This is a genomic window from Comamonas humi (assembly GCF_054782535.1).
On record NZ_BAAGSH010000005.1, the window covers coordinates 332,402 to 388,293 of the forward strand.

General features: G+C 68.1%; 54 protein-coding genes (2 of these 54 running past the window's edge). 42 read left to right on the forward strand and 12 right to left on the reverse strand.

The window, feature by feature from the left end; genetic code table 11:
• The 4 genes from ACYVKR_RS05845 to ACYVKR_RS05860 form a co-directional block, all read left to right on the forward strand.
• A protein-coding gene (locus tag ACYVKR_RS05845; RefSeq protein ID WP_460479861.1) for an amidohydrolase family protein crosses the window boundary here: on the forward strand, positions 1-353 show its 3' portion. 673 nt of this gene lie to the left of the window's left edge; only the last 353 of its 1,026 coding nucleotides appear in the window; the start codon falls outside the window, past its left edge; its stop codon occupies positions 351-353.
• A gap of 42 nt (positions 354-395) precedes the next feature.
• Positions 396-752, forward strand: coding sequence for a RidA family protein (locus ACYVKR_RS05850; protein WP_460479862.1), 357 nt, complete (start codon positions 396-398; stop codon positions 750-752).
• Between the two features lie 65 nt (positions 753-817).
• Positions 818-1,801, forward strand: a complete 984-nt coding sequence (locus tag ACYVKR_RS05855; protein WP_460479863.1) for a Bug family tripartite tricarboxylate transporter substrate binding protein — start codon at positions 818-820, stop codon at positions 1,799-1,801.
• 6 nt (positions 1,802-1,807) lie between these two features.
• The gene (locus ACYVKR_RS05860) at positions 1,808-2,290 is read left to right on the forward strand and encodes a RidA family protein (protein ID WP_460479864.1); all 483 of its coding nucleotides are present in this window, start codon (positions 1,808-1,810) and stop codon (positions 2,288-2,290) included.
• Here the strand turns inward: ACYVKR_RS05860 and ACYVKR_RS05865 are convergent.
• The 4 genes from ACYVKR_RS05865 to ACYVKR_RS05880 all read right to left on the reverse strand — a co-directional run bounded on the left by ACYVKR_RS05865 (position 2,287) and on the right by ACYVKR_RS05880 (position 7,685).
• Complete coding sequence (locus tag ACYVKR_RS05865; protein ID WP_460479865.1) at positions 2,287-3,486, reverse strand: M48 family metallopeptidase; 1,200 nt, start codon at positions 3,484-3,486, stop codon at positions 2,287-2,289. The genes ACYVKR_RS05860 and ACYVKR_RS05865 overlap by 4 nt on opposite strands.
• Before the next feature lie 3 nt (positions 3,487-3,489).
• Complete coding sequence (locus tag ACYVKR_RS05870) at positions 3,490-4,965, reverse strand: YjgN family protein (RefSeq protein WP_460479866.1); 1,476 nt, start codon at positions 4,963-4,965, stop codon at positions 3,490-3,492.
• A 187-nt stretch (positions 4,966-5,152) separates the two neighbouring features.
• Entirely contained in the window at positions 5,153-5,953 is an 801-nt protein-coding gene (locus ACYVKR_RS05875; RefSeq protein WP_460479867.1) for an rRNA pseudouridine synthase, read from the reverse strand.
• 52 nt (positions 5,954-6,005) lie between these two features.
• Positions 6,006-7,685 carry an MBL fold metallo-hydrolase gene (locus ACYVKR_RS05880; protein ID WP_460479868.1) on the reverse strand — a complete coding sequence of 560 codons (1,680 nt, stop codon included), beginning with the start codon at positions 7,683-7,685 and terminating at the stop codon, positions 6,006-6,008.
• 68 nt (positions 7,686-7,753) lie between these two features.
• Between ACYVKR_RS05880 and dapF the strand changes: the two genes are divergently transcribed.
• The 27 genes from dapF (at position 7,754) to ACYVKR_RS06015 (ending at position 36,545) form a co-directional block, all read left to right on the forward strand.
• Positions 7,754-8,626, forward strand: a complete 873-nt coding sequence (gene dapF, locus ACYVKR_RS05885; protein ID WP_460479869.1) for a diaminopimelate epimerase — start codon at positions 7,754-7,756, stop codon at positions 8,624-8,626.
• Positions 8,627-8,630: 4 nt separating this feature from the next.
• On the forward strand, positions 8,631-9,320 hold the full coding sequence (locus tag ACYVKR_RS05890) for a DUF484 family protein (RefSeq protein WP_460479870.1): 690 nt from the start codon (positions 8,631-8,633) through the stop codon (positions 9,318-9,320).
• Positions 9,321-9,326: 6 nt separating this feature from the next.
• A complete protein-coding gene (locus ACYVKR_RS05895) occupies positions 9,327-10,292 on the forward strand; it encodes a tyrosine recombinase XerC (protein WP_460479871.1) in 966 nt (321 codons plus the stop codon).
• 91 nt (positions 10,293-10,383) lie between these two features.
• On the forward strand, positions 10,384-11,484 hold the full coding sequence (locus tag ACYVKR_RS05900) for a CobW family GTP-binding protein (RefSeq protein WP_460479872.1): 1,101 nt from the start codon (positions 10,384-10,386) through the stop codon (positions 11,482-11,484).
• A gap of 352 nt (positions 11,485-11,836) precedes the next feature.
• Positions 11,837-12,319 carry an RNA polymerase-binding protein DksA gene (dksA, locus tag ACYVKR_RS05905; protein ID WP_460479873.1) on the forward strand — a complete coding sequence of 161 codons (483 nt, stop codon included), beginning with the start codon at positions 11,837-11,839 and terminating at the stop codon, positions 12,317-12,319.
• 51 nt (positions 12,320-12,370) lie between these two features.
• The gene (locus ACYVKR_RS05910) at positions 12,371-14,029 is read left to right on the forward strand and encodes a type IV pilus assembly protein FimV (protein WP_460479874.1); all 1,659 of its coding nucleotides are present in this window, start codon (positions 12,371-12,373) and stop codon (positions 14,027-14,029) included.
• Between the two features lie 109 nt (positions 14,030-14,138).
• Positions 14,139-14,912, forward strand: coding sequence for a glycine zipper 2TM domain-containing protein (locus tag ACYVKR_RS05915; protein ID WP_460479875.1), 774 nt, complete (start codon positions 14,139-14,141; stop codon positions 14,910-14,912).
• Between the two features lie 73 nt (positions 14,913-14,985).
• Entirely contained in the window at positions 14,986-15,531 is a 546-nt protein-coding gene (gene hslV, locus ACYVKR_RS05920) for an ATP-dependent protease subunit HslV (RefSeq protein WP_460479876.1), read from the forward strand.
• Between the two features lie 77 nt (positions 15,532-15,608).
• Complete coding sequence (hslU, locus tag ACYVKR_RS05925) at positions 15,609-16,925, forward strand: ATP-dependent protease ATPase subunit HslU (protein WP_460479877.1); 1,317 nt, start codon at positions 15,609-15,611, stop codon at positions 16,923-16,925.
• Positions 16,926-17,328: 403 nt separating this feature from the next.
• On the forward strand, positions 17,329-17,754 hold the full coding sequence (gene mraZ, locus ACYVKR_RS05930) for a division/cell wall cluster transcriptional repressor MraZ (RefSeq protein WP_460479878.1): 426 nt from the start codon (positions 17,329-17,331) through the stop codon (positions 17,752-17,754).
• A 7-nt stretch (positions 17,755-17,761) separates the two neighbouring features.
• Positions 17,762-18,691: a 16S rRNA (cytosine(1402)-N(4))-methyltransferase RsmH gene (gene rsmH, locus ACYVKR_RS05935; protein ID WP_460479879.1), complete on the forward strand. Its 930-nt coding sequence runs from the start codon at positions 17,762-17,764 to the stop codon at positions 18,689-18,691.
• Between the two features lie 43 nt (positions 18,692-18,734).
• Positions 18,735-19,022: a cell division protein FtsL gene (gene ftsL, locus ACYVKR_RS05940; RefSeq protein WP_460480078.1), complete on the forward strand. Its 288-nt coding sequence runs from the start codon at positions 18,735-18,737 to the stop codon at positions 19,020-19,022.
• On the forward strand, positions 19,019-20,764 hold the full coding sequence (locus ACYVKR_RS05945; RefSeq protein WP_460479880.1) for a peptidoglycan D,D-transpeptidase FtsI family protein: 1,746 nt from the start codon (positions 19,019-19,021) through the stop codon (positions 20,762-20,764). Before ftsL ends, ACYVKR_RS05945 begins: the two co-directional genes overlap by 4 nt.
• Entirely contained in the window at positions 20,761-22,287 is a 1,527-nt protein-coding gene (locus tag ACYVKR_RS05950; protein ID WP_460479881.1) for a Mur ligase family protein, read from the forward strand. Before ACYVKR_RS05945 ends, ACYVKR_RS05950 begins: the two co-directional genes overlap by 4 nt.
• Positions 22,288-22,289: 2 nt before the next feature.
• Positions 22,290-23,684, forward strand: coding sequence for a UDP-N-acetylmuramoyl-tripeptide--D-alanyl-D-alanine ligase (locus ACYVKR_RS05955; protein WP_460480079.1), 1,395 nt, complete (start codon positions 22,290-22,292; stop codon positions 23,682-23,684).
• Entirely contained in the window at positions 23,678-24,856 is a 1,179-nt protein-coding gene (gene mraY, locus ACYVKR_RS05960) for an MraY family glycosyltransferase (RefSeq protein WP_460479882.1), read from the forward strand. Before ACYVKR_RS05955 ends, mraY begins: the two co-directional genes overlap by 7 nt.
• Before the next feature lie 5 nt (positions 24,857-24,861).
• The gene (gene murD / locus ACYVKR_RS05965; RefSeq protein WP_460479883.1) at positions 24,862-26,376 is read left to right on the forward strand and encodes a UDP-N-acetylmuramoyl-L-alanine--D-glutamate ligase; all 1,515 of its coding nucleotides are present in this window, start codon (positions 24,862-24,864) and stop codon (positions 26,374-26,376) included.
• Positions 26,373-27,629, forward strand: a complete 1,257-nt coding sequence (ftsW, locus tag ACYVKR_RS05970; RefSeq protein WP_460479884.1) for a peptidoglycan glycosyltransferase FtsW — start codon at positions 26,373-26,375, stop codon at positions 27,627-27,629. The genes murD and ftsW overlap by 4 nt, the downstream gene beginning before the upstream one ends.
• Positions 27,626-28,690, forward strand: a complete 1,065-nt coding sequence (gene murG, locus ACYVKR_RS05975; RefSeq protein ID WP_460479885.1) for a UDP-N-acetylglucosamine--N-acetylmuramyl-(pentapeptide) pyrophosphoryl-undecaprenol N-acetylglucosamine transferase — start codon at positions 27,626-27,628, stop codon at positions 28,688-28,690. The genes ftsW and murG overlap by 4 nt, the downstream gene beginning before the upstream one ends.
• A complete protein-coding gene (gene murC / locus ACYVKR_RS05980) occupies positions 28,687-30,111 on the forward strand; it encodes a UDP-N-acetylmuramate--L-alanine ligase (RefSeq protein WP_460479886.1) in 1,425 nt (474 codons plus the stop codon). The genes murG and murC overlap by 4 nt, the downstream gene beginning before the upstream one ends.
• The gene (locus ACYVKR_RS05985) at positions 30,108-31,073 is read left to right on the forward strand and encodes a D-alanine--D-alanine ligase (protein WP_460479887.1); all 966 of its coding nucleotides are present in this window, start codon (positions 30,108-30,110) and stop codon (positions 31,071-31,073) included. Before murC ends, ACYVKR_RS05985 begins: the two co-directional genes overlap by 4 nt.
• A gap of 18 nt (positions 31,074-31,091) precedes the next feature.
• Positions 31,092-31,877, forward strand: coding sequence for a cell division protein FtsQ/DivIB (locus tag ACYVKR_RS05990; RefSeq protein ID WP_460479888.1), 786 nt, complete (start codon positions 31,092-31,094; stop codon positions 31,875-31,877).
• Between the two features lie 55 nt (positions 31,878-31,932).
• Positions 31,933-33,162, forward strand: a complete 1,230-nt coding sequence (gene ftsA / locus ACYVKR_RS05995; RefSeq protein ID WP_460479889.1) for a cell division protein FtsA — start codon at positions 31,933-31,935, stop codon at positions 33,160-33,162.
• Between the two features lie 172 nt (positions 33,163-33,334).
• Positions 33,335-34,588 (forward strand): cell division protein FtsZ, encoded by a 1,254-nt coding sequence (ftsZ, locus tag ACYVKR_RS06000; RefSeq protein ID WP_460479890.1) that lies wholly within the window; start codon positions 33,335-33,337, stop codon positions 34,586-34,588.
• Positions 34,589-34,746: 158 nt separating this feature from the next.
• The gene (gene lpxC / locus ACYVKR_RS06005; RefSeq protein WP_460479891.1) at positions 34,747-35,670 is read left to right on the forward strand and encodes a UDP-3-O-acyl-N-acetylglucosamine deacetylase; all 924 of its coding nucleotides are present in this window, start codon (positions 34,747-34,749) and stop codon (positions 35,668-35,670) included.
• Between the two features lie 18 nt (positions 35,671-35,688).
• The gene (locus tag ACYVKR_RS06010; RefSeq protein WP_460479892.1) at positions 35,689-35,865 is read left to right on the forward strand and encodes a hypothetical protein; all 177 of its coding nucleotides are present in this window, start codon (positions 35,689-35,691) and stop codon (positions 35,863-35,865) included.
• Positions 35,866-36,107: 242 nt separating this feature from the next.
• Complete coding sequence (locus ACYVKR_RS06015; RefSeq protein WP_460479893.1) at positions 36,108-36,545, forward strand: RcnB family protein; 438 nt, start codon at positions 36,108-36,110, stop codon at positions 36,543-36,545.
• A gap of 147 nt (positions 36,546-36,692) precedes the next feature.
• Here ACYVKR_RS06015 and ACYVKR_RS06020 read toward each other — a convergent pair whose 3' ends face one another.
• On the reverse strand, positions 36,693-37,658 hold the full coding sequence (locus ACYVKR_RS06020) for a LysR family transcriptional regulator (protein WP_460479894.1): 966 nt from the start codon (positions 37,656-37,658) through the stop codon (positions 36,693-36,695).
• 103 nt (positions 37,659-37,761) lie between these two features.
• Between ACYVKR_RS06020 and ACYVKR_RS06025 the strand changes: the two genes are divergently transcribed.
• Genes ACYVKR_RS06025 through ACYVKR_RS06040 form a run of 4 tightly spaced genes read left to right on the forward strand, consistent with a single transcriptional unit; the run spans position 37,762 to position 42,314 of the window.
• A complete protein-coding gene (locus ACYVKR_RS06025; RefSeq protein ID WP_460479895.1) occupies positions 37,762-38,958 on the forward strand; it encodes a CaiB/BaiF CoA transferase family protein in 1,197 nt (398 codons plus the stop codon).
• 17 nt (positions 38,959-38,975) lie between these two features.
• Positions 38,976-40,202, forward strand: coding sequence for an acyl-CoA dehydrogenase family protein (locus tag ACYVKR_RS06030; RefSeq protein WP_460479896.1), 1,227 nt, complete (start codon positions 38,976-38,978; stop codon positions 40,200-40,202).
• Complete coding sequence (locus ACYVKR_RS06035; RefSeq protein ID WP_460479897.1) at positions 40,199-41,299, forward strand: NAD(P)H-dependent flavin oxidoreductase; 1,101 nt, start codon at positions 40,199-40,201, stop codon at positions 41,297-41,299. The genes ACYVKR_RS06030 and ACYVKR_RS06035 overlap by 4 nt, the downstream gene beginning before the upstream one ends.
• Before the next feature lie 10 nt (positions 41,300-41,309).
• Complete coding sequence (locus tag ACYVKR_RS06040) at positions 41,310-42,314, forward strand: Bug family tripartite tricarboxylate transporter substrate binding protein (RefSeq protein WP_460479898.1); 1,005 nt, start codon at positions 41,310-41,312, stop codon at positions 42,312-42,314.
• 16 nt (positions 42,315-42,330) lie between these two features.
• Here ACYVKR_RS06040 and ruvC read toward each other — a convergent pair whose 3' ends face one another.
• The 6 genes from ruvC to ACYVKR_RS06070 all read right to left on the reverse strand — a co-directional run bounded on the left by ruvC (position 42,331) and on the right by ACYVKR_RS06070 (position 48,390).
• Positions 42,331-42,879, reverse strand: a complete 549-nt coding sequence (gene ruvC / locus ACYVKR_RS06045; RefSeq protein WP_460479899.1) for a crossover junction endodeoxyribonuclease RuvC — start codon at positions 42,877-42,879, stop codon at positions 42,331-42,333.
• A 169-nt stretch (positions 42,880-43,048) separates the two neighbouring features.
• Entirely contained in the window at positions 43,049-43,840 is a 792-nt protein-coding gene (locus ACYVKR_RS06050; protein ID WP_460479900.1) for a biosynthetic peptidoglycan transglycosylase, read from the reverse strand.
• The gene (gene aroE, locus ACYVKR_RS06055) at positions 43,837-44,682 is read right to left on the reverse strand and encodes a shikimate dehydrogenase (RefSeq protein WP_460479901.1); all 846 of its coding nucleotides are present in this window, start codon (positions 44,680-44,682) and stop codon (positions 43,837-43,839) included. Before aroE ends, ACYVKR_RS06050 begins: the two co-directional genes overlap by 4 nt.
• A 100-nt stretch (positions 44,683-44,782) precedes the next feature.
• Positions 44,783-45,652, reverse strand: a complete 870-nt coding sequence (locus tag ACYVKR_RS06060; RefSeq protein WP_460479902.1) for an energy transducer TonB — start codon at positions 45,650-45,652, stop codon at positions 44,783-44,785.
• An 11-nt stretch (positions 45,653-45,663) separates the two neighbouring features.
• The gene (locus ACYVKR_RS06065) at positions 45,664-47,745 is read right to left on the reverse strand and encodes a ribonuclease catalytic domain-containing protein (protein WP_460479903.1); all 2,082 of its coding nucleotides are present in this window, start codon (positions 47,743-47,745) and stop codon (positions 45,664-45,666) included.
• Positions 47,746-47,781: 36 nt separating this feature from the next.
• Positions 47,782-48,390, reverse strand: a complete 609-nt coding sequence (locus ACYVKR_RS06070; RefSeq protein ID WP_460480080.1) for a YqiA/YcfP family alpha/beta fold hydrolase — start codon at positions 48,388-48,390, stop codon at positions 47,782-47,784.
• A gap of 37 nt (positions 48,391-48,427) precedes the next feature.
• On the opposite strand from ACYVKR_RS06070, the gene rodA reads away from it, so the two are divergent.
• The 4 genes from rodA (at position 48,428) to ACYVKR_RS06090 (ending at position 53,053) form a co-directional block, all read left to right on the forward strand.
• Positions 48,428-49,600 (forward strand): rod shape-determining protein RodA, encoded by a 1,173-nt coding sequence (gene rodA / locus ACYVKR_RS06075; protein ID WP_460479904.1) that lies wholly within the window; start codon positions 48,428-48,430, stop codon positions 49,598-49,600.
• A 77-nt stretch (positions 49,601-49,677) separates the two neighbouring features.
• Positions 49,678-51,168: a metalloprotease PmbA/TldD family protein gene (gene tldD, locus ACYVKR_RS06080; protein ID WP_460479905.1), complete on the forward strand. Its 1,491-nt coding sequence runs from the start codon at positions 49,678-49,680 to the stop codon at positions 51,166-51,168.
• Between the two features lie 347 nt (positions 51,169-51,515).
• Positions 51,516-52,670 carry a 3-deoxy-7-phosphoheptulonate synthase gene (locus ACYVKR_RS06085; protein WP_460479906.1) on the forward strand — a complete coding sequence of 385 codons (1,155 nt, stop codon included), beginning with the start codon at positions 51,516-51,518 and terminating at the stop codon, positions 52,668-52,670.
• Between the two features lie 71 nt (positions 52,671-52,741).
• The gene (locus ACYVKR_RS06090; RefSeq protein WP_460479907.1) at positions 52,742-53,053 is read left to right on the forward strand and encodes a hypothetical protein; all 312 of its coding nucleotides are present in this window, start codon (positions 52,742-52,744) and stop codon (positions 53,051-53,053) included.
• A 72-nt stretch (positions 53,054-53,125) separates the two neighbouring features.
• On the opposite strand, the gene mpl is transcribed toward ACYVKR_RS06090, so the two are convergent.
• Entirely contained in the window at positions 53,126-54,508 is a 1,383-nt protein-coding gene (gene mpl / locus ACYVKR_RS06095; protein WP_460479908.1) for a UDP-N-acetylmuramate:L-alanyl-gamma-D-glutamyl-meso-diaminopimelate ligase, read from the reverse strand.
• A 55-nt stretch (positions 54,509-54,563) separates the two neighbouring features.
• Here mpl and ACYVKR_RS06100 point away from each other — a divergent pair, with 55 nt between their 5' ends.
• From ACYVKR_RS06100 to accB, 3 genes are all read left to right on the forward strand, one after another.
• Positions 54,564-55,166: a hypothetical protein gene (locus tag ACYVKR_RS06100; protein ID WP_460479909.1), complete on the forward strand. Its 603-nt coding sequence runs from the start codon at positions 54,564-54,566 to the stop codon at positions 55,164-55,166.
• Positions 55,163-55,726 carry a TlpA disulfide reductase family protein gene (locus ACYVKR_RS06105; RefSeq protein WP_460479910.1) on the forward strand — a complete coding sequence of 188 codons (564 nt, stop codon included), beginning with the start codon at positions 55,163-55,165 and terminating at the stop codon, positions 55,724-55,726. Before ACYVKR_RS06100 ends, ACYVKR_RS06105 begins: the two co-directional genes overlap by 4 nt.
• A gap of 114 nt (positions 55,727-55,840) precedes the next feature.
• On the forward strand, positions 55,841-55,892 hold the 5' end (the start) of the coding sequence (gene accB, locus ACYVKR_RS06110; protein ID WP_460479911.1) for an acetyl-CoA carboxylase biotin carboxyl carrier protein. Its footprint extends 410 nt past the window's final position; 52 of the gene's 462 nt are visible here — the first part of the coding sequence; the start codon lies at positions 55,841-55,843; the stop codon falls past the right edge of the window.

Genomic DNA, 55,892 nt, shown 5'->3' on the forward strand with positions numbered 1-55,892 from the left:
TCTGCGGCATGGTGGCGCGCACGGCGGATATGGTCGGGATCGATCACCTGGGCATCGGCTCCGACCTCTGCCTGGACCAGCCCGACTCCGTGGTGCATTGGATGCGCAATGGGCGGCACACGAAAGCCACCGACTACGGCGAAGGCTCGGCCGCACAGCCCGGTTTTCCGCCGCAACCGGATTGGTTCGCCGACAGCCGCGGGTTTGCCAACCTTGAGCGCGGCCTGCGCGGGGTGGGCTTTTCCGAGCACGACATCGACGCGGTGCTGGGGAACAACTGGCTGCGCTTCTTCGAAGACAACTTTCCTCCCCAGAGCGCCACGCAGCGGACTGGCTCCGCACCGGTCGCCTGAGCGGCGCCGCCATTGAAACCACCACCTTCAGGTACAACACCCATGCACACCATCCAACGTCACCAGCCCGGCCCCCGGATGTCCCAGGCCGTCATCTGCAACGGGATCGCCTTCCTGTCGGGCCAGGTGCCGAAAACCACCTTGAACGAGGGCATCACGGCCCAGGCCGGCGAGGTGCTCGCGCAAGTCGATGCGCTCCTGGCCGAAGTCGGCAGCAGCAAGCGCCACCTGCTGTCCTGTTCCATCGTGCTGCGGGACATGGCCGATTTCGACGCGTGGAACGCCGTCTGGGACCACTGGGTCGATGCCGCCCATACGCCCGCCAGGACGACCGTACAGGCCGCCATGGCCCGGCCGCTGTGCAAGGTCGAAGTCACGGTGACCGCCGCGCTGGCATGACATGCGAGGCGGCGGGGCCCACCCGCCCGCTGCCTCCCTTCACCCAACATCTTCTGGAGACAACGATGAAGCAGAGTTTCTGCAAATGGACCATGGCCGCCGGTGTGGCCCTCTCTGCCCTGGTGGCTGCGACGGGGGCCAGCGCGCAGGCCTATCCCAGCAAGGCGGTGCACCTGGTCGTGCCGTTCCCGCCGGGCGGCGTGGCCGACCTGGTCGCCCGCACGGTCGGGCAGAAGGTCAGCGAAGGGCTCAAGCAGCCGGTGATCATCGACAACCGGCCTGGTGCGAGCGCCATCATCGGCACCGACTATGTGGCCCGCGCACCCGCGGACGGCTACACGCTGCTGCTGGCCAACCTGCCCGTGCTGTCGATCAACGCATTGCAGTACACCGAGCTGCCTTACTCTGCGGGCAAGGACTTCGCTCCCGTCATCATGCTGGCCGACCAGCCTTACATCATTGCGCTGAGCCCCACCGTTCCCGCCAGGAACATGCAGGAGTTCATCGCGCTGGCCCGGAAAAAGCAGGACGCGTTCTCGTTCGGCTCGGCATCCAGCTCGACCTTTCTCGCCGGCGAACTCTTCAAGCAGCGCGCCAACGTCAAGCTGACGCATGTGCCCTACAAGGGCAGTGCGCCGGCGATCAACGACCTGCTGGGCGGCCACATCAGCCTGATCCTCGATCCTGTCATCACCCTGCTGCCCCATGTCAAGGCCGGCAAGCTCACCGCCCTGGCGGTGACCTCGTCCAAGCGCATCGACATCGCGCCCGACATTCCGAGCTACGCCGAAGTCGGCCTCAAGGACATGGACATCACTTCGTGGCAAGGCGTCATGGCTCCTGCCAAGACACCCCAGGCGGTGATCGACCGGCTGAACGCAGAGTTCGACCACGCCCTCAAGTCCCCCGAGGTGATCGCGCGCCTGAAGGAGCAGGGCGTCACCCCCGTGGGGGGATCGGCCGCGAGCTTCGAGAAGTTCATCCAGGAGGAGAACAAGCGCTGGTCGGCGCTGGCCAAACAGGTCGATTTCAAGCCAGAGCCGCGTTGAATCGGTATGTCTGCACTCCGGCACCGTCTTTCACAGCTGGGCCTGGCGCTGCCTGCCGCCAATGCCACCGTGTTCATGTACCAGCCGGCTGTCCGGCATGGAGATCTGCTCTGTATCGCCGGCCAGATTCCCAAGCTCAGCCAGGACACCCTCACGGCGACCGGCAAGGTCGGCGACACCGCGCTGCATGATGCCGACCTTCAGCTGGCCGTGCGCACCTGCGTTCTCAATGCGCTGGCGTGGATCGACGAGCTGACGCGCAGCGACGGCGCACAGGTGGCGCAGATACTGCGCGTGAACTATTTCTTCCAGGTCACCGGCAGCCACCAGCACAGCCTCTCCCGATTGGCCGATGCGGGCTCGTCATTGCTGGTGGACATCTTTGGCGAGAAAGGCCGCCATGCCCGCTCCGTCATCGGCGTGACGGAGCTGCCCCGCAACGCCCCCGTGCTGATCGACATGGATGTGGCATTGGGGGCGGCTGGCTAAGGCTTGGCCAGCCCCGGCTTCTCGACAACGCAGGCCTGCGCATGCCCCTGCGCCAGCGCCTGGGCGCGCTGCTGCGTATCGGGATGGCTGCTGAGCCACGAGGTCCAGGCTGGGCTCCGGGCTTCCTGCGGTGGAGGCTTGCTGTCTTCGGGCTTGCCGCTGTGGCCCGGCGCAGCCAGCGCCAGCAGCAGCTCGCCCATGGGCTGGGTGGGGCGGCCCGCCGCCTGCAGGTGGCGGATGGCGAAGCAGTCGGCCTCGGTCTCGTGGCTGCGCTGGTAGGCCAGGCCGGTCAGCAGCGTGCTGCCGTAGTTCACCACCCACGACACATCGCCCAGCGCCAGGCCCAGGCCGGTGTTGAGCACGCCTTGCTCGATGACCATGCGCGTGCCGTGGCGCTGCAGCACATGGCCGGCCTCGTGCGACAGCACGCCGAGGATGGCGTCGTCGGGCAGCTTGCGCCTGGCGGCCAGCTGCACCAGCGCATCGGTGACCACCACGGTGCCGCCGGGCAGCGCGAACGCATTCGCTGGCAGGCCGCTGCGAAACAGCAGCGTGATCGGCGGGCGGTAGTCGGGGTAGCGCAGCAGCTGCCGCGGCCACTGGGCCTGCATGGCGCTGAACTGTGCCTGCAGCTGCTGCTGGCGCTCGGTGGGCAGCTTGCTGGGCTGGAGCAGTTCGCCGTCGAGCTGCTCCATCACCCGGGCGGTGATGGCCTGCTCCCAGCTGAGCGGCACCTGCGCGGTCAGCACGCCGGCCAACCAGGGCGTGCCGTAGCGGTAGAAGAGCAGCAGCGCGGCGCCGGCCAGCACCACGCCGGCGAGCAGGTGGCTCCAGCGGCTTTGCATGCGCTGCGCCACGCTGTGCCGGCCGCCGGCGGCGTCGAATGCGGCCTGCCATTGGGGCGCGTCGCTGATCTCGATGCTGCCTGCGCTGCGCAGGTTGATGAGCAGCCGGGAAGGCGGGCGGCGCGGGCTCCAGGCCTCGGGCCAGATGAGCTGTGAGGCGGCATAGCGCTGTACGCCGGCCGTGGGGTTGCTTCCATCCGCCGCTGCCAGCGGATGCACCACCAGCTGCGGGCCCTGCGCCGACGGCTCCAGGTGCAGCAGCACCGGGCGGGCCCGGCTGTGGATGCCGTCGAACCAGCGGCCGCGCAGCAGCGCGGGCGGCGGGGTGGTTGCGTCGCCGGTGCCGGGCATCGCTCAGCCGACGAAGTCGAGCCCGACGGCATCAGCGATGGCGTCGCCCAGGCCGTGCTCCTGCTGGTCGAGCAATCGGCCGGTGATGTCGTCCAGTTCGCCCTTGAGGTACATGGTGACCGAGTTCACGCGCATGGCGTATTCGCTGACGCGCGCGAACGGGCGGTAGAAGCCCAGCGTCAGCAGATTGAGCACGGTGTTTTTCACGCGCAGCAGCACATAGGCGGGCACCGACAGCGTGGCCTTGAAGCGCGCCATCTGGCTGATGCCGATGTTGTTCCACATCAGGTTGAACATGGCCGCCTGCCGGTAGGCCAGCGCCGGCAGCGAGGCGACGAAGAGCAGGAACAGCGGCAGCAGCACCAGCAGCAGGATGCCGGTGAAGCTGAAGCCCAGGTGGCGCGTGGCGTAGGGGCTGCTGCTGTAGATGAGGTACAGCAGCGCGCCTACGGCGGCGTAGCAGGCGAACAGCAGCGCGATGGCGCGCATCCAGATGCCGACGAACTGCGCGTAGCGCGGCTTCCAGCGGCCGCACTCGTGGCCGATGAAGGTGCGCAGGATCAGCAGGCGCTTGTAGTTGTAGTCGAGCCGGATCAGGCACAGCAGGCTCAGGAAGAAGGCCAGCACGAAGCCGCCGAGCAGGGCCAGGACGGTGTCGGGCGAGAGCCTGGGCGCACGCTGCGCCGGCGGCGTGTCTTCGTCCGCTTCGTCTGCCTCATCCGCCTCGGCATCGGCCAGCTCGTAGCGGCCGAGCTGCACCGGCGCGACCTCGCCGTTGGCCGGCACGCGATCGGCCTGGGCCGGCGCCTTGCGGGCAGCGGCCGGGCTGGCCTGCTGCGTGGCCGGTGGCTTGGCGGCTGGCTCGTCGTCGAAGCTGCGCGCGGCCGAGATGGCGAAGGCGATCCACAGCAGCGCGATCAGGAACACCGGCCAGCTGGCGATGTAGATCTGCCGCCAGTTCGGCAGGAAGTGCAGGCGCAGGCCGCGCCAGCGCGTATTGCCCAGGCGAAAGCGCATGGCGCTGGCCCAGAGGTAGGGCGCCAGCGCCGCGAGGCCGAGGATGAGCAGCGTGGCGGCCACGTCGTGCCCGGTGCGCTGCGCGAGCTTGTTGGCCAGCGACAGGGCCAGCACCAGCAGGAAGCCGAAGAACATCTTGCGCTTCTCGGCGACGAACTCGAAGGCGTCGCCCGCCAGCATGGTGTGGTTCATGAAGTACGCCACCGTGCGCCGCCGCGCGAACGGCGTGTACAGGCTCAGGGTGACGATGGTCAGCAGCAGGTTCACCAGCCAGATGCGGAAGTACTCGAGGCCGCTGCCTTCGAACTCCATGATGTGCGCGTTAATCGGCGTGGGCGGGCGGCTGCGCTTGCGTGCGCTGCGCTCGCCGGGCGGTGCGGCGCTGTCGGCGTGGAACGTTCCCGCCGCGGCATCGGGCCGCAGCGCCGCTTCTTGGAGCGGCATGGATGGGGACAGTGGCATGGTTCTCCCTCTCTGGAGGCGCCAGTGTACCCAAAAGGTAAATAAATGTAGGCGAAGCCGTAAAGCTTTTATGCGGCCGGCAACTATCAAAAAAATAGCTGCTGGCGCTTATTGGATCTATGATTCAAATGGATTTCACATTGGAATCAAGGATGGATGAGCGCCAGATGCTCTTATTTTGATGGCGTCAGAAGCGCTCCCAGGGCTGCAGCGGGCGCCATTGCCCCTCGGGCATCTTGGACAGCGGCAGCCGCCCGATGCGGATGCGCTTGAGCGCGACCACGCGCAGGCCCACGGCCTCGCACATGCTGCGCACCTGGCCGGGGCGGATGCCCTGCAGCGCGAAGCGCAGGCGCCGCTCGCTCTGCCAGCTGACCTTGATCGGCGGCAGCGGGCGGCCGTTGAAGCTCAGGCCGTGGCAGAGCTTCTGCAGGCCGCCCTCGGCGATGTCGCCGGCCACCTCGACGATGCATTCCTGCTCCAGCGTCTCGATGTCTTCGGTGAGCTTGCGCGCCACGCGCCAGTCCTGCGTGTAGACCACGAGGCCGCCAGCCTCGGTGGGCAGCGGCGTGACGCAGTCAAGCTGGCGGAAGTGCCGCTGCAGCAGGCGCAGCGGCGGGCCGCCATCGGTGTACAGGTTGTCGGGTTGCACCAGCGACAGCGCCTGGGGCGCGCCCTGGCTGCGGCTGCCGTGGGCGCCGCTGGCGCTGGCATCGGGGCTGCCCAGGCCGCCAAGACCGGCTTCGTAGCCGGCGGGCTTGTGCAGGATCAGCGTGACGGGCGGCAGTTCCTCGGCGCGGGCGCCGGGTGCCAGCACCACCTGCTGCCGCGGCGCGACGCGCACGCCCGGCGCCTCGACGACCTTGCCGTCCACGCTGACCCAGCCGCCCTCGATGTACAGCTCGGCCTCGCGGCGCGAGCAGCCCTGCTGCTGCGCGAGGCGTTTGGACAGGCGGATGATTTCGTCGTTGGCGTTCATGTCGGTCATTGGCGGTGCCCCGGCATGGACGCCGCGCAGCGGCGCTGCGTTCAGGGGGCGGCTATCTTACCGTGCGGATGTGCTCGACGTGCGCCAATAGCGATCGCATCGCCGCCGGCCACAGCCGCGGCGGCGTGTCGGCATAGGCGATCTGCACCCAGTCGTCGGGCGTGCCGTCGGGCGCGGCGGCCATGGCGGCGCGCACTTTCTCTTCGCGCGCCATGCGGTGGGCGCGCAGGTGGGCGATGACCCGGCGCGGCTGCTGCAGCGCGTAGCCATGGGCCGGCAGGATGAAGCCGATGCCGCCCTGTTCGCAGGCTGCATCCAGCGCAGCCAGCGAGGCGAGGTAGTCGCGCATGTTGCCGTCGGGCGGGTCGATGATGGTGGTGCTGCCGTTCAGGATGTGGTCGCCGCTGAAGAGCAGGCCGTCCTCCTCCAGCACCAGGCAGACATGGTTGGCCGCGTGGCCGGGCGTGTGGATGGCGCGCAGCGTGTGCGAGTGCCCGGGGCCGTCGGGGTGGGTCAGGGCCAGGCGCTGGCCGTCCTGCAGCGCCTGGTCGGGCCGGAAGTGGCTGGCCGGGCGCGCCGTGCTGGCCGAGGGCAGGCCCCAGATCACCGGCGCGGGGCGGCCGGTGGCGGCCACCAGGGCCTGCAGCGGCGCGGCGCCGGGCGAGTGGTCGGCATGCGAGTGCGTGCAGACGATGGCGCGGATGTCGCCGCCCGCGGCGTCGAGCAAACGCTGCTGGTGCTCGGGGCGGTCCGGGCCGGGGTCGATGGCGATGTAGCCGGTGGCCGCGTCGCCGACGAGGTAGCTGTTGGTGCCGGGGCCGGTCATGACACCGGGGTTGGCGGCGGTGAGCCGCAGCACGTTCCTGGCGAGCGGCACGGCCTGCTCGTGCTGCCAGTCGATGGACGGCTGCATCTGGCCGTCGGGGCTGACCAGGGCCAGCTCGCCGTAGGCGGTCTCGTGCTCCATGAAGCGGACGAGCTCGCCATTCTTGGTGGCCTTGCGCGGCAGGCTGCTCCACAGCGGCTGGCCGGGCGGCTGAGCCTGCAGCACGTCGAGCAGGGCCTGCACCGTGGGGTAGCGCACGAGGTGGCGGAAGGTCTCGACGGTGGGGAACATCAGGCTCAGCGTGCCGTCGCCGGCGCGGTGCAGCGCCTCGGCGGGCGAGATCCACAGCGTCTCGAACTGCTCGGCCTCGTCGGCCACCGGGGTCTGGCCCTCGGGCACGCGGGCCGCGAGAAAGGGCACGTCGAAGCGGATCTTGCCTTCGAGCGGCGTGACCCAGTGCGCCAGCAGCCACAGCGCGTCGGCGGCCAGCGTCAGGCCCAACGCCTGGCACTGGGGCAGCAGTGGCTGGTCGCGGGCTATGCGCTCCAGCTCGGCCTGGCTGGCCCAGCGGCCATCGGCGTGGCGCGCCAGCAGGATGCCCAGCTCTTCGAAGGTCTCGCGGATCGCGGCCTGGGCGATGGTGAGCTCGGCCGCGCCCTGCTGCGGCCGGGTGGCGAGCTGGCCGTGGTGCTGCGCATCCTCGGCGTCGATGGAGCCGCCCGGAAACACATAGTTGCTGGCCGCGAAGCGCGCCTTCTCGGAGCGGCGCGAGATCAGCACCTCGAGCCGCGTGGCGCCGGGTGCGCCCACCGGATCGGGGGCATCGCGCAGCAGCAGCAGGGTGGAGGCCGGGCGCGCGGCAACGGGGGCGACCTGGGGGGTGAGCAACTGGTGGAGGCGGGTCATGGCCGCATTATGGGGACTTGCGCGGGGCGTGGCTGTCACCCAGGGTGCGGTCCCGCGATAATGCGGCCATGGACATCCGCTTTACCAAGATGCAGGGCGCCGGCAACGATTTCGTGGTGCTGGACGAGACCCGCGCGCGCCTGAACCTGCGCGAGGACCAGTACCGCTTTCTGGCCGACCGCCACTTCGGCGTGGGCGCCGACCAGATCCTGACGGTGCGGCCTTCGCCGGGCGAGGGCATCGACTTCGAATACATCATCCACAACGCCGATGGCGGCGAGGTGGAGCAGTGCGGCAACGGCGCGCGCTGCTTTGCGCGCTACGTGCATGACAAGGGCCTCACCGGTAAGCGCGCGATCCGCGTGCTGACCAAGGCCGGCGTCATCCTGCCCGAGCTGACGGCCGACGGCCGCGTCACCGTCGACATGGGCCAGCCGCGCCTGGCGCCCGAGCAGGTGCCGTTCGACACCGCCGGGCTGCAGCCGCAGACACAGAATTTTGCACAAAAATGGCCGCTGGCCCTTGCCAGTGAAGCGCAGGCAGCTACGATTTCTGTAGTCGTGGTGTCCATGGGCAATCCGCATGCGGTCACGCTGGTGGACGACGTGGACACGGCGCCCGTCGCGCAGCAGGGGCCGCTGGTCGAATCGCACGCGCGCTTTGCGCAGCGGGTGAACGCCGGCTTCCTGCAGGTGCAGGACGCCCACCATGTGCGGCTGCGCGTCTACGAGCGCGGCGCGGGCGAGACCCTGGCTTGCGGCAGCGGCGCCTGCGCGGCGGTGGTGGCCGGCATCCAGCTCGGGCTGCTGCAGTCGCCGGTCGACGTGCAGACGCGCGGCGGCGTGCTCACCATCGCCTGGGGCGGCCAGGAAAGCGATCCGGTGCTGATGACGGGCCCTGCCACGACCGTATTCGAAGGTCAGATCACCATTCCCGATTGAAGCCATGAACAGCAATGAAACCGTTCCCCCGATCACCGAAGAAGACATCGCCGAGTACCTGCTGAACACGCCCGAGTTCTTCGTGCGCCACGCCCAGGTGCTGGCCACGGTGCAGATCGTCAGCCCGCACAGCCACCGCGCCGTGAGCCTGCAGGAGCGCCAGGCCGAGATGCTGCGCGAGAAGATCAAGGCGCTGGAGCACCGCATCATGGACCTGATGCGCAACGGCAGCCAGAACCACCATACGGTCGACAAGATCCATGGCTGGGCCTGCGAGGTGGCGCGCACGCGCAACCCGGTGCAGTTGCCGCAGTCCATCGTGCAGGGGCTGCGCGAGCATTTCGACGTGCCGCAGGCGGCGGTCAAGCTCTGGGACGTGAGCGAAAGCTACCTGCGCGAAAGCTTCGCGCAGGGCGCGAGCGATGACACGCGCAGCTTCGCCAGCTCGCTCACCGCGCCCTACTGCGGCCCGAACATGGGCGTGGAGGCCGTGCGCTGGCTGCCCGATGCGCAGCAGGTGCAGTCGGTCGCGCTGCTGCCGCTGCGCGACGGCCCGCTGGAGTCCGACGCACCCGCCTGGGGCTTGCTGGTGCTGGGCTCGCCCGATGCCGAGCGCTTCGACGCCGAGATGAGCACCGATTTCCTCGCCCGCATCGGCGAGCTGTCCAGCGGCCTGCTGTCGCGGCTGCGCTGACAACCCATGCCCGAAAACCCGGCCCAGCCCTTGCCCCTGGAGCGCGAGATGCTCCTGTATCTGGAGCATGTGCGGGTCGAGAAGCGCCTGGCCGAGCGCACGCAGATCCTGTATGAGCTGGACCTGCAGCGCCTGCAGGCCATGGCGCAGGCCGTGTCCATGCCGGTGCTGCAGCTGCAGGCCGCGCACATCCGCCGCTTCGTCGCGCAGATGCACAGCGCCGGCCGCAGCGGCCGCGGCATCGCGCTGATCCTCTCGGGCTGGCGCGGCTTCTTCACCTGGGCCGGGCGCCAGGGCCTGGTGGCCCACAACCCGGTGCAGGACGTGCGCGCGCCCAAGGCGCCCAAGCCCCTGCCCAAGGCCCTGGCGGTGGACGACGCGGTGCGCTTTGCCGAGCATGCGCCTGCGGGCGAAGATCCCTGGGTGGCCGCGCGCGACCAGGCAATGGTCGAGCTGCTGTACGGCAGCGGCCTGCGCGTGGGCGAACTGGTGGGTCTGGACCTCAGTGCCGGCCCGGACAGCGAGCGCGCCGGCCGCGGCTGGGTCGACCTGGACGCCGCCGAGGTCCATGTGATCGGCAAGGGCCGCAAGCGCCGCACCGTGCCGGTGGGCAGCGCGGCGCTGGCGGCGCTGCGGGCCTGGCTGGAGCTGCGCGCGAGCGGTGCCGCGGTGCAGGAGCCGGCGCTCTTCATCGGTGTGCGCGGCGGGCGCCTGTCTGCCGCCAGCATCTGGCAGCGGCTGCGCGAGCGCAGCGTGCAGGCGGGCATGACCACGTCGGTGCACCCGCACATGCTGCGGCACTCGTTCGCCAGCCACCTGCTGCAGTCCAGCCACGACCTGCGCGCCGTGCAGGAGCTGCTGGGCCACGCCAGCATCACCACCACGCAGGTCTACACGCGGCTCGATTTCCAGCACTTGGCCCAGGTCTACGACCAGGCGCATCCGCGGGCCCGCAAGAAATCGGATTCCTGACCCTTGCATCTGCGCAGTCGGCCGCCATTTAGTACGATTGCCGATTCCCTGCGCGGGCCGTGCCGCCTGCATCGTCACCATCCGAGGTCGTATGTCGCTTATTCCTGTCACCATCCTTACCGGCTTCCTGGGCTCGGGCAAGACCACGCTGCTCAAGCGCGTGCTGCATGAAACCCACGGCATGAAGATCGCCGTGATCGAAAACGAGTTCGGCGAAGAGAACATCGACACCGACATCCTGAAGACCGAGTCCAAGGAACAGATCCTGCAGATGAGCAACGGCTGCATCTGCTGCACCATCCGCGAAGACCTGCGCGAGGCCCTTCAGCTGCTGGCCGCCAAGCGCCGCAAGGGCCTGGTGGAGTTCGACCGCATCGTGATCGAGACCACCGGCCTGGCCGATCCGGGACCGGTGGCGCAGACTTTCTTCATGGACGACGAGATCGCCGAGAGCTACCTCATCGACTCCATCCTGACGCTGGTCGATGCCAAGCACGCCAACCAGCAGCTCGACACGCGCCAGGAGGCACGCCGCCAGGTGGGCTTCGCCGACCAGATCTTCCTGTCCAAGACCGATCTGGTGACCGAGGGCGAGAAGGACGAGCTGGTCCACCGCCTCAAGCATATGAACCCGCGCGCACCGATCACCGCCGTGCATTTCGGCGAGGTGCCGCTGGCCGAGGTGTTCGACCTGCGCGGCTTCAACCTGAATGCCAAGCTGGACATCGACCCCGACTTCCTGAAGGAAGACGATCACGACCACAGCGACTGCGACCACGACCATGGGAAGTGCGACCATGACCATGACCACGGCCATGCACACGAGCACCACGACCATGACCACGAACATGGCGAGCACTGCAACCACCCGCACCACCACCATCACGACGACGATGTGAAGAGCTTCGTCTACCGCGCCGACAAGCCCTTCGACCCCGCCAAGCTCGAGGACTTCCTGGGCGCGATTGTCAACATCTATGGCCCGCGCATGCTGCGCTACAAGGGCGTGCTCGACATGAAGGGCACCGAGCGCAAGGTGATCTTCCAGGGCGTGCACCAGCTGATGGGCAGCGACCTCGGACCGCAGTGGGCCGAGGGCGAGCAGCGCGCCAGCCGCATGGTCTTCATCGGCATCGACCTGCCGCAGGACATCCTGCGCCAGGGCCTGGACCAGTGCCTGGTGGCAGCCTGAGCGGGCGCTGGCTCAGGGTAAACACGAGCCGGGAGGCGGCCCGCTGCAAGGGTAATCGGTTGTTCTCGGTCCACAATGCCAATTACAATCGCCGCCCGATGGCCCGAGGAACGCTCGGGCAAGGCTGGCAGACGAAGGTGCCGCAAGCGGTCGCGCAGGTCACGCAATGATTTGTTGCAAGCTCGAAAGTGCCTTCCGGTCATGGCGAGCCAATGGAGCGGCATACAGGATATAGTCCTTGATTGCCCGGGGAAGAATGTCACCGGCTATCGACCGTGATGGCCCTGCATTCTTGTGTTGTGGAGGCGGCCTGGCCGTCATTGAGAGTACTGCCCAGTCAGTCCAAAAAGCTATGCCTACGAATTTGCAAACCACGCCGAAACGGGACTCCAAGCTCAGCACCGCCTGGAAGACCAAGCCTGCGGACGAATTGACGGACGACGAAGTGCTCGCTATGCCTGACAGCGAGTACATGAACGAGAAGCAGCTGGCGTTTTTCCGCCACAAGCTGGTGCAGCTCAAGCGCGACATGCACATGAATGCGGACGCAACCACCGAGAACCTGCGCGAGGACACGGTGATCGTGCCCGATCCGGCCGACCGCGCGACCATCGAGGAAGAGCACGCGCTGGTGCTGCGCACCCGCGACCGCGAGCGCAAGCTGCTCAAGAAGATCGACCAGTCGATCGCGCGCATCGACGCCGGCGACTATGGCTACTGCGACGAGACGGGCGAGCCCATCGGCGTGGGCCGCCTGCTGGCGCGCCCCACGGCCACGCTGTCGCTGGAAGCGCAGCAGCGCCGCGAGCTGAAGCAGAAGATGTTCGGAGATTGACGGAGCATCGCCGGGGCCATGACCCCGGCGGCCGTATCGGAGGAGGGTGGGATGAGTGATGACCAGAAGCCCGGCAGCGGGCTGCTGTCCAAGGTGGTCCGTTTCGTCACCAAGCCGACGATGCAATGGTCGGAACTGGACAAGCCTCAGGCCGAGGACAATCCGGAAGAGCAATATTCCAAGCAGATGCTCAAGGAAGTTATGGAGCGCAAGCGGCGCAATGACTTCGTGCGCAAGCTCGAGTTCGACCAGCTGCGCAAGATCCGCAAGAGCGCCGGCAAAGGCAGTGGCAGCCCGACGGAGCTGCAGACCGGGCGAGGCTCCGGCATGGGCGCGGAACCTGCGCCAGGCATGGCGTCGGAGGCGGCCGACAGCCAGGGCCGCAGCAGCACGCTGAAGAAAATCAACGACATCGAAAAGCAGATGTCCCGCCAGTGGTGGTCGGGCGATGCGCAGGCGGCAGGACCGGCCACGGTGCCCGTGGCGCCCGCCGTTTCGCCGGCGGCAGGCGTGCCCGCGACGGTGGCGTCCGCTCCCCAGTCCCTGCCAGCCGAGCCGCTCGCGGCGCCCAGCGCATTGGCGGTCGATTCCGCGCTGGACCAGCCGGAAAGATTCGTCCACGACGCAGACCTGGAAGAGGCCGCGGTGCTGTTCGCCAACGGCGATACCGCCGGCGCCGAGGCATCGCTGCTGCGCCTGGTGGAGGCGCGCCAGAGCGACCGCATGGGGCAACTGGCCGTGTGGCTCACGCTGTTCGACATGTACCGAGCCGTGGGCGACCAGACCAAGTTCGACTACCACGCCATCGAGTTCGCCGGCAAGTACGGCCGCTCGGCGCCGGTGTGGTTCTCGCTGCCCGAGCAACTGGGCACCTCGCCCATGCAATTGGGCGCGGCGGGTGATGAGGCGGCCAAGGCCCTGAACTGGCAGGCGCCCGCGGCGCTGAGCGTGGCCTCGCTGACCGGCCTGCAGGCCAACCTGCGGCGCACGCCGCCGCCGTGGACGCTGAACTGGTCGCGCCTGACCGAGATCCGCCCCGAGGCGGTGCTGCCGCTGACCACGCTGTTCCGCTTCTGGGCCGAGAACGCCGAGGCGGTGGTGCGCTTTGCCGGCGTGGGCAAGCTGGTGGCCGTGCTCGAGGCGGCAACGCCGGTGGGCGAGCGGCAGGTGCCGCAGGATTTCTGGAACCTGCGCCTTTCGGCCTTGCGGCTGATGGGGCTGGAACACGATTTCGAGGCCGTGGCGCTGGACTACTGCCTCACCTATGAGGTCTCGCCGCCATCGTGGAAGGACCCGCTGGTCGACTTTGCCAGCGACAGCAGCGAGCTGGAGGCGGTGCGCTACCACTCCACCCGGGCTGCGCGCCTGGACTTTGCCGATTCGGACATCCCCGGCGCCAAGGGCGGCGAAGGGCCGCTCGCCGTGCTGGAAGGCCGGATCGAAGGCGATGCGATGCACCTGCTGCAGCCCTTCGATGCGCTGATGCAGCCCTTCGATGCGCTGATGCAGCCCGGCAAGCCGCTGACCGTGCACTGCGACCGCTTGGTGCGCATCGATTTCGTGGCCGCGGGCTCGCTGCTGAACTGGGTGGCCGAATGCGAGCAGAAGCAGGTGGCGGTGCAGTTCAGCAACCTGCACCGGCTCAATGCCGTGTTCTTCAACCTGATCGGCATCAACGAGCATTCGCTGGTCATGCAGCGCGAGAACTAGGCGCCTGCCGTGCCTTGGTGCAATTGTTTGCACCTGGATGCACTCTGTTGCACCGCAGCACAGGCGTGGGGGCACAATGGCGGCCCTGACAACGAATGCCATGAACTCCATGTCTGCTCCCTCTGCTGCTTCCGCCATTGGCAAACCCTCGCGCGAGAACGTCCTGTGGGCCGCCATCGGCGCGCTGGTAGTCGCCCTGCTGTGCCTGATTGGCCTGATGGCCTGGGGCCGCTCCTCGCCGGGAATCGCGGCGGCCGCACCGCTGCCCGCAGAGCAATTGCAGGCCCAGCCGCAGGCACTGGCCTCGGGCGGCGCAGTCGGCAATGCCATGGCCCCGCAGGCCTGGGCGCCGCAGCAGGGCGCCATGGCTGGGCAAACCCAGCCCCCATCCCAAGCCATGCAGGCGCCGGCCATGATGCCGGCGGCCCAGCCGGTCGAGCAGCCCATGGCGCCGCCGCCGGTGGCGGCGTGCAAGACCTGCGGTGTCGTCGAGTCGGTGACGCCGGTGCAGCATGCCGCGCAGCCTTCGGGCGTGGGCATGGTGGCCGGCGGCGTGCTGGGCGGGGTGCTGGGCAACCAGGTCGGCAAGGGCTCGGGCCGTACGCTGGCCACGGTGGCCGGCGCAGTCGGCGGCGGCTATGTGGGCCACCAGGTCGAAAAGCGCATGCACACCACCACCAGCTACCGCATCGCCGTGCGCATGGATGACGGCCGCCTGCGCACCGTGGACCGCGGCGAGCCGGTGGCCGTGGGCAGCCCGGTGCGGCTGAACGGCCAGAAGCTGAGCCTGGCGGGTGCCGCACCGCAGCCCGCGCCTGCGCCGCGCCAGGCGCCGGCCTACCGCCAGCAGGCCCCGGTGACGACGGCCTATACGGGCGGCTGAGCCCCCGAAGTCTCGGCTGGATACCTTTCGGGGTCTTGCAATCAGGGCTTCGATCCCCAAGTGCCGGGATACTATGGAACAGTACCACGGCACCACCATTCTCAGCGTGCGGCGCGAAACGCCGCAAGGCATCCAGGTCGCGATCGGCGGCGACGGGCAGGTCACGCTCGGCAACATCGTCGTCAAGGGCACGGCGCGCAAGGTGCGCAAGCTCTACCAGGGCAAGGTGCTGGCCGGCTTTGCCGGCGCCACGGCCGACGCCTTCACGCTGTTCGAGCGCTTCGAGGCCAAGCTCGACAAGCACCAGGGCCACCTGACGCGCGCTGCCATCGAGCTGACCAAGGACTGGCGCACCGACCGCGTGCTGCGCCGGCTGGAGGCCATGCTGGCCGTGGCCGACCACAGCGCCTCGCTCATCATCACCGGCAATGGCGATGTGCTGGAGCCCGAGCAGGGCATCGTGGCCATTGGCTCGGGCGGCGCCTACGCACATTCGGCCGCCAAGGCGCTGCTGAACAACACCGAGCTGTCGGCGGAAGACGTGGTGCGCAAGTCGCTGGCCATTGCCGGCGAGCTGTGCATCTACACCAACATGCACCACACCATCGAAGTCCTGTGACTTTGATGCTTCTATATTAATAGCTGCTAGCGCTTGATGGATAAGCGCTAGAGGCACTTTTTATATAAATCTTCCCCATGTCTTCCATGACCCCTCAGGAAATCGTTTCCGAACTCGACAACCACATCGTCGGGCAGGCCAAGGCCAAGCGGGCCGTGTCCATTGCGCTGCGCAACCGCTGGCGCCGCCAGCAGGTGGCCGAGGGGCTGCGCGCGGAGATCACGCCGAAGAACATCCTGATGATCGGCCCCACCGGCGTGGGCAAGACCGAGATCGCCCGCCGCCTGGCCCGGCTGGCCGATGCGCCGTTCATCAAGGTCGAGGCCACCAAGTTCACCGAGGTGGGCTACGTGGGCAAGGACGTGGATGCCATCATCCGCGACCTGGCCGAGATCGCCGTCAAGCAGACCCGCGCCTCGGACATGAAGAAGGTGCGCGCCCGCGCCGAGGATGCGGCCGAGGAGCGCATCCTCGACGTGCTCATCCCGCAGGCCCGCACCGGCGAGGTGGCGGCCGACAGCACGGCGCGCCAGGTCTTCCGCAAGAAGCTGCGCGAGGGCCAGCTCGACGACAAGGAAATCGAGATCGACCTGGCCGAGCCGCGGCCCAACATCGAGATCATGGGCCCGCAGGGCATGGAGGACATGGCCGAGCAACTGCGCGGCATGTTCAGCCAGATGGGGCAGGACAAGCGCCGCACGCGCAAGATCCGCATCGCCGAGGCGCTGCAGCTGATCGCCGACGAAGAGGCGGCCAAGCTGGTCAACGAGGAAGAGATCAAGCAGCGCGCGATCGAGAATGCCGAGCAGAACGGCATCGTCTTCATCGACGAGATCGACAAGGTGGCCGCGCGGCAGGAAACGAGCGGCGCCGACGTGTCGCGCCAGGGTGTGCAGCGTGACCTGCTGCCGCTGGTGGAGGGCACCACCGTCTCCACCAAGTACGGCATGGTCAAGACCGACCACATCCTGTTCATCGCCTCAGGCGCTTTCCACCTGTCCCGGCCCAGCGACCTGATCCCCGAGCTGCAGGGGCGCTTCCCGATCCGCGTGGAGCTGGAGTCGCTGTCGGTGAACGACTTCGAGGCCATCCTGACGCAGACCCATGCCTCGCTGGTCAAGCAGTACCAGGCCCTGTTGGCGACCGAGGGCGTGGCGCTCGACTTCCGCGCCGATGGCATCACGCGCCTGGCGCAGATCGCCTTCGACGTGAACGAGCGCACCGAGAACATCGGCGCCCGGCGCCTCGCCACGGTGATGGAGCGGCTGCTGGAGGAGGTCAGCTTCGACGCCGCGAAGCTGGGCGGCCAGACCGTGCTGGTCGATGCCGCCTACGTCGACTCCCGCCTGCAGACGCTGAGCCAGAACGAGGACCTGTCGCGCTATATCTTGTGACGCAAAAGCCGGCGATTCCGGGCGGGACGCCCTGGTTTCGCCCCTAAAATCGACGGTTGCGAAGTAAGCGCCTGCCAACTAGTTGGCAGGCGCTTACTTATTCTGCGGTGCTGGTATGGGTCGTTGAGGTGAGTGCAACTGAATGTATCTTGTTGGCCGCGGCACGTAGCATATTCAATCTAAGAAGTCGCATCCATAGAGTCTCCTAAGTGCTTATCGGGTAATGAATTTTTGGTTCAAAAAATCCATCGAAACCTGCCGGTAAGTCGTTGATTTCATTGCAAAAGATTGTGGTGCAGCTTGGTTGGCTAGGTATTTCCTGATACAGTGGGAAAAAGTGCACTTTTGTGGGAAAAAGTGCACTTCCCACCCACCGTCAACCAACACCTCAAAGGCCCGCTTCGTGTTCCAGGGAGCATCTTCGATCAGCCTCGATGCGAAGGGTCGGTTATCCATACCGACCCGGCACCGTGACGTGCTGCTCAAGAACGGCGGCCAGTTGACGATCACCCGCCATCCGCATGGCTGCCTGATGGTCTTCCCGCGCGACGAGTGGACGGTGTTCAGCGCCCGGGTCGCGCAACTTCCCATCAGTGCCCAGTGGCACAAGCGCCTCTTCCTGGGCAACGCCATGGACGTGGAAATGGATGCCACCGGACGCATCCTGGTCTCGCCCGAGCTGCGGGCCGCAGCCCATATCACGAAGGACGCGATGCTCATGGGCATGGGCAGCCACTTCGAGCTGTGGGACAAGGCCACCTACGAGGAAAAAGAAGCCGAGGCACTCCAGCAGGAGACGCCTGAGGCATTGAAAGACTTTGCATTCTGAGGCGGCCGTGCAAGTAACGACATACGAACACACCACCGTCTTGCTCCGGGAGGCCGTGGAGGCCCTGGCGTTGCCCTCCGTGCGGCCCGATGCGCTGCTGGTGGACGGTACCTTCGGCCGCGGTGGCCATTCGCGCGCCATCCTGGCAGGCCTGCCCGCAGGCGGCCGCCTGGTGGCATTCGACAAGGACGAGGAGGCGATCGCCGCGGCCGCGCAGATCGCCGATGCCCGGTTCAGCATCCGCCACCAGGGCTTCCAGCACCTGGGCGAGCTGGAACCGGGCAGTGTGTCCGGCATCCTGCTGGACCTGGGCGTGAGTTCGCCGCAGATCGACAGCCCGGCACGCGGCTTCAGTTTCCGGTTCGACGGCCCGCTGGACATGCGCATGGATACCTCGAACGGCCTCAGTGTCGCCGAGTGGCTGCAGGATGCGGATGTTCAGCAGATAGCGGAGGTGATTCGTGACTTCGGTGAAGAGCGGTTTGCTGGGCCCATTGCAAAGGCGATTGTTGCTCGGCGCGAGGCGGGATCTCCAATGGCGACCACCGCCGATCTGGCCGAGCTCGTGGCTGGCACGGTCAAGACACGAGAGGCGGGTCAGCACCCCGCCACGCGCACATTTCAGGCTTTTCGGATTTTCATCAACGCCGAGCTTGAAGAACTCCAGCAGGCGCTGAAGGCCAGCCTGCGCGTGCTGGCGCCCGGCGGGCGCCTGGTGGTCATCAGCTTCCACTCGCTGGAGGACCGCATCGTCAAGCAGTTCATCGCGCAGCACTCCAAGGAGGTCTACGACCGCCGCGCGCCTTTCGCGCCGCCCAAGCCCATGCTGCTGAATGCGCTGGCGCGCGTGCGCCCCGGCGAGCAGGAGGTGAAGGCCAACCCCCGCGCCCGCAGCGCGGTGATGCGGGTGGCCGAGCGTACGGAGACGCCGGCATGAACGCCGCCGCTGCCATGACCTTGGATACGGAGGTGCGAGCATGCTGCTGCGCCTGAACATCCTCTTGCTGCTGCTGCTGATCCTGAGCGCGATGGCGCTGATCCAGTCGCAGTACGACTCGCGCAAGCTGTTCACCGAGATGGACCGTGCGGTGGCCGAGTCGCGCCAGCTCGAGACGGACCACCAGCGCCTGCAGGTCGAAAAGCGCGCCCAGGCGACGCCGCTGCGGCTGGAGCAGATGGCGCGCGACAAGCTGGGCATGCAATCGGCCACGCCGGCGGTCACGCTCTATGTGCCGGAGCCCGTGGGCACGGCCGGAGGTGCACGATGAGCCGCGACCTGCGCTATTCCTCCAGCCCGCTGCTGGCCAGCAAGACGCCGCTGTGGCGCAGCCGTTTCTTCATGATGGCGCTGGCGCTGGGTTTCTTCGGGCTGGTGGCCCGGGCCGCCTACGTGCAGGTGATCGACAACGACTTCTTCCAGCGGCAGGGCGCGGTGCGCTTCGCGCGCACGCTGGAGCTGCCCGCCAACCGCGGCAAGATCCTCGACCGCAACGGGCTCATCCTGGCCTCCAGCGTTCCTGCGGCCAGCATCTGGGCCATTCCCGAGGATGTGGAGACGGACGACCCGGCGGTGCAGGCCAAGCTCAAGGAGATGGCCAAGCTGATGGGCATGCCCTACCAGGCGCTTAGTGCCAAGCTGGACGACGAGGACAAGACCTTCGTCTGGGTCAAGCGCCAGCTCGACTGGGATGTGGGGCAGAAGATCAAGGCGCTCGACGTGAAGGGCGTCTACCTGCGCAAGGAATACAAGCGCCAGTATCCCGAGGGCGAGCCGGCGGCGCACGTGGTGGGCTTCACCAACGTGGAAGACCATGGCCAGGAAGGCATGGAGCTGGCGTTCGACAAGGACCTGGCCGGCAAGCCGGGTTCGCGCCGCGTGATCAAGGACCGCCTGGGTCGCGTGGTGGAAGGCGTCGGGGTCGAGGTGCCGCCGGCCGACGGCAAGGACATCCAGCTGTCCATCGACAGCAAGGTGCAGTTCTTCGCCTACCAGAAGCTGCGCGACCAGGTGGCGGCCTTCAAGGCCAAGGCCGGCAGCGTGGTGGTCATCGACGCCCACACCGGCGAGGTGCTGGCCCTGGCCAACTACCCCAGCTACAACCCCAACAACCGCCTGCACCTGACGGGCGAGCAACTGCGCAACCGCGCCATCACTGACACCTTCGAGCCCGGCTCGACCATGAAGCCCATCACCATCGGTTCCGCGCTGGAGCTGGGCCGCGTGCGCAACGACACGGTGATTGATACCTCGCCGGGCAAGTACAACATCGGCGGCTTCACGATCTCCGACACGCACAACTACGGCGCGCTCACGGTGGACGGCGTGATCCAGAAGTCCAGCAACATCGGCGCCCTCAAGGTGGCGCAGCGCATGTCGCCGCAGGAGATGTGGACGGTGCATTCGGCGCTGGGCTACGGGCAGAAGCCCCAGATCGCCTTCCCCGGCGCAGCCAGCGGCCGCCTGCGCCCCTGGAAGAGCTGGAAGCCGGTGGAGCAGGCCACGATCTCGTATGGCTACGGCCTGTCGGCCTCGCTGTTCCAGATGGCGCGCTCGTACACGGTGTTCTCGAACGACGGCAAGGTGATTCCCGCCACCATGCTCAAGAGCACCGAGGCCCCGGTGGGCACGCAGGTCTTCTCGCAGAAGACCGCCGAGAAGGTGCGCCACATGCTGTGGCTGGCCGCAGGCCCTGGCGGCACCGGCCAGAAGGCCCAGACCGTGGGCTACTCGGTCGGCGGCAAGTCGGGCACGGCGCGCAAGCAGGCGGGCCGCGGCTATGCCGCAGGCAAGTACCGTTCGTGGTTCACCGGCATGGCGCCGATCGAGAATCCGCGCGTGATTGTGGCGGTGATGATCGACGAGCCGACGGCCGGTAGCTACTACGGCGGCACGGTGGCCGGCCCGGTGTTCAGCGAGGTCGTGCAGCAGACGCTGCGCATCCTCGGTGTGCAGCCCGACATGGCGGTCAAGCCGCAGATCGTAGCCACGACCGTGGAGGAGCCGCTATGAGCGTGGCTTCCACCCTTTTCACATTGCAGTCGGTCGACCAGGTGGTGGACTGGCTGCGCGCGCGCGTGCCGACTACCGGCACACTGCGCACCGACAGCCGGCAGGTACAGCCGGGTGACGCCTTCATTGCCTGGCCCGGCGGCGTCAGCGACGGCCGGGCCTTCGTGGCCGATGCCGTGGCCCGCGGCGCCGTGGCCTGCGTGGTCGAGCGCGAGGGCGCCGAGCCATTTGCGTGGGAAGGCCTGCCCGTGGTGGCCCTGCCTGCGTTGAAGGCCGCGAGCGGCCCTATCGCCGCGCAGTGGTTTGCGCACCCGAGCCGGCAGCTCGACGTGATCGCCATCACCGGCACCAATGGCAAGACCAGCACCAGCTGGTGGCTGGCCCAGGCCATCGGCCACCTGGTGGAGCGCGGCGTGCTGGCGCATCGCGGCAGTGCATTGGTGGGCACGCTGGGCGTGGGCGTTCCGCCCGACCAGCTGGTGAGTACCGGCATGACCACGCCCGATCCGGTGTTGCTGCAGCAGGAGCTGCGGCATTTTGCCGACCAGGGGCTGGGCGCCTGCGTGATGGAGGCCTCCTCCATCGGCATCGAGGAGCACCGGCTGGACGGTACGCAGATCCGCGTCGCGGTGTTCACCAATTTCACGCAAGACCACCTGGACTACCACGGCTCGATGGAAGCCTACTGGCAGGCCAAGCGTGCGTTGTTCGCATGGCCGGGGCTGCAAAGCGCGGTCATCCACCTGGACGACGCCAAGGGCGTGGAGCTGGCGGCCGAGCTGTCCGCGTCGGCGCTGGATCTGTGGACCACGTCGGCGGCGGGTGCCGAGGCACGCCTCACGGCCCATGGCATCCGCATGGCGGAGCAGGGCCTGGCCTTCGAGGTGCAGGAAGGCGCACAGCGTGTGGAACTGCGTAGCCAGGTGATCGGCCAGTACAACGTGGGCAACCTGCTGCAGGTGATTGCTTCGCTGCGTGCACTGGGTGTCGGCTTGCAAGACGCTGTGGCCGCCTGCCAGGCGCTGGCGCCAGTGCCGGGCCGCATGGAGCAGGTGACGGCGCCCGGTGCGCCGCTCGTCGCCATCGACTATTCGCATACGCCGGACGCGCTGGAAAAGGCGCTGGCCGCGCTGCGCCCCATGGCCGAGCAGCGTGGCGGCCAACTGTGGTGCGTGTTTGGCTGCGGCGGCAACCGCGATGCGGGCAAGCGGCCGCTGATGGGTGGCATCGCCCAGCGCCTGGCCGACCGCGTGATCGTCACCAGTGACAACCCACGGCACGAAGAGCCGCTGGCCATCATTGCGCAGATCGAGGCCGGCATGTCGGCCGGTGATGCGTGGCACACACAGCCCGACCGGGCCCTGGCGATCGCCGAGGCGATCGGGCAGGCGCAGCCGGACGACGTGATCCTGCTGGCCGGCAAGGGGCATGAGGACTACCAGGAGATCCGCGGTGCCCGTCACCCGTTTCTCGACATGGCGCAGGCGCAGGCCGCGCTGCAACGCAGAAAGAACCCCGCATGACGATGATGACGCTGCAGCAGGCGCTGGGCTTCATCCAGCCCCGCATCCCCGAAGCCCGCCTCGTGGGCGAAGGCGCCACGCCGCTGGCACGGGTACACAGCGACACGCGCACGCTGGCGGCTGGCGACCTGTTCGTCGCATTGCGCGGCGAACGCTTCGACGGCAACCGCTTCCTGGCCGAGGCCAGGACGGCTGGCGCATCCGCCTCGCTGGCCGAGGTGGACACGGCGGCCGCTGGCCTGCCGGGCATCGTGGCGCCCGATGCGCTGAAGGCCCTGGGTGCGCTGGCCACCGGCTGGCGCGCGCAGTGGAGCCTACCGCTGATTGCCGTCACCGGCAGCAACGGCAAGACCACGGTGACGCAGATGATCGCCGCGATCCTGCGTGCCGAGGCGGGCGAGGCAGCCCTGGCCACGCAAGGCAATCTGAACAACGAGATCGGTGTGCCGCTGACGCTGCTGCGCCTTGCGAGCAAGCACCGTCTGGCCGTGGTGGAACTGGGCATGAACCATCCCGGTGAGATCGCCGTGCTGGCACGCATGGCCCAGCCCACGGTGGCGCTGGTCAACAACGCGCAGCGCGAGCACCAGGAATTCATGCACACGGTGGAAGCCGTGGCACGCGAGAACGGCTCGGTGATCGAATCGCTGCCCGCCGACGGCGTGGCGGTCTTCCCCGCAGGCGATGCCTATACGGCGCTGTGGCAGGGCATGGCCGCCGGGCGCCGCACCTGCACGTTTGGCGACAGTGATGCCGCCGATGTGCAGTGCCGGCGGGCCGAATGGCTGGGCGATGCCTGGCAGCTGGAACTGCGCACGCCTCAGGGCGTGGCCAGCATCCGCCTGCATATCGCCGGCCGGCACAACCTGCGCAATGCGGCCGCGGCTGCGGCCTGTGCGCTGGCAGCTGGTGTGCCGCTGGCCTCCGTGGCCCAGGGGCTGTCGCAGTTCGTGCCGGTGCAGGGGCGCTCGCGTGCGCTCAGCGTGTCGGTGGGCGGCCGCACCATCACCGTGGTGGACGACAGCTACAACGCCAACCCGGACTCTATGCAGGCAGCCATCGACGTGCTGTCCGAGCTGCCCGGCCCGCAGCTGCTGGTGCTGGGCGACATGGGCGAGGTCGGCGACCAGGGGCCGCAGTTCCATGCCGAGGCGGGGCGTTATGCGCGCGACAAGGGCGTGCCGGCGGTGTTTGCCATGGGTGAGCTGTCGCGCCATGCGGCAGCGGCGTTCGGTGAAGGCGCGCGGGTTTTCGAATCTATGGAGCCGCTGCAGGCGGCGGTATTGGAAGCGTTGCCGCAGGTGGGCAGCGTGTTGGTGAAGGGGTCGAGGTTCATGAAGATGGAGCGGGTGGTGCAGAGCGTGCTGGCAGCCAAGGTGGAGGGCGCGGCATGCTGATGTGGCTCGCCCAATGGCTGCAGGGATTGACGCCCGAGCTGGGCTTTCTGCGCGTGTTCCAGTACCTCACCTTCCGGGCGGTGATGGGGGCGCTGACGGCGCTGGTGATCGGCCTGGTGGCCGGCCCGCGCGTGATCCGCACCCTGTCCGCGCTCAAGATCGGCCAGCCGATCCGCGGCTACGGCATGCAGACGCATCTGTCCAAGAGCGGCACGCCGACCATGGGCGGCGTGCTGATCCTGCTGTCGATCGCCATCGCCACGCTGCTGTGGGCCGACCCGTCGAACCGTTTCGTCTGGGTGGTGCTGGCGGTGACGCTGGGCATGGGCGCCATCGGCTGGGTGGACGACTGGCGCAAGGTGGTGCGCAAGGACCCGGAAGGCATGCGCTCGCGCGAAAAGTATTTCTGGCAGTCGGTGATCGGCCTGGGGGCCGCGCTGTACCTGGTGTTCTGCATTTCCGAGAACACCAATGCCGAGGTCTGGGACCTGTTCGTCTCGTGGGTCAAGTCGGGCTTCGCGCTGGACCTGCCGCCCAAGGCCGGCCTGTTGGTGCCCTTCTTCAAGGAGGTGAGCTACCCGCTGGGCGTGCTGGGCTTCGTGATCCTGACCTACCTGGTGATCGTGGGCACCAGCAACGCGGTCAACCTGACCGACGGCCTGGACGGCCTGGCCATCATGCCGGTGGTGATGGTGGGCTCGGTGCTGGGCGTGTTTGCCTATGTGAGCGGCAGTGTCACCTTCTCCAAGTACCTGCTGTTCCCGCACATCGGCGGCGCGGGCGAGCTGATGATCTTCTGCTCGGCCATGGCCGGCGCGGGCCTGGCGTTCCTGTGGTTCAACACCCATCCGGCGCAGGTCTTCATGGGCGACGTGGGCGCGCTGGCGCTGGGCGGCGCGTTGGGCACCATCGCCGTCATCGTGCGCCAGGAGATCGTGCTGGCCATCATGGGCGGCATCTTCGTGGCCGAGGCCATCTCGGTGATGGTGCAGGTGGTCTGGTTCAAGTACACCAAGAAGCGCTACGGCGAGGGCCGGCGCCTGCTGAAGATGGCGCCGCTGCACCACCACTTCGAAAAGAGCGGATGGAAGGAAACGCAGGTCGTCGTGCGCTTCTGGATCATCACCATGCTGCTGTGCCTCATCGGCCTCTCCACGCTGAAGCTGCGATGAACACCATGCACAAGCAACCCGTACTGATCCTGGGCCTCGGTGATTCCGGCCTGGCGATGGCGCGCTGGTGCGCGCGGCAGGGGGCCCAGGTCATCGTGGCCGACACGCGCGAGGCACCGCCGCAACTGGCCCGCCTGCAGGCTGATTGCCCCGATGCCGTGTTCGTGCCCGGCGCCTTCAGCGCACAATTGCTGTGGCGCAACGAAGTCGCCATGGCGGCCGTCTACCGCTCGCCCGGCCTGAGTCCGGTCACGATTGCTCCTGTTTTGCAAGCTGCTAGCGCAGGTGGGATAAGGGTTTTTGGCGAATTGGACCTGTTTTCCCAGGCACTGGCCGAGTTGGCCGCTTCCCGCGAGTACCAGCCCAAGGTGCTGGCCGTCACCGGCACCAACGGCAAGACGACGGTCACCTCGCTGACCGGCCTGCTCGTGGAGCGCGCCGACAAGACCGTGGCCGTGGCCGGCAACATCGGCCCGACCCTGCTCGACACGCTGGCCGAGCGCCTGGATGCCGGCACGCTGCCCGAGGTCTGGGTGCTGGAGCTGTCGAGCTTCCAACTGGATGCCGCGAGCAGCTTCGAACCCGCGGCCGCCGTGGTGCTGAACATCACGCAGGACCACCTGGACTGGCATGGCTCCATGCAGGCTTATGCGCAGGCCAAGGCCAAGATCTTCGGCCGCGAAGGCCTGATGGTGCTCAACCGCGACGATGCCGAGGTGATGGCCATGCTGCCGCCGCCGGTGCGCGTCAAGCTGCAGCGCCCGCAGCAGCGGGCCCATGTCACCTTCGGTGCGGGCATGCCCACGCAGCCTGGCGACTACGGCCTGGAAGCGGTGGGCGGCATGACCTGGCTGGTGCGGGCCCAGGATGACGACGGCGAGCGCCGTCGTCCTGGCGCCGTGCCGGACGATGTCTTCGTGCAGCGCCTGATGCCCGCCGATGCACTGCGCATCCGCGGCCGCCACAACGCGCTGAATGCGCTGGCCGCGCTGGCGCTGGCCGGCGCCGCGGGCTGCGCGCTGGCACCCATGCTCTACGGCCTGCGCGAATACCGCGGCGAGCCGCACCGCGTCGAGCCCATCGGCGTGGTGGCCGATGTCGAGTACTTCGACGACAGCAAGGGCACGAACGTGGGCGCCACCGTGGCCGCGCTCGAGGGCCTGGGCCCCGACCGCCGCCTGGTGGTGATTCTGGGCGGCGACGGCAAGGGCCAGGACTTCACGTCGCTGGCCGCGCCCGTGGCCCGCTACGCGCGGGCCGTGGTGCTGATCGGGCGCGATGCGCCGCAGATCGCCGAGGCCCTGCACGACGTGGCGGTGCCGCAGCTGCAGGCCGCCTCGATGGAAGAGGCCGTGCAGCTCGCCAGCCAGAAGGCCCATGCGGGCGACGCGGTGCTGATGTCGCCGGCCTGCGCCAGCATGGACATGTTCCGCAACTATGCGCACCGTGCCGAGGTGTTCTGCGCCGCGGTGGCCGAGCTGGCGGCCGACAAGGGCCAGAGCCTGGAGGTGCTGTCATGAGTTCGACCCAGCGCGCCGGCATCTTCGGCTGGTTCAAGTCCGGCGGCGAAAAGCCGGTGGACATCCTGCCGGTGCGCGTCGGTGGCAACGAGTACCGCCAGGGCCCGGCCAACACGGCGAACATCTTCGGTGCCGACCAGACGCTGATCTGGCTGGTGGTGGGTATCCTGTGCTGGGGCGCGGTGATGGTGTTCTCGGCATCGATCGCGATGTCGGACAACCCGCGCTTCGGCAACATCTCGCACTACTACTTCTTCCAGCGCCACATGCTCAGCCTGCTGCTGGGTACGGTGGCGGCGGTGCTGGCCTTCCAGGTGCCGATGGCGGTGTGGGAGCGCTGGGCGCCGTGGATGTTCATCGCTTCCATCGTGCTGCTGATCGCGGTGCTGGTGCCGCACGTGGGCACGGTGGTGAACGGCGCGCGCCGCTGGCTGTCGCTGGGCATCATGAACTTCCAGCCGTCCGAGCTGGCCAAGCTGGCGGTGCTGATGTACGCCTGCGACTACATGGTTCGCAAGATGGAGGTCAAGGAGCGGTTCTTCCGCGCCGTGCTGCCCATGGGCCTGGCCGTGGGTGTGGTCGGCGCGCTGCTGCTGGCCGAGCCCGACATGGGTGCCTTCATGGTGATCGCGGTGATCGCCATGGGCATCCTGTTCCTCGGCGGCGTGAATGCCCGCATGTTCTTCATCATCGCCGCGGTGCTGGTGGCGGCTTTCGCGATGATCGTGATGACCTCGGAGTGGCGCCGCGAGCGCATCTTCGCCTACCTCGATCCCTGGAGCGAGCAGCATGCGCTGGGCAAGGGCTACCAGCTGTCGCATTCGCTGATCGCCATCGGCCGCGGCGAGATCTTCGGCGTGGGCCTGGGCGGCAGCGTCGAGAAGCTGCACTGGCTGCCCGAGGCCCACACCGACTTCCTGCTGGCCGTGATCGGCGAAGAGCTGGGCCTGGTCGGCATCGCGGTGCTGCTGGGCATGTTCTTCTTCCTGATCCGCCGCATCGTCGAGATCGGCCGCCATGCCATCCGGCTAGACCGGCTGTTCTCGGGCCTGGTGGCCCAGGGCGTGGCGATCTGGATGGGCTTCCAGACCTTCATCAACGTGGGCGTGAACCTGGGCGCCTTGCCCACCAAGGGGCTGACGCTGCCGCTGATGAGCTTCGGCGGCTCGGCCGTGCTGATGAACCTGGTGGCGATCGCGATCGTGCTGCGCATCGATTGCGAGAACAAGGCGCTGGGAGGGCCGCGGGTATGACCGGCAAGACGGCACTCATCATGGCGGGCGGCACCGGCGGGCATATCTTCCCGGGCCTGGCCGTCGCGCACGAGCTGCGCCAGCGCGGCTGGCGCGTGCACTGGCTGGGCGCGCCCGGCAGCATGGAGGAACGCCTCGTGCCACCGCAGGGCTTCGCTTTCGAGCCGGTGGAATTCTCTGGCGTACGCGGCAAGGGATTTGCATCGCTGCTGGGCCTGCCGGCCCGCCTGTTCAAGGCGCTGCGCCAGGCGCGTGCGGCCATCCGCCGCGTGCGGCCCGACGTGGTCGTGGGCCTGGGCGGCTACATCACCGTGCCGGGCGGCCTGATGGCGCGCATCGAAGGCACGCCGCTGGTGCTGCACGAGCAGAACTCGGTGGCCGGCATGGCCAACAAGCTGCTGGCGCGCTGGGCGCGCCGGGTGTTCACGGCGTTTCCGAAGGCACTGGCCGGCGCCGAATGGGTGGGCAACCCGCTGCGCGCGGAGTTCACGCGGCAGGCCGCGCCCGCCGAGCGCTTTGCCGGCCGCAGCGGTCCGTTGAAGCTGCTGGTCGTGGGCGGCAGCCTGGGCGCGAAGGCGCTCAACACCGTGGTGCCGCAGGCGCTGGCGCTGCTGCCCGAGGGCGTGCGGCCCCAGGTCACGCACCAGAGCGGCGCCAAGCAGATCGACGAGCTGACGCGCAACTACGCCGAGGCCGGCGTGCAGGCGCAGCTCACCCCCTTCATCGACGATGCGGCCCAGGCCTATGCCGACGCCGACGTGATCGTCTGCCGCGCGGGCGCCAGCACGGTGACCGAGCTGGCCGCCGTGGGCGCGGCCGCGGTGTTCGTGCCGTTCCCGTCCGCGGTGGATGACCACCAGACCTCCAATGCCCGTTTCCTGGTCGATGCCGGCGCGGGCTGGCTGGTGCAGCAAGCGGACCTGTCGGCGCAGAAGCTCGCCGAGATGCTATCGAATATGGAGCGTGTAGCGCTTATGGACTGTGCCCAAAAGGCCAAAAAGATGCAAAAACTGGACGCCGCCCAACGGGTGGCCGACGCCTGCGAGGAGGTGGCACGATGAAGCACGCCATCCAGCGCATCCACTTCGTGGGCATCGGCGGTGCCGGCATGAGCGGCATTGCCGAGGTGCTGCACAACCTGGGCTTTGCGATCTCGGGCTCCGACCTGGCCGACAGCGCCACACTGCAGCGCCTGCAGGGCATGGGCATCCGCACGTTCGTCGGGCATGACGGCGCCCACATTGCCGACGCGCAGGCCGTGGTCACGTCCACCGCCGTGCAGGCCGACAACCCCGAGGTGCTGGCCGCGCGCGCCAAGCACATCCCGGTGGTGCCGCGCGCGCTGATGCTGGCCGAGCTGATGCGCCTGCGCCAGGGCATCGCCATTGCAGGCACGCACGGCAAGACCACCACCACCAGCCTGGTGACCAGCGTGCTGGCCGAGGCCGGGCTGGACCCGACCTTCGTGATCGGCGGCAAGCTCAACAGCGCCGGCGCCAATGCGCGCCTGGGGCAGGGCGAGTACATCGTGGTCGAGGCGGACGAGTCTGACGCCTCGTTCCTGAACCTGCTGCCGGTGATGGCCGTGGTCACCAACATCGACGCCGACCATATGGAGACCTACGGCCACGACTTCGGCCGGCTGCAGACGGCGTTCGTCGACTTCCTCAACCGCATGCCGTTCTACGGCCGTGCGGTGCTGTGCGTGGACAGCCCGGCGGTCGCCGAGATCGTCGACCGCGTGGCCTGCGGCGTCACCACCTACGGCCTGCACGAGGCCGCGCAGGTGCGCGCCGTCGATGTGCGGGCGCAGGCGGGGCAGATGCACTTCACCGTTCAGCGCAGCGGCCAGTCCGACCTGCCGGTGGTGTTGAACCTGCCGGGCGAGCACAACGTGCTCAACGCGCTGTCGGCCATCGCCATCGCGATGGAACTGGGCATCGATGACGCCGCATTGCAGCGCGCGCTGCAGGGCTTCACCGGCGTGGGACGGCGCTTCCAGCGTTATGGCGAGGCGCCCACCAGCGACGGCGGCAGCTGCACCGTGATCGACGACTACGGCCACCACCCGGTGGAGATGGCGGCGACCATCGCCGCCGCGCGCGGCGCCTTCCCGGGGCGCCGGCTGCTGCTGGCCTTCCAGCCGCACCGCTACACCCGCACCCGCGACTGCTTCGAGGATTTCGTCAAGGTCATCGGCTCGGCCGACGTGGCCGTGCTCACCGAGGTCTATGCCGCGGGCGAGGCACCCATCGTCGCCGCCGACGGCCGCGCGCTCACCCGCGCCTTGCGCGTGGGCGGCCAGGTGGAGCCGGTGTTCGTCGAGCTGGTGGCCGAGCTGCCCCAGGCGCTGGCCGGCATCGCCAAGGACGGAGACGTAGTGCTGTGCATGGGCGCGGGCTCGATCGGCCAGGTGGCTGGCCAGCTGGTTGAATTGCTATTGAATAAAGAGCGTGTTGCGCAAGAGGGGCGCGCGGTATGAGTGAAATGAATCAAAAAATCGATGTGCGCGACTTTGGCAAGGTGGCGGTGCTGCTGGGCGGCAGTTCTGCCGAGCGCGAAGTCTCGCTGATGTCCGGCAACGGCGTGCTGCAGGCGCTGCGCTCGCAGGGCGTGGACGCGCACCCGTTCGACCCGTCGCAACAGGACCTGGGCCAGCTGCGCGAGCAGGGCTTTGCGCGCTGCTTCATCGCGCTGCACGGCCGCCATGGCGAGGACGGCACGGTGCAGGGCGCGCTGGAGCTGCTGGGCATCCCGTACACCGGCCCGGGCGTGATGGCGTCGAGCATCGCGATGGACAAGATCATGACCAAGCGCATCTGGCGCTTCGAGGGCCTGTCCACGCCCGAATGGCGCATGGCGCAAAGCGCGCAGGACACCCGCGACGCGCTGGCGGCGCTGGGCGCGCCGATGATCGTCAAGCCGGCGCGCGAGGGCTCGACCATCGGCCTGACCAAAGTCACCACGGCCGAAGAATGCGAACAGGCCTACCGGCTCGCATCGCGCTACGACCCCGAGGTGCTGTGCGAGCAGTTCATCGACGGCATCGAGACCACCTGCGCGGTGCTGGGCAGCCAGGCGCTGCCGGTCATCCGCATCGAGGCCGAGAACGGCAACTACGACTTCCAGAACAAGTACTACACCGACACTACCCAGTACCACTGCCCGAGCGGCCTGCCCGAGGCGCTGGAGCAGCAGATCCGCGAGCTGTCGGAGGCCGCGTTCCGCACGCTGGGCTGCCGTGGCTGGGCGCGCGCCGACGTGATGGTGCGGGCCGGCGACCAGAAGCCCTTCCTGCTGGAGATCAACACCTCGCCCGGCATGACCGGGCACTCGCTGGTGCCGATGGCCGCACGCGCCACCGGCCTGTCCTACGAGGCGCTGTGCGTGCGCATCCTGTCCATGGCCAGCCTCGACGCCTGGCAGGGCACCGCCAAGGAGTAAGACGACATGGAGCAGACCATGCCTATGCCCCTGGACGTGAAGCTGATGAACGTGCTGGCTTCGGCACTGTTCCTCGGCTGCGCGGCCCTGGTGCTGGCCGCTGGTGTGCGCTGGGTCGCCAATCTGCCTGCCCTGGGCATCGCGCGCATCATCGTGCAGGGCGAGCTGGAGCACAACAACGCCGTGTCGCTGCAGGCCAATGTGATGCCGGTGCTCAAGGGCAACTTCTTCACCATGGACCTGGCCGCCACCAAGAAGGCCTTCGAGCAGGCGCCGTGGGTGCGCGAGGCGCGGGTCAAGCGCGAGTTCCCGAACACGCTGTCGGTGGTGCTGCAGGAGCAGGACGCCGCCGCGATCTGGGGCAGCGCCGGCGAGGCGCGGCTGCTCAACAGCGACGGCCAGATCTTCGAGGGCGATTCGGCAGACCCGGATCTGCAGCAGTTGCCGAACCTGCAGGGGCCGGAGGGCCGCTCCATCGAGGTGCTGACCATGTACCGCCTGCTGTCGCCGGAATTCGCCAAGCTGAACAACACGCTCGTGGCGCTGCGCGAGTCCGACAGCGGCAGCTGGCGCGCCACGCTGCACAGCGGCGCGACCATCGAGTTAGGGCAGGGCACGCAGGCCGACATCCGGCTGCGCACGAGCAAGTTCGTGGAGTCGCTGCCGCAGGTCACCAGCAGCTACCGGCGCGGCGTGTCGGCGCTGGAGTCGGCCGACCTGCGCCATACCAGCGGCTATGCCGTGCGCATGCAGGGCGTGACCACCGGCTCGGCGGCGCCCGCCAAACCCGCACCCAAAAAGTAAGAGAGACCGCAACCATGTACCACACCAATCACCGACAGAGCGAGGGCAACTGACGATGGCACGAGATTACAAAGATGTAGTGGTGGGCCTCGACATCGGCACGGCCAAGGTCATGGCGGTCGTGGCCGAGGTGCAGGGCAATGGCGAGCTCAAGCTCGCCGGCCTGGGCGTGGCGCCGAGCAACGGGCTCAAGCGCGGTGTGGTGGTGAACATCGATGCCACGGTGCAGAGCATCCAGCAGGCGCTGAAGGAGGCCGAGCTGATGGCCGACTGCAAGATCCAGCGCGTGTACACCGGCATCACCGGCAGCCACATCCGCGGCATCAATTCGAGCGGCATGGTGGCGGTGAAGGACAAGGAGGTCTCGGCGGCCGACGTGGCCCGCGTGCTGGACACGGCCAAGGCGATCAACATCCCCTCCGACCAGCGCCTGCTGCTGGTCGAGCCGCAGGAATTCGCCATCGACGGCCAGGACGTGCGCGAGCCCATCGGCATGAGCGGCCTGCGCCTGGAGTCCAAGATCCACATCGTGACCGGTGCGCAGAGCGCCGCCGAGAACATCATCAAGTGCGTGCGCCGCTGCGGCCTCGAGGTGGAGCAGCTGCTGCTGAACCCGCTGGCCTCCAGCCAGGCCGTGCTGACCGACGACGAGCGCGAGCTGGGCGTGGCGGTGGTCGACATCGGCGCGGGCACGACCGACGTGTCCATCTTCACCGGCGGTGCGATCCGCCACACGGCGGTGATCCCGATCGCCGGCGACCTGATCACCAGCGACATCGCGATGGCGCTGCGCACGCCCACCAAGGACGCCGAGGACATCAAGGTCGACAGCGGCTGCGCCAAGCAACTGCTGGCCGACCCGGACAGCCAGGTCGACGTGCCGGGCCTGGGCGACCGCGGGCCGCGCCTGCTGTCCAAGCAGGCGCTGGCCGGCGTGATCGAGCCGCGCGTGGAAGAGATCTTTTCGCTGGTGCAGCAGGTCATCCGCGAATCGGGTTACGAAGAGGTGTTGTCGTCGGGCATCGTGCTGACCGGCGGCAGTGCGGTGATGCCTGGCATGGTCGAGCTGGGGGAGGACATCTTCCTCAAGCCCGTGCGCCGCGGCATTCCCAAGTACTCGGGCACCCTCGCCGAGATGGTGGCGCAGCCGCGCGCCGCCACGGTGATGGGTTTGCTGGAGGAGGCCCGCGTGGCACGGATGCGCGGCTACAAGGTGGCCCAGAAGAGCGGATCGATGAAATCCGCGTTCGGGCGTTTGAAAGACTTCATCGTGGGGAACTTCTGACCATGCACAGCTACCCTCTCTGGCTGGCCAAGAGCAGCCCACCACCGCACCGCATCTGTGACCAGTGGCGTTCCACCGGGCCGCCGCGATGTCCAGGTTTATCAACAACGTCCGCAGACATCCAGCCATATTCATCGAACCCTATTCACGCGAGAGCGACAGGAGCAGCCAAATGACCATCGAAATGTACGAAGACAACCAGTTCAACCAAGGCACCCAGATCAAGGTGATCGGCGTTGGCGGGGGCGGCGGCAATGCGGTGGAGCACATGATCTCCCGCAGCGTGCAAGGGGTGGAGTTCATCTCCGCCAACACTGATGCGCAGGCGCTGCAGCGCAGCCACGCGCACCGCGTGATCCAGCTCGGCGAGAGCGGCCTGGGCGCGGGCAGCAAGCCCGACAACGGCCGTGAGGCTGCCGAGTCGGCCATCGAGGAAATCCGCTCCTCCATCGTCGGCTCGCACATGCTCTTCATCACCGCCGGCATGGGCGGCGGCACCGGCACCGGCGCAGCGCCGGTGATCGCCCGCGTGGCCAAGGAAATGGGCATCCTCACCGTCGGTGTGGTGACCAAGCCCTTCGAGTGGGAAGGCAGCCGCCGCATGAACAATGCCGAAGGCGGCCTGTCCGAGCTCGAAGCCAATGTGGACTCGCTGATCGTGGTGCTGAACGAGAAGCTGCTGGACGTGCTGGGCGATGACATCACCCAGGACCAGGCCTTCGCCCATGCCAACGACGTGCTGAAGAACGCCGTCGGCGGCATTGCCGAGATCATCAACGAGTACGGCCATGTGAACGTCGACTTCGCCGACGTGCGCACCGTGATGAGCGAGCCCGGCAAGGCCATGATGGGCACGGCCACCGCCAGCGGTCCCGACCGCGCCCGCATCGCCGCCGAGCAGGCCGTGGCCTGCCCGCTGCTGGAGGGCATCGACCTGTCGGGCGCCAAGGGCGTGCTGGTGCTGGTGACGGCCGCCAAGGACAGCCTGAAGCTGTCCGAGTCGCGCCAGGCCATGAGCACCATCAACGCCTACGCCTCGCCCGACGCGCACGTGATCTACGGCGCCGCCTACGACGAGTCGCTGGGCGAGGAAATCCGCGTGACCGTGGTGGCCACTGGCCTGTCCCGTCCGCAGGCCAAGCGCCAGCCGATCTCGGTGATCCAGGGCAGCCTGGGTCTGCGCACCGGCACCGACGACATGCCCTTCGCGGCCCAGCCGGTGACCAATACCGTTGGCGGCCTGGGCGTGCAGCCCGGCCTGGCCACGGGCGGTACCAGCGTGCAGAACGCGGACTACTCCAACATGAGCGTGCCCAAGGTGTGGCGCACCGGCCGCAACAGCGCCGCCGCCCGCGTGGACGCCATGTCCTCCGGCGGCATGGACGACCTGGAGATCCCGGCCTTCCTGCGCAAGCAGGCAGACTGATGGAGCGGCGGATGCGGCCCTGCGCAAGGGCCACATTCCGCAACACTTCGTTGACAACGCGCTGTTAACCTGAGGGGGAGCAGCGCGTTGTTTTATCTATGGCGATGATTGAAATATTCAGCCGCTCGCCGGCAGCGCCCCGGGTAAAATACATGGCTATGCTCCAGCAACGCACGATCAAGACCTTGACCCACGCCGTCGGCGTCGGGCTGCACAGCGGCCAGCGCGTGGAACTCACGCTGCGTCCCGCGCAGCCGGACACGGGCATCGTCTTCCGGCGCGTCGACCTGCCCGAGCCGGTGGACATGCCGGTGTCGGCCGCCGCGGTGGTCGATACGCGCATGGCGTCCACGCTGGGCAGCGGCGATGCCCGCATCCACACGGTCGAGCACGTGATGTCGGCCTGCGCGGGCCTGGGGCTGGACAACCTCTACATCGATGTCACCGCCGAAGAAATCCCCATCCTCGACGGCTCGTCGGCCTCGTTCGTGTTCCTGCTGCAAAGCGCCGGCATCGCGCTGCAGAACGCGCCCAAGCGCTTCCTGAAAGTGCTCAAGCCGGTGGAGGTCCGCCAGGGCGAGGGCGACAACCTGAAGTGGGCGCGCCTCGATCCCTACCATGGCTTCAAGCTGCGCTTTGAGATCGACTTCTCGCACCCGGCCGTCGACTCGACCGGCCAGGTTTACGAGTTCGACCTGGGCACCGGCAACTACACGCGCGACATCGCACGCGCCCGCACCTTCGGCTTCACCAAGGACGTGGAAATGCTGCGCGCCAACGGCCTGGCGCTGGGCGGGGGCCTGGACAACGCCATCGTCATGGACGACTACAAGGTGCTCAACAGCGACGGCCTGCGCTACGACGACGAGTTCGTCAAGCACAAGATCCTCGACGCGATGGGCGATCTGTACATCGTCGGCCATCCGCTGCTCGCGGCCTACAGCGCCTTCCGCTCGGGCCATGGCCTGAACAACCTGCTGCTGCGCGCGCTGATGGAACAGCAGGACGCCTGGGAGCTGGTCACCTTCGAACACGAGCGCCAGGCGCCGCAGGGTTTTGCGCAGCCCTCGCTGGCCTGGTAAGCGCCTTTCCTCCGCACGATGCTGATCTTCCGCTGGCTGGTCGCGCTGCTGATCCTGATGGCGGCGCTGAGCTTCGTCTTCTACCTGGGGACCGGGCAAGTGCGTTACCGCACCTGGGCGCTGCTGCTGGCCAAATGGACCATCATTGCGGCCCTGGCTTTCTTCGCGGTGCTGTTCGTGGGCCGCCTCGCCTGAACGCCGATCATTTGGTTACCTGGGCAACAGCGGTGTAAAGCCGGTGCACATGCCGGGGTAGAAATTTACCCATTCGTACCAGATTCGGCCGGCATCAGGTGCTTTACATTGTCAGTGTGTCGCCTGACCGGGTAAACCGGGCCGCGCCATGGAGCGTTGAATAGAGGCGTGCAGCCCATGGCTGCTCTGGCAAGCCCGAGAACATGCACAAGCAGCGGGCAGCAACTGCGAAAGGAGCAACAATGAAGCGCTGGTATCTTTCTGCCCTGATGGCGGGCGTGATGCTTGCAACGGGAGCGGCTCCCCTGGAGGCGCTGGCCCAGCCGCATGGCCGGGGACCGGATGGCTATGGCCCTCCTGGTCACCGCAAGCATGACCATGACCGCCGCGACGACCGCCGTGACTGGCAGCGCGAGCATCGCCACGACCGCGATTTCCGCGCTCCCCCGCCGCCGCGTGCCGCCTATCCCCGCCACCCCGGTGTCGGCCCGCGCCACGACTGGGTGCGCGGAGGCTATGTGCCTGGGCCCTACCGCGGCTACACCTACGTCGTGAACGACTGGCGTGGGCATCGCCTCTCTGCGCCGCCACGCGGCTACCAGTGGATCCAATACGGCGGCGACTACCTGCTGATAGCGATCGGCACCGGCCTGATTGCCAACATCATCTTTTCAAACTGAATCCCTTCTTGTGGTGGCCGCACTTCATACCAGTTATTGACTCAACGGAATAGCTGGATCCACGTATGAGGAGTCCTGCGGTCGACCAGACCTGTGCGCGATGCGCACAGGTTTTTTTGTGCCCGGAAACCGGTGCGGCACTGGCCGTCAGGTGGCATCGCGCTGCGCCACCAGGGCGCCCGCGACCTCGGTCACCAGGCCCGCCACGGCCTTGCCGGCCAGCGTGAAAGGGCGCTGGCTGCTGGTGGCCAGCACCACATGCTGGCGAAACACCCGCTCCGCCAGCGGGATGGCCGCGAGGCGGCCGCCGGCCAGCTCCTCGCTGACCGCATGGCGCGGCAGCAGCGTGGCGCAGTCGTGTTGCGCCAGCATGCTCTTGAGGATCACCGAAGAGCTGCCTTCCAGCACCACATTGAGGCGCAGGCCATGCCGGCTGGTCTGCTCGTCGAGCAGGTTGCGGATGGCATTGGGCGGCACGGGAAGCACCAGCGGCAGGTGCTCCAGTGCCGCCAGCGCGATGCTCGGCGGCAGGGCCGCCTTGGCGGGCGCCAGCGCACGCTGCAGCAACTGGCGCCGGCCCACCAGGCAGACCTGCGCATCGGCCAGCTTGCGGTAGCTGTTGTTGCCCCGGGCGCGGTAGCGGTTCAGGATCGCGATGTCGATGCGCCCCTGGCTCAGCGCCACCTCCATGTCGCCGCTGTAGCCCTCGATCACGCGCAACCGGATCTCGGGGTAGCGGCGCGCCACTTCCGCATACAGCGCCGCGGCCATGAAACCAGCCACGCCCGGCACCAGCCCCAGCGTGACCAGGCCGCTGGGCACGCCGGTCAGTTCCTTGCCCAGGTGCACCAGCGCATCGGCTTCCGACAGCAGTGCCTGCACGCGCGGCAGCACCTGCTCGGCCAGCGCCGTGGGCTTGACGCCGCGCCCGGTGCGGTAGAAGAGGGCGCCGCCCAGCGCGCGCTCCAGCTCGGCGATCTGCCGGCTCACGGCCGACTGCGCCAGGCCGCGCTCGACGGCGGCGCGCGTCAGGCTGCCGCCCTGGGCGGCGGCGGCCAGCGTGCGCAGCGACTTCAGCGTCAGCAGTTCCAGGGCTTCGGCGGTATGGGTCATGGGGCGTTCCTGCTATCTCAATGTGAGATAGCTGATTCTCACATTTCCGGTTGGCTGGCGGGTGCTGGTTTCCTACAGTGGACCCCCAGGAGACAGACACACCATGAACGGCCCCCTCACCGGACTGCGCGTCCTCGACATCGCCACCATCATCGCTGCGCCGTCGGCCGCGGCCCTGCTGGCCGACTACGGCGCCAGCGTCGTCAAGGCCGAGCTGCCAGGCGCGGGCGACGGCATGCGCGACTTTCCCCCGCACAAGGACGGCAAGCCCCTGTGGTGGAAGGTGACCAACCGCGGCAAGCGCCTGGTCACGCTCGACCTGCGCAAGCCCGAAGGCGCGGCGCTGCTGCTGCGCATGCTGCCGCAGTTCGATGTGCTGATCGAGAACTTTCGCCCCGGCACGCTGGACCGCTGGGGCCTGACCAAGGAGGCCCTGTGGCAGGCGCAGCCCAGCCTGGTGATCCTGCGCACCACGGGCTTCGGCCAGACCGGGCCCTACCGCGACCGGCCGGGCTTTGCGCGCGTGTTCGAGGCCATGGGCGGGCTGACCTACATCAGCGGCGAGGCCGACGGTGCGCCCATGCACTCCGGCTACCCGCTGGCCGACAACGTCGGCGGCCTGTTCGGTGCGGTGGGCGTGCTGGCCGCGCTGTGGCGCCGCGCCCGCGATCCGCAGGCTGCGGGCGAGGAGATCGACCTGTCGCTGACCGAGGCCACGCTCAAGCTGCTCGAGTTCCTGCCGATCCAGCACGAGCAGCTCGGCACCGTCTACCAGCGCTCGGGCAACGCCAACCAGTACTCGGCGCCGGCGGCGGTCTACCGCACGGCCGATGGGCAATGGGTGTCGCTCTCGGGCAGCACCAACGCCATGTTCGCCAACAACTGCCGCGCCATCGGCCGGCCCGAGCTGATCGACGAGCCGCGTTTCGCCAACAACCGCAGCCGCGTACAGCACGCGCAGGAGCTGAACGGCATCTTCGCGGCCTGGTGCGCGGCGCATCCATTGGCGGCGGTGCTGGCGGCCTTCGAGGCGGCGCAGGGCACCATCGCGCCGGTCTATGGCATCGACCAGATCGAGGCCGACCCCCACCTGCGCGCACGCCAGGCCCTGTGCGACGTGCCCGACCAGGACTTCGGCAGCGTGCGCATGGCCAACGTCGTGCCGCGCTTTGCCCGGGCGCCCGGCAGCATCCGCCATGCCGGCGGCCAGCTGGGGCAGGACAACGAAGCGTTCTACCAGGGCGAGCTGGCCATGCCCGCCGCCGAACTCGCCCGCCTGCGCGCAGCAGGCGTCATCTGAAGCAAAGGAAAAGCACCATGTCCATTCCCGAATCCCGGCATCCCCTGGTGAAGCTCGCGCCCGACGAGGCCGCGATGCTCGAGCGCGTGAGAGCGCTGGTGGCCGAGCGCATCGGCCCCGACGCCGACCGCGTGGCACAGCAGGACGTGTTCGCGTGGGACACCTTCCGCCTGCTGTGCAGCGAAGGCATCGTTGCCACCGCCTTTCCGCGCGCCTATGGCGGCACCGAGGCATCGATGCTGCTGCGCGTGCGCATCATCGAGGAGGTGGCGTCCGTGTGTTCGACGGCCGCCTCGCTGATCACGGGCACCGACCTGTCGTCGCGCCCCATCGTGGCCGGCGCCAGCGAAGAGTTGAAGCGCGCGCTGCTGCCCGACCTGGCCAGCGGCGCGCGCCAGTCGGCCTTCGCGCTCACCGAGCCGGGCGCCGGCAGCGACGTGGCGCGCCTGGCGGCGCATTACACGGCGGCGCCGGACGGCGGCTGGATCCTGAACGGGCAGAAGAAGTTCATCACCCGCGCCAATGTGGCCGACATGTTCGTCGTGGTGGCGCGCCAGGCCGACGGACCGGAAGGCGCCCGCGGGCTCAGTGGCTTTGTCGTGCCGCGCGATACCCCGGGCATCACGGTCTCGGCCGAGGTTCCCAAGCTCGGCTGGTACGGCGTGCCGATTGCCTCGATCCGGTTCGACCAGGTGCGCATCCCGCCGGACCATTTGCTCGGCCAGGCGGGCGAGGGCATGGCGGTGGCGCAGGACACACTGCTGCGGGCGCGCATCGGCCATGCTGCCATCGCGCTGGGCCGCGCCGCCGGCGCGCTGCAGATCGCCGCGCAGTACGCCAACCAGCGCCAGGTCTTCGGGCAGCCCATCGGCGGACACCAGGGCGTGCAATGGATGCTGGCCGAGATGGCCGCGCAGATCGAGGCCGCGCGCTGCCTGGTCTACAGCACCGCGCAGCGCTACGATGCGGGCGATGCGGATGTGGCCATCCACGCCTCGATCGCCAAGATGCACGTCACTGACCTAGGCATGCGCATCGTGGTCGACTGCCTGCAACTGCTCGGCGGCAACGGCTACCTCAAGGCCTTCCCGCTGGAGCGCTTCCTGCGCGACGCCAAGATGAACCAGATCGGCGAGGGGTCGAGCGAGGTCCACAAGAACCTGATCGGCCGCCACGTGCTGCGCCGCGCCGCCGCGCTGCCGCAGCACCCCTGCCTCGACATGGAGCCGGAGCTGTGGAAATGACCGATGCACTGACGAACGACCTGTGCCGCCGGCTGGGCATCCGCCTGCCGATCTTCGGGCTGGCCCACCGCATCGAGGTCGCCGCCGCGATCTCGCGCGCCGGCGGGCTGGGCGTGTATGCCGCCGCGCGCGACGGCCCGCACGAGCTGCAGGAAAAGCTGCGCCAGCTGCGCGAACTCTGCCCCGACCATCCCGTAGGCGTGGACCTGCTGCTGCCCACGGGCCTGCCCGAGCATGACGACCGTGCCGCCGTGGCCGCCGCGCTGCCGCAGGGCCACCGGCAGTTCGTGCAGGGGCTGTTCGCCGAATACCAGGTGCCACCGGCCACCGAGGGCAATTTCTTCTCGCAGTACGTGCGCTCGCAGAGCCTGTTCGAGGAGCAGGTCGATGCGGTGGCGGGCAGCGACATCGACGTCTTCGCCGCCGGCGTCGGCACGCCGGTCGAGGCACTGACCCGCATCAAGGCGCGCGGGCTGCACACCATCGCGCTGGTCGGCAGCGTGCGGCATGCGCAGAAGGCGATCGCGGCCGGTGCCGACATCCTGGTGGCGCAGGGCTACGATGCGGGCGGCCACACCGGGCCGATCGGCACCTTCACGCTGGTGCCGCAGATCGTCGCCGCGGCCGAAGGCCGGCCGGTGATCGCCGCCGGCGGCATAGGCACCGGCGCGCAGGTGGCGGCCTCGCTGGCGCTGGGTGCGCAGGGCGCCTGGCTGGGCACGCTGTGGCTGGGCACGCGCGAGCATGAACTGCCCGCCGCGCTGGCCGACAAGCTGATCGCCGCCGGCAGCGAGGACACGGTGATCACCCGTGCCCACAGTGGCAAGCCCTGCCGTGTGGTGCGCAGCGCGTTCAGCGACGCCTGGGCCCGGCCCGGCGCGCCCGAGCCGCTGTCCATGCCCTACCAGCAGGCGCTCACCGGCGAGCTGCTGGCGGCGGTGGAAGAGCATGAGATCGCACCGCTGATGTACGAGGCCGCGGGCCAGAGCGTGCACTGGCTGCGCCAGGTCGAGCCCGTGGCCACGGTGATGGAGCGCCTGGTGGCCGAGACCCGCCAGGCCTTGCAATCGATGGCGACCTATGTCGCCGCAACCTGAGGAGTCCGCCATGGATCGTCGGCAGTTCAATCTCCATGCGCTGCTCGCTGGCGCATCGGCCGGCCTGGGCCTGGGCCTGGCGCCGGGGCTGGCGCGCGCCGCCGCAGCGGCCGGGCCGGGCGGCTACCCCGAGCGGCCGCTGCGCCTCGTCGTGCCCTATCCCGCGGGCGGCGTGGTCGACGTGGTGCTGCGCGCCGTGTGCGACCCTCTGTCCGAGGCGCTGCCGCAGCGCATCGTGGTCGACAACCGCCCCGGCGCCGACGGGCGCATCGGCATCGATGCCGTGGCCCGGGCGCCGGCCGACGGCTATACGCTGCTGGCCGCCTCGCCGATCCTGACCACGGCCGAGCACCTGCTGCCCGAGTCCCGCATCAGCAGCAAGGACTTTGCCGGCATCTGCGGCATCGCCGCGGCGCCCACGGTGTTCCTCGTGCACAGCGCGGTGCCGGCGAAGACGCTGAAGGAATTCGTCGCGCTGGCTGCCGCCAAGCCGGGCCAGCTCAACGTGGCCAATCCCGGCACCGGCAGCTCCATCCACCTGGCGCAGGAGCTGTTCTTCGAGCGCACCGGCCTCAAGCTGACCAATGTGAGCTACAAGGGCCAGCCCCCGGCGCTGCTCGACCTGGGCTCGGGGCTGCTGCAGTTCGCGCTGGTGTCGCAGAACCTGGCACTGTCGCTGATCCAGGCCGGCAAGGTGCGCGCGCTGGCGGTCAACGCCGCCGCGCGCACGCGCTCGCTGCCCGAGGTGCCCACCGTCGCCGAGGCTGGCTTTGCCGATACGCTGGTGCAGTCGTGGTACGGCGTCGCCGCGCCGGCCAGGACGCCGGCGCCGGTGGTCGATTGGCTGAGCCGGCAGTTCGCGAATGCCATGGCCTCCGCCGAGGTGCGCGCCCGGCTGGCGGCCCTGGATGCTGAAATCATGGCGCTCGACGGCCCCCGTTTCAGCGAACTGCTCGCGACGGAGAGCCGGCGCTGGGGTGCGCTGATCCAGAAGCGCGGCATCCGCCTTCAGTAGGGCTTGCCGCAGGGCTTCAGTAGCTGCGCCCCGCCTTGTACATCGCGTGCTGGCGGCGCTGCAGCGGGCTGACCTCGGCCATGCGCGCCATGGCCATGCCGGCGTGGGCGTGGGTGATGGCCAGGCCCAGCGCGTCGGCGGCGTCGGTGCCGGGCAGGCCGGGCAGCTGCAGCAGGCGGCGGACCATTTCCTGCACCTGCGACTTGGCGGCGCGGCCGTGGCCGACCACGGCCTTCTTCATCTGCAGCGCGGTGTACTCGGCCACCTTCAGGTCGTTGGCGACCAGGGCCGTCAGCGCCGCGCCGCGCGCCTGGCCCAGCAGCAGCGTGGACTGCGGGTTGACGTTGACGAAGACAATCTCGACCGACGCGGCCTCGGGCTGGTAGCGCGCGCAGACCTCGTTGATGCCGTCGAACAGCACCTTGAGCCGGCCCGGCAGGTCGCCCAGTTCCAGCTTGGTGGTGCGGATGGTGCCGCTGGCCACATAGGACAGCTTGTGGCCATGCACGTCGATGACGCCAAAGCCGGTGGTCTGCAGGCCGGGGTCGATGCCGAGGATTCTCATTAGGAGTAGCGAGCGTTGAAGCTGGTATTTTCACCCAGCACAACCAGCCTCCATGGCGCTGCATGGAAAACTGGCGTGCTCCAGCGGCGGACACCGAGCAAGGGCCGCCCCGCAGCGACGGTGTCGTCCCCCTCCCGCGTAGCGAGAGAGGGGGAAGGCGCGCAGCGACTCAGGGGGTAGGTAGTTCCGCATAGCGCATGCGCGCGAGGATGGTGCCGGTGCGGCGGTTCATGTAGGCCGATTGGGGGTTCTTCTCGGCGTCCTTGGGGCGGGGCAGCATCACGGCCAGGCGCGCGGACTCGGCGGGCGTGAGCTGCGCGGCGCTCTTGCGGAAGTAGTGCTGCGCGGCGGCCTCGGCGCCGAAGATGCCGTCGCCCCATTCGGCGTGGTTCAGGTACAGCTCGAGGATGCGCTGCTTGTCCAGCAGCAGCTCCAGCGCATAGGTCAGCACCAGCTCCTGGCCCTTGCGCAGCAGGTGGCGTTCGGACGAGAGCAGCAGGTTCTTGGCCAGCTGCTGGGTGATGGTGGAGCCGCCCATGAGCTTGACCGGCCGGATCGGCACGGCTGCCGGGTCGAACTCCTCGCCGCGCTTTTTGGCCAGCGCCTCGGCGCGGGCGATGGCTTGCTCCTGCAGTTGCTCGGCGCGGGCCAGGGCCTTTTCGTTGCGCGCACGGGCCTTCTGGATGGCGTCCCACAGCACGCCGTCGTGCGTGGCGAAGTTCTCGTCTTCGGATGCGATGACGGCGCGCTTGAGCGAATCGGCGATGCGCTCGTAGTCCGCCCACTGCTGGCGCCAGCGCAGCCGGCCGTCGTCGCGCACCTGGCGCCAGGCCTCGGAGCGCTCGAACGCGGTGGAGGCCGGATCGACCTGCGCCATCAGCGCGATGCGGCCGACGAAGAACAGCTGCAGGCCCAGCGCCAGCAGCACCAGCCAGGCCAGCCAGCGCAGTACGGGCTTCACTGGGCCTGCACCTCCAGCCGCAGCTGGGCCAGCACCGGCTGCGACGGCGGCCGCACGCCGCGCCACAGCGCGAAGGCCTCGGCCGCCTGCTCCACCAGCATGCCCAGGCCGTCGCGGCCGATGGCGCCGTGCTGCGTGGCCCAGTCGAGGAAGGGTTGGGCCGCCGGGCCGTACATCATGTCGTAGACCAGGCTGCCGGGCCGCAGCACGCTGGCGGCGACGGGGATCTGCGCGCCCGCCAGGCTGCTGGCCGTGGCGTTGATGATGATGTCGAAATCGCCTTGCAGCGCTTGCTGCTCCTGCGCCAGCAGCTCTGTTTTGTATAGCGTTGCCAGGTCGGCATGCTGCGCTACCAGGGCCGTGGCCTTGGCCGCGGTGCGGTTGCAGACCACCAGCTGCGCGGGCGCTTGCTCCAGCAGCGGCGCCAGCGCGCCGGCCGCGGCGCCGCCCGCGCCCAGCAGCAGCACGCGCTGGCCGGCTATGGGCACGCCGGCGTTGCGCACGATGTCGGCCACCAGGCCCAGGCCGTCGGTGTTGTCGGCGTGGATGCCGCCATCCGCCTGCAGCACCAGGGTGTTGGCGGCGCCGGCGCGGCGCACGCGGTCGCTCTGCGTGGTGGCGATGGCCGCGGCCTCCAGCTTGAAGGGCACGGTCACGTTCAGGCCCTTGCCGCCGCCGGCGGCGAAGGCCCGCACGGCCTCGGCAAAGCCGTCGACGGGCACGAGCTGGCGCTCGTAGCTCAGGGCCTGGCCCGTCAGCTCGGCGAACAGGCCGTGGATGCGGGGCGAGCGGCTGTGGGCGATGGGGTTGCCCATCACGCAGTAGTGGTCCATGGATGACATGGGTACTATAAAAAAATGAGCTCCTGGCGCTTGACTACAGTCAAATTCAAATGATTTTGTATTTGAAATCGTCTGTATATGAGCGCCAGCAGCTATGGTTTTATTGAAGACTGGCGGTCTCCAGCGTCTGCTCGCGGGTGAAGCGGAACTTGGAGACCACGGCGATCTGGTCGGCCTTGGCGCGCAGCTGCGGGCCGAAATGGCCGAACGGGCCGGCGCTGGTGGCGATGGCCTCGGCGCGCCGGTCGAGCTGCTGGTTGCCCGAGCTCTTGTAGACCTCGGTGCCCAGCACGCGGCCGTCGAAGTTTACCGTCATCACCATGATCAGCTCGCCGTAGAGCTTGCGCCCGCCGGCCTCGGGGAAGTTCTCGGTGCCGCGGTCCTCGACCTTGCGGCGCAGCGCGTCGTAGTACAGCGCGTAGACTTCCTCGCGCGTCGCGGGGCTCACGAAGCGTTTCTTGGGCCGGGCGTTTTCCTCGTTGATGCGCTTCTCGATCTCGGCCAGCATCTTCAAGAGCTGCTTGTGCTTTTCTTCCTGGTCGATGTCGGACTGCGTGGCGCTGGCCTTGCGGTTGTCGGGCGGCTGGTAGCTGGCGAGCTGCTTGCGCAGGCTGGCCAGCAGCTGCATCTGCTGGGCCTGCATGGCGTCGATCTGGCGCTGGCGCTCCTCGAAGTCGTCGCCCATGGCGGTCATGGCCGAGTAGGGCAGCGGGCTGCTGGCGCGCTCCTTGGCGTTGGCGGATTCACCGCCGCCCGCGAGGTTGGCCTGCGCCACCGCCTGGGCCTTGTCGGGCGCCTCGGCGGACTTGGCGTTGACGAGGATGACCTCGAGCGGCGTGTCCTCGAAGACGCGGTTGAAGGCCTCGGGGTCGACGAAGCGCACGCTGAGCAGCGCCGCATGCACGGCCACCGAGAACAGCAGCGCCACCTGGAGCGTGCTGAGGTTGCGCAGAAAAGCCAGCCGGGTCACGGTCGATGGTTTTAATTGTCAGTGCTTGCCACTGGGGTGTTGCCCTCACTGTCGCCCACGTCCACCGCGATCGCGATGGGGCCGGCCACAGCCTCCTCGTCTTCTTCTTCGTCCTGCGGCGATTCGCCCGCCACCGGGTTGGCCGCGGCATCGTCGAGCCGTTCGACCACGGTGCCGGTCACGTCGAGCGTGATCTCGTCGATCTCGCCGAGCTTGACCCGCACCTGCGCGCCGCGCGGCAGGTTCTGCGCGCCCAGCACCGGAAACACCAATGGTAGCGCATCGGCCCGCACCATGAAGCTGCCGTTCGCGCCTTCCTTGATGACGCTGGCGGTCAGCTCGGTGAGCTGGTTCTGCTCCAGGTACTTCAGCGTCCAGTAGCGCTCCATGCCGGCCTGGTAGCCGTTGTAGGCGCCGTAGGCGGCGTCGAAGCCGCTGATGATGGAGAACAGCTCCGCGTCCTTGGGCTTGAACGGCGCGGCCAGCGCGGCCGTGGCGCCGTGGCGCGCGCAGGCGATGATCTGCCACTGGTTCACCAGGTCGGTGTAGCGGCGCAGCGGCGACGTGGCCCAGACATAGCTCTTGACGCCGATGCCCGCGTGCGGCAGCGCCTTGGTCGACATGCGCACCTTGACGCCCGGCGCCAGGCTCGCCTGGCTGCGGTAGATGCCGGGCACGCCCAGCTCGGCCAGCCACTCGCCCCAGCTGCTGTTGGCGACGATGGCGGCCTCGGCCACGATCAGGTCCAGCGGCGCGCCGCGCTTGCGCACGCTGATCTGCACCGTCTCGCTGCCGTCGGGCACGTTGTCGCCGTTGCCCTGCAGGCGGAAGTTGTAGTCCGGCCGGTTGAAGTTCTCGGGCTTGCCGCGCACCACCTCGCGCTGGGCCTTGAGGTGCTTGGAAAGCCTATGCAAAAATGATAGCTCGCTGCGCTTGTCCAGCAAGGGTTGGGGCGTGTTTTCGACCTGAATCGACGGGTCGCCCAACCATTCCTCGGTGGCGATATGGTCGAGCTTGTCGTAGCGGAAGTTGACCACCACTGGCACGCGCTCGAGCTTCGTTTCCTTCGAGATGACTTCCAGCGTTTCCTCGTTGTACTTCACGTACAGCGACACCGCCGGGTTGGCGCGGCCTTCGTCCAGCGTGTAGATCTGCACCACCTCGTCGGGCAGCATGGTGACCTTGTAGCCGGGCATGTAGACGGTGGAATAGCGGCTGCGGCCGAGCTGGTCGAGCGGCGAGCCAGGCACGATGGCCAGGCCGGGCGCGGCGATGTGCACGCCCACCGTCACCGTGCCGCTGCCCAGGCCCTGCACCGACAGCGCATCGTCGATCTCGGTGGTGGCCGAATCGTCGATGGAATAGGCCTGGACATCGGCCAGCGGCAGGTCGGCCGGCGGCTGCGGCGCCGACAGCTGCGGGAAGCCCGTGCCCTTGGGGAAGTTGTCGAACAAGAAGCGCTGCCAGTGGAACTGGTACGAGGAGCGGATGGCGCCGGCCTCCTGCAGCAGCTGCAGCGGCGGCTTGTGCGCGCTGCGGCTGGCCTCGACCACGGCCTTGTACTCGGCCGCATTCTTGTCGGGACGGAACAGGATCTTGTAGAGCTGCTGCTGCACCGGCTCGGGGCAGCGGCCCGCCGCCAGCTCGGCGGCCCAGCCGTCGATCTGGGCCTGGATCTGCTGCTTCTTCTCGATCGCGGCCAGTGCCTGCTGCACGATCTCGGCCGGCGCCTTCTTGAAGCGGCCCTTGCCGGCGCGGCGGAAATAGTGCGGCGCCTCGAACAGCGCGAACAGCGCCGCCGCCTGCTCCACGGTGCTGGCGCTGGCCGAGAAGTAGTCGCGCGCCAGGTCGGCAAAGCCGAACTCCTCGTCGGGCGCGAACTCCCAGGCGAGTTGCGGGTCGAGCTCGGCGGCCTGCGCCTGCGCCTGCGCCATCAGCTCGGCGGGCGCGGGCTTGTCGAACTTGAGCAGGATGTTGGCAGCCTTGGCCTTGACCCGCTTGCCGGAGTCCAACTCGATCTGTGCGGAGCTTTCCGCTTCGGAGAGAATGCGGCCGGCCAGGAATTTGCCGGCATCGTCGAACAATGCGTACATGGGGCCGTATTGTCCCATGGCGCAGGGGGCGTTCCCCTATAACCGCCACCCGAGGAAGGCGGCAATCTCCGGCAGGTAGTCGGCAAAATTGGACAGCGCATGGTCGCCGCCCTCCTGCAGCCGCACCGTGGCATGGGGGTAGCGCTGCACCATTTCGCGCCAGTCCAGCACCTCGTCGCCCTTGGCGGCCAGCAGCAGCTCGGGGCCGGCGGGCAGCAGCGCACGCACGTCCAGCGCCTGCAGCTCGGCGATGAATTCGGGGCGGAAGAAGAAGCGCTCCTCGGGGTCGTGCCAGGCGGTTTGCTCGCCGATGTACTTGGCCAGGTCGCGCGCCGGGTTCACGGCGGGGTTGATCAGCACGCTCTTGCAGCCCAGGCGCTGCGCGGCCCAGCTGGCATAGAAGCCGCCCAGCGACGAGCCGATCACCGCCAGTTGTGGGGATTCGTGCCCGGGCTCGGCCACCGGCCAGCCGGCCGTCAGCTGCGCCACCAGCGCCATGGCCTCGCGCGGCGACGGCGGCAGCTGCGGGCAGCACCAGATGAGGCCGGGCGCATGCGCCTGCACATAGGCATGCATCTGCTGCGCCTTGGCGGAGCGGGGTGATGAGCGGAAGCCGTGCAGGTAGAGCAAATGGGTGGTGGGCATGCCGTCGATGATAGAGGGCGCGGCGATAATGGCGGCCATGCAGGATGTTCTCGACAAACCCAGTGTGCTGCAGCGCGCGCTGCCGATGCTGCGCGGCTACGACTGGCCGCTGATCTTCATCGTGGCGGTGCTGGCGGCCATCGGGCTGACGGCCATGTACTCGTCGGGTTTCGACCACGGCACGCGCTTTGCCGACCATGGCCGCAACATGCTGCTGGCCTGCGGCATCATGCTGGTGGTGTCGCAGATCCCGCCGCAGCGGTTGATGCTGCTGGCCGTGCCGCTGTACACGCTGGGCGTGGCCCTGCTGGTGGCGGTGGCGCTGTTCGGCATCACCAAGAAGGGCGCGCAGCGCTGGGTGAACGTGGGCATCGTCATCCAGCCCAGCGAGCTGCTCAAGATCGCCATGCCGCTGATGCTGGCCTGGTGGTTCCAGCGGCGCGAGGGCGCGCTGCGGCCGGTGGACTTCGTCGTGGCGCTGGGCCTGCTGGCGGTGCCGGTGGGGCTCATCATGAAGCAGCCCGACCTGGGCACCTCGCTGCTGGTGCTGGCCGCGGGCCTGTCGGTGATCTATTTCGCGGGCCTGCCGTGGAAGCTGGTGCTGCCGCCAGTGCTGCTGGGCCTGGTCGGCATCGTGCTGGTGGCGCTGTATGGCCACCATATCTGCGAGGACGGCATGGACCTGAAGGTGCTGCACGAGTACCAGCGCCAGCGCATCTGCACCTTGCTCGACCCCACGCGCGACCCGCTGGGCAAGGGCTTCCACATCATCCAGGGCATGATCGCCATCGGCTCGGGCGGCTTCCTGGGCAAGGGCTTCATGGCGGGCACGCAGACGCACCTGGAGTTCATCCCCGAGCGCACGACCGACTTCATCTTCGCGGCGTACTCCGAGGAGTTCGGGCTCGCGGGCAACCTGCTGCTGATTTTCTTCTTCCTGCTGCTGGTGTGGCGCGGCCTGGCGATCGCGCTCAGCGCCTCGTCGCTGTTCGGCCGGCTGATGGCCGGCGCGGTGGCGATGATCTTCTTTACCTACGCCTTCGTGAACATGGGCATGGTCAGCGGCATCCTGCCGGTGGTGGGCGTGCCGCTGCCTTTCGTGAGCTACGGCGGCACGGCCATGGTCACGCTGGGGCTGGCACTGGGCATCCTGATGTCGGTGGCGCGGGCGCAGCGGCAGCTGGTGGACGACCGCGGTCCCTTGCTCTGAGGCGCGGCGCGGCTTGTGCCGCGGGGTTTCGCCCTTACATGCGATGCATGCATGGTGCCAAGCCCTAGAATCCCGATATGACCACTGCCGCCTTCCCCGCCTCCGCGCTGCCCGAGATCGAATCCACCACGCAGCGCCTCGCCATCGCCCGCGACCTGCTGCTGACGCCCTTCGGGCTGGACGAGTCGCACCTGAGCCAGGCGCTGGCCGACATCCGCGCCCACCGCGTGGACGATGCCGACCTGTACTTCCAGTACACCCGCGCCGAGGGCTGGAGCCTGGAGGAGGGCATCGTCAAGACCGGCTCGTTCTCCATCGACCAGGGCGTGGGCGTGCGCGCCGTGGTGGGCGAGAAGACGGCATTCGCCTATTCGGACGATATTTCGCTGGCCTCGCTGCTGGATGCGGCGCACACCGTGCGCGCCATCGGCGCGCAGGGCCGCTCGGCCCGGGTCTCGGTGCCCAAGCGCGTCGTGGCGCCCAGCCGCTCGCTCTATCCCGAGCTGGACCCGATTGCCACGCTGGACAGCACGGCCAAGGTGCAACTGCTCGAAAAGGTCGAGAAGCTGGCCCGCGCCAAGGACCCGCGCGTCAAGCAGGTGATGGCCGGCCTCGCCAGCGAGCACGACGTGGTGCTGGTCGCGCGCGCCGACGGCACGCTGGCTGCCGACGTGCGCCCGCTGGTGCGCCTGTCGGTGACGGTGATCGCCGAGCACAAGGGCCGTCGCGAGGTCGGCTCGGCTGGCGGTGGCGGGCGCTTCGGCCTGGCGTATTTCGACGATGCCTTGATCCAGCAATACGTGGACGAGGCCGTCAAGGCCGCGATGACCAACCTCGAATCGCGTCCCGCACCGGCCGGCGAGATGACCGTGGTGCTGGGTCCCGGCTGGCCCGGCGTGCTGCTGCACGAGGCCGTCGGCCATGGCCTGGAAGGCGACTTCAACCGCAAGGGCTCCAGCGCCTTCTCGGGCATGATCGGCCAGCGCGTGGCCGCCAAGGGCGTGACGGTGCTGGACGACGGCACCATCGCCGACCGCCGTGGCTCGCTGAACGTGGACGACGAGGGCCACCCCTCGCAGCGCAATGTGCTGATCGAGGACGGCATTCTCAAGGGCTACATCCAGGACGCGATGAACGCCCGGCTGATGAAGGTCAAGCCCACCGGCAACGGCCGCCGCGAGAGCTATGCCCACATCCCCATGCCGCGCATGACCAACACCTACATGCTGGGCGGCGACAAGGACCCGCAGGAGATCATCGCCTCGATCAAGAAGGGCCTGTACGCCACCAACTTCGGCGGTGGCCAGGTCGACATCACCAGCGGCAAGTTCGTGTTCTCGGCCAGCGAGGCCTACTGGGTGGAGAACGGCAAGATCCTCTACCCCGTCAAGGGCGCGACCATCGTCGGCAGCGGGCCCGAGTGCCTGAAGCACGTGAGCATGATCGGCAACGACATGCGCCTGGACAGCGGCGTGGGCACCTGCGGTAAGGAAGGGCAGAGCGTGCCGGTCGGCGTGGGCCAGCCCACGATGCGCATCGACGGCCTCACGGTGGGCGGCACCGCCTGAGACTCGGTTAGTACCGATTTTTGCAAAGCGCATCCGTGGATGCGCTTTTTTATTGCCTGAAATGTATTTGAATGCAGGATTTTTGTGAATCTAATGGTGCGCAGTGATGATTTGCAGTTTTTTTGCGTTTGCAGCAAAAATGATTGCTGCGCCTGCACAGACTGTGGTACATTGACCGGATGCAAGTTCGCAGCGCTTTTTATTTTTACTTTTGGTTCTCGGTCCAAGGCGGACGAGAGGCCTGAGCGCGCGAGCACCCAAACCTCCCACCAAACCGCCGCAGCTGCAAAGCCCGGCGGTTTTTTGTTACCCCTTCCACACTCCCACGACCTTCAAAGGAACGACAGATGAACCCGACAGCGCACTCTGCCAGCGATGCCTGGTATCGCGGCGGCGAAAAGACCAGCCAGACCGACGACCAACGCATCCAGGACATCACCGTGTTACCGCCTCCCGAGCATCTGATCCGCTTCTTCCCGATCCAGGGTACCCCCGTGGAATCGCTGGTGAACAACACCCGCAAGACCATCAACAACATCATGGCCGGCGACGACGACCGCCTGCTGGTCATCATCGGCCCTTGCTCCATCCACGATCCCCAGGCTGCGATCGAGTACGCCCGCCGCCTGCAGGCCGTGCGCAAGGAGTACGAGGACACGCTGGAGATCGTGATGCGCGTGTACTTTGAGAAGCCCCGCACCACCGTGGGCTGGAAGGGCCTGATCAACGACCCTTACCTCGATGAGAGCTACCGCATCGACGAGGGCCTGCGCATCGCGCGCCAGCTGCTGATTGACATCAACCGCCTGGGCGTGCCGGCGGCCAGCGAGTTCCTCGACGTGATCTCGCCGCAGTACATCGCCGACCTGATCTCCTGGGGCGCCATCGGTGCGCGCACCACCGAAAGCCAGGTGCACCGCGAACTGGCCTCGGGCATCTCGGCGCCCATCGGCTTCAAGAACGGCACCGATGGCAACATCCGCATCGCCACCGATGCCATCCAGTCGGCCAGCCGCCCGCACCACTTCCTGTCGGTGCACAAGAACGGCCAGGTCGCCATCGTGCAGACCAAGGGCAACGCCAACTGCCACGTGATCCTGCGCGGCGGCAAGACGCCCAACTACAGCGCCGAGCACGTGGCGGCTGCCTGCAAGGACCTGGAGGCCGCGCACCTGCCGGCCACGCTGATGGTCGACTGCAGCCACGCCAACAGCTCCAAGCAGCACGAGAAGCAGCGCGAAGTGGCGCGTGACATCGGCCAGCAGATCGCCGGCGGCTCGCGCCAGGTCTTCGGCGTGATGATCGAAAGCCACCTGCAGGCGGGCGCGCAGAAGTTCACGCCCGGCAAGAACGATCCGGCCGCGCTGGCCTACGGCCAGAGCATCACCGACGCCTGCCTGGGCTGGGATGACTCGATCGCCACGCTGCGCGAGCTGTCCGAGTCGGTGAAGGCCCGCCGCATGCGCGCAAACACCGAAGAGGCCGAAGCAGCGGTCGTGTAAGCTTTTCGGTTCGGGGCGCCGCCGTGCCGCGCAGGCGGGCGGCTGCGCCGCAACCTAGAGGAGATGGCTGGATGCGCAATGCAATGAAGGTGGTTCTGGACGACGGGCAGGAGTTCCTGCACGACTTCGACAGCGGCGAGGCCATGAGCCATGAGGATGGCCGGCGCTGGCTGGATCAGGAATTCGTGCGCATGGACTGCGAGCCGCTGCGCGCCAGCGGCAAGGTGCTGATCGTGGACAAGGTGATCTCGGTGGCCAGGGCGGCAGGCGCTGCCGGGTTTGCCGATGCCGACTGGTTCACGCAGTACGCGGCGGCCAGCATCGGCGCGCTGGCCCGGCCCAGCGTGATCGTCAACACCCGCAAGATGACGGTGGATTTCTAGAACAGAAAATTCCAGTCAAAACGGCGGCCAGGGCAGATGGGATCTGCGCTGGCCGCTATTTTTTTGGGAGTTTCAGGGCTGCAGGGCAGCCAGCAGCTTGCCGTGCACGCCGCCAAAGCCGCCATTGCTCATGCAGACGACCACATCGCCCGGGCGGGCCGCGGCCTGCACCTGGCGCACCAACGTGTCCACATCGGGCGCAGTCTGGGCGCGGGCGCCCATGGGGGCCAGGGCCTGCGCGGCGTCCCAGTCCAGGCCGGCCGTGTGGCAGAAGGCGAGGTCGGCGGCCTCCAGCGACCAGGGCAGCTGCGACTTCATCGTGCCCAGCTTCATGGTGTTGCTGCGCGGCTCGAACACGGCGAGGATGCGCGTGGCCGGCCCCACCTGGCGGCGCAGGCCGTCGAGCGTGGTGCGGATGGCCGTGGGGTGGTGGGCGAAGTCGTCGTAGATCGCGATCTGGTTGACCGTGCCGCGCAGCTCCATGCGCCGCTTGACGTTGCGGAACTTGCCCAGCGCGGCCGCCGCGGTGGCGGGCGCCACACCCACGTGCTCGGCGGCGGCGATGGCGGCCAGCGCGTTGAGCTGGTTGTGCACGCCGCTCAGGCCCCATTCGACGCGGGCCACCGGGCGGCCGGCGCGCAGCACGTCGAAGGCATGCGGCTCGCCCTCGGCGCTGAATTCGTCCACCGCGCTGCCAAAGCGCACGACCTCGCTCCACACGCCCTGGTGCAGCACGCGGGTGAGGCTTTCCTCCAGCCCATTGGCCACGATGCGGCCCGAGCCGGGGACGGTGCGCACCAGGTGGTGGAACTGGCGCTCGATGGCGGCCAGATCGTCGAAGATGTCCGCGTGATCGAACTCCAGGTTGTTCAGCACGGCGGTGCGCGGGCGGTAGTGCACGAACTTGCTGCGCTTGTCGAAGAAGGCGGTGTCGTACTCGTCGGCCTCGATCACGAACAGTGGGCGTTCGCGGTCCGGGCCGCCGAGGCGGGCCGAGACGCCAAAGTCCAGCGGCACGCCGCCGACCAGGAAGCCGGGCGCGAGGCCGGCGGACTCCAGTACCCAGGTCAGCATCGAGGTGGTCGTGGTCTTGCCATGCGTGCCGGCCACGGCCAGCACGTGCCGGCCCTGCAGCACGTGCTCGGCCAGCCACTGCGGGCCGCTGGTGTAGCGGGCGCCGGATTCGAGGATGGCCTCCATCAGCGGAAACTTGGCACTGCCGTCGGCCAGCCGGGCGCGGCTGACCACATTGCCCACCACATACACATCGGGCTTCAGCGCCAGTTGGTCGGCGCCATAGCCTTCGATCAGCTCGATGCCCAGTGCGCGCAGCTGGTCGCTCATCGGCGGGTAGACGCCCGCATCGCAACCGGTGACCTTGTGACCCGCTTCTCGCGCCAACGCAGCCACCCCGCCCATGAAGGTGCCGCAAATACCCAGGATATGAATATGCATGCGGCGATTCTACGGGGGCAGGCGGCCGGGTTCGGCAGATGGGTCACAATGGGCCATGGACAATGATCTGACCTTGGAAATCGCCAATGCCGCCGCCCGCATGGTGGTGGAGGACGGCATGGAATGGGGCCCGGCCAAGAAGCGTGCGGTCAAGCTGCTGGGCGCGCCGGCCCGCACGGCGCTGCCCGACAACGGGGTGCTGGAAGAGGCCGTGCGCGACTACATCGCGCTGTTCTGCGCCGACACCCAGCCGCAGGAACTGCAGGCGCTGCGCGAGCTGGCCCTGGTGTGGATGGAACGCATGCAGGAGTTCCGCCCGCACCTGACCGGCGCGGTCTGGGGCGGCGTGGCCACGCGGCATTCCGACATCCATATCCAGCTGTTCTGCGATGATCCCAAGTCCGCCGAGATCGCGCTCATCAACCAGGGGGCCAGCTACGAGGTGTCGTCCACCTCGGGCATGCGCGGCGACAGCGTGGACGTGCTCAGCGTGGGCAGCCAGTGCAAGCCGCTCGGGCAGGTGGTGGGCGTGCATTTCATCATTTACGACAAGGATGATCTGCGCGGCGCGCTCAAGCCCGATGGGCGCGGCCGCGTCGCGCGCGGCAGCACCGAGGCGCTGCGCCGTTTGCTGGCAGAATCCGGGGCTGCACCATGAACGATGTGTCCTCTTCTTCTTCTTCTTCTTCTTCTTCGCCGAACCGCCGCTGGCTGCTGGGCTCCGTGGCCGCGGCGGCCGGTCTGGCCGGCGCGGGCTTTGCCTGGTGGCGGCACCAGCCTGCCGAGATGGCTCCCGATGCGGCGGCCGGCCTGTGGTCGCAGCAGTTTCCGGGGCTGTCCGGGCAGCCGGCGGTGGCGATGCGCCAGTTCCTGGGCAAACCCCTGCTGCTGAACTTCTGGGCCACCTGGTGCCCGCCCTGTGTCGACGAGCTGCCTCTGCTCGACCGCTTCTACCAGGAGCGGCGCGCGCAGGGCTGGACGGTGCTGGCGTTGGCCGTGGACCAGGAGGCCGCCGTGGCGCGCTTTCTGCAGAAGATGCCGCTGTCGATGCCCGTCGCCATTGCGGGCATGCCGGGTGCATCGCTGGGCAAGGAATTGGGCAATACCGCAGGCGGTTTGCCCTACAGCGTTCTGTTTGATGCCAAGGGGCAAGTTCAAGAACGTAAAATGGGACAACTTCACGAGTCCGACCTGCAAACCTGGAGCGGTCGGGTATAAATCTTTACATAGCCTGGCTATGTGCAGATGCCTGGAAATAGGATATTTTGAATCGAATAGGGCGGATTTCGAGTAAATTTGCGCCCTATTCGATTTTTCGCGGTGGGAGCTGCCATGGATTTACGCAAACTGAAAACCTTGATCGACCTGGTGTCGGAGTCCAACG

Excerpts from the sequence above, each read along its gene's own strand:
- ACYVKR_RS05850 (WP_460479862.1), top strand. The coding sequence starts at position 396 with ATGCACACCATCCAACGTCACCAGCCCGGCCCCCGGATGTCCCAGGCC.
- ACYVKR_RS05855 (WP_460479863.1), top strand. The coding sequence starts at position 818 with ATGAAGCAGAGTTTCTGCAAATGGACCATGGCCGCCGGTGTGGCCCTC.
- ACYVKR_RS05860 (WP_460479864.1), top strand. The coding sequence starts at position 1,808 with ATGTCTGCACTCCGGCACCGTCTTTCACAGCTGGGCCTGGCGCTGCCT.
- ACYVKR_RS05865 (WP_460479865.1), bottom strand. The coding sequence starts at position 3,486 with ATGCCCGGCACCGGCGACGCAACCACCCCGCCGCCCGCGCTGCTGCGC.
- ACYVKR_RS05870 (WP_460479866.1), bottom strand. The coding sequence starts at position 4,965 with ATGCCACTGTCCCCATCCATGCCGCTCCAAGAAGCGGCGCTGCGGCCC.
- ACYVKR_RS05875 (WP_460479867.1), bottom strand. The coding sequence starts at position 5,953 with ATGACCGACATGAACGCCAACGACGAAATCATCCGCCTGTCCAAACGC.
- ACYVKR_RS05880 (WP_460479868.1), bottom strand. The coding sequence starts at position 7,685 with ATGACCCGCCTCCACCAGTTGCTCACCCCCCAGGTCGCCCCCGTTGCC.
- dapF (WP_460479869.1), top strand. The coding sequence starts at position 7,754 with ATGGACATCCGCTTTACCAAGATGCAGGGCGCCGGCAACGATTTCGTG.
- ACYVKR_RS05890 (WP_460479870.1), top strand. The coding sequence starts at position 8,631 with ATGAACAGCAATGAAACCGTTCCCCCGATCACCGAAGAAGACATCGCC.
- ACYVKR_RS05895 (WP_460479871.1), top strand. The coding sequence starts at position 9,327 with ATGCCCGAAAACCCGGCCCAGCCCTTGCCCCTGGAGCGCGAGATGCTC.
- ACYVKR_RS05900 (WP_460479872.1), top strand. The coding sequence starts at position 10,384 with ATGTCGCTTATTCCTGTCACCATCCTTACCGGCTTCCTGGGCTCGGGC.
- dksA (WP_460479873.1), top strand. The coding sequence starts at position 11,837 with ATGCCTACGAATTTGCAAACCACGCCGAAACGGGACTCCAAGCTCAGC.
- ACYVKR_RS05910 (WP_460479874.1), top strand. The coding sequence starts at position 12,371 with ATGAGTGATGACCAGAAGCCCGGCAGCGGGCTGCTGTCCAAGGTGGTC.
- ACYVKR_RS05915 (WP_460479875.1), top strand. The coding sequence starts at position 14,139 with ATGTCTGCTCCCTCTGCTGCTTCCGCCATTGGCAAACCCTCGCGCGAG.
- hslV (WP_460479876.1), top strand. The coding sequence starts at position 14,986 with ATGGAACAGTACCACGGCACCACCATTCTCAGCGTGCGGCGCGAAACG.
- hslU (WP_460479877.1), top strand. The coding sequence starts at position 15,609 with ATGTCTTCCATGACCCCTCAGGAAATCGTTTCCGAACTCGACAACCAC.
- ACYVKR_RS05945 (WP_460479880.1), top strand. The coding sequence starts at position 19,019 with ATGAGCCGCGACCTGCGCTATTCCTCCAGCCCGCTGCTGGCCAGCAAG.
- ACYVKR_RS05950 (WP_460479881.1), top strand. The coding sequence starts at position 20,761 with ATGAGCGTGGCTTCCACCCTTTTCACATTGCAGTCGGTCGACCAGGTG.
- ACYVKR_RS05955 (WP_460480079.1), top strand. The coding sequence starts at position 22,290 with ATGATGACGCTGCAGCAGGCGCTGGGCTTCATCCAGCCCCGCATCCCC.
- mraY (WP_460479882.1), top strand. The coding sequence starts at position 23,678 with ATGCTGATGTGGCTCGCCCAATGGCTGCAGGGATTGACGCCCGAGCTG.
- murD (WP_460479883.1), top strand. The coding sequence starts at position 24,862 with ATGCACAAGCAACCCGTACTGATCCTGGGCCTCGGTGATTCCGGCCTG.
- ftsW (WP_460479884.1), top strand. The coding sequence starts at position 26,373 with ATGAGTTCGACCCAGCGCGCCGGCATCTTCGGCTGGTTCAAGTCCGGC.
- murG (WP_460479885.1), top strand. The coding sequence starts at position 27,626 with ATGACCGGCAAGACGGCACTCATCATGGCGGGCGGCACCGGCGGGCAT.
- murC (WP_460479886.1), top strand. The coding sequence starts at position 28,687 with ATGAAGCACGCCATCCAGCGCATCCACTTCGTGGGCATCGGCGGTGCC.
- ACYVKR_RS05985 (WP_460479887.1), top strand. The coding sequence starts at position 30,108 with ATGAGTGAAATGAATCAAAAAATCGATGTGCGCGACTTTGGCAAGGTG.
- ACYVKR_RS05990 (WP_460479888.1), top strand. The coding sequence starts at position 31,092 with ATGCCTATGCCCCTGGACGTGAAGCTGATGAACGTGCTGGCTTCGGCA.
- ftsA (WP_460479889.1), top strand. The coding sequence starts at position 31,933 with ATGGCACGAGATTACAAAGATGTAGTGGTGGGCCTCGACATCGGCACG.
- ftsZ (WP_460479890.1), top strand. The coding sequence starts at position 33,335 with ATGACCATCGAAATGTACGAAGACAACCAGTTCAACCAAGGCACCCAG.
- lpxC (WP_460479891.1), top strand. The coding sequence starts at position 34,747 with ATGCTCCAGCAACGCACGATCAAGACCTTGACCCACGCCGTCGGCGTC.
- ACYVKR_RS06010 (WP_460479892.1), top strand. The coding sequence starts at position 35,689 with ATGCTGATCTTCCGCTGGCTGGTCGCGCTGCTGATCCTGATGGCGGCG.
- ACYVKR_RS06015 (WP_460479893.1), top strand. The coding sequence starts at position 36,108 with ATGAAGCGCTGGTATCTTTCTGCCCTGATGGCGGGCGTGATGCTTGCA.
- ACYVKR_RS06020 (WP_460479894.1), bottom strand. The coding sequence starts at position 37,658 with ATGACCCATACCGCCGAAGCCCTGGAACTGCTGACGCTGAAGTCGCTG.
- ACYVKR_RS06025 (WP_460479895.1), top strand. The coding sequence starts at position 37,762 with ATGAACGGCCCCCTCACCGGACTGCGCGTCCTCGACATCGCCACCATC.
- ACYVKR_RS06030 (WP_460479896.1), top strand. The coding sequence starts at position 38,976 with ATGTCCATTCCCGAATCCCGGCATCCCCTGGTGAAGCTCGCGCCCGAC.
- ACYVKR_RS06035 (WP_460479897.1), top strand. The coding sequence starts at position 40,199 with ATGACCGATGCACTGACGAACGACCTGTGCCGCCGGCTGGGCATCCGC.
- ACYVKR_RS06040 (WP_460479898.1), top strand. The coding sequence starts at position 41,310 with ATGGATCGTCGGCAGTTCAATCTCCATGCGCTGCTCGCTGGCGCATCG.
- ruvC (WP_460479899.1), bottom strand. The coding sequence starts at position 42,879 with ATGAGAATCCTCGGCATCGACCCCGGCCTGCAGACCACCGGCTTTGGC.
- aroE (WP_460479901.1), bottom strand. The coding sequence starts at position 44,682 with ATGTCATCCATGGACCACTACTGCGTGATGGGCAACCCCATCGCCCAC.
- ACYVKR_RS06065 (WP_460479903.1), bottom strand. The coding sequence starts at position 47,745 with ATGTACGCATTGTTCGACGATGCCGGCAAATTCCTGGCCGGCCGCATT.
- ACYVKR_RS06070 (WP_460480080.1), bottom strand. The coding sequence starts at position 48,390 with ATGCCCACCACCCATTTGCTCTACCTGCACGGCTTCCGCTCATCACCC.
- rodA (WP_460479904.1), top strand. The coding sequence starts at position 48,428 with ATGCAGGATGTTCTCGACAAACCCAGTGTGCTGCAGCGCGCGCTGCCG.
- tldD (WP_460479905.1), top strand. The coding sequence starts at position 49,678 with ATGACCACTGCCGCCTTCCCCGCCTCCGCGCTGCCCGAGATCGAATCC.
- ACYVKR_RS06085 (WP_460479906.1), top strand. The coding sequence starts at position 51,516 with ATGAACCCGACAGCGCACTCTGCCAGCGATGCCTGGTATCGCGGCGGC.
- ACYVKR_RS06090 (WP_460479907.1), top strand. The coding sequence starts at position 52,742 with ATGCGCAATGCAATGAAGGTGGTTCTGGACGACGGGCAGGAGTTCCTG.
- mpl (WP_460479908.1), bottom strand. The coding sequence starts at position 54,508 with ATGCATATTCATATCCTGGGTATTTGCGGCACCTTCATGGGCGGGGTG.
- ACYVKR_RS06100 (WP_460479909.1), top strand. The coding sequence starts at position 54,564 with ATGGACAATGATCTGACCTTGGAAATCGCCAATGCCGCCGCCCGCATG.
- ACYVKR_RS06105 (WP_460479910.1), top strand. The coding sequence starts at position 55,163 with ATGAACGATGTGTCCTCTTCTTCTTCTTCTTCTTCTTCTTCGCCGAAC.